The organism is Acinetobacter higginsii (assembly GCF_000369845.1).
In the GTDB taxonomy this organism is placed as follows: Bacteria; Pseudomonadota; Gammaproteobacteria; order Pseudomonadales; family Moraxellaceae; genus Acinetobacter; species Acinetobacter higginsii.
Genome location: NZ_KB850217.1, coordinates 196740 through 254410, shown reverse-complemented (window position 1 = coordinate 254410; position 57671 = coordinate 196740). Strand labels below are relative to the sequence as shown.

50 protein-coding genes, 2 tRNA genes and 1 rRNA gene (1 of these 53 only partly in view) are annotated in these 57671 nt (G+C 41.7%); 28 read left to right on the top strand and 25 right to left on the bottom strand.

Annotated features, from left to right (window positions below):
- From F885_RS05445 to F885_RS05455, 3 genes are all read right to left on the bottom strand, one after another.
- Positions 1-431, bottom strand: partial view of an alpha/beta hydrolase gene (locus F885_RS05445; protein WP_212749840.1) — the 5' end (the start) only. Its footprint begins 640 nt before the window's first position; the window shows 431 of its 1071 coding nt (coding positions 1-431); its start codon is at positions 429-431; its stop codon lies beyond the left edge, outside the window.
- A gap of 360 nt (positions 432-791) precedes the next feature.
- Positions 792-1031 carry a hypothetical protein gene (locus F885_RS05450; RefSeq protein WP_005201819.1) on the bottom strand — a complete coding sequence of 80 codons (240 nt, stop codon included), beginning with the start codon at positions 1029-1031 and terminating at the stop codon, positions 792-794.
- A gap of 388 nt (positions 1032-1419) precedes the next feature.
- The gene (locus F885_RS05455) at positions 1420-2274 is read right to left on the bottom strand and encodes an MBL fold metallo-hydrolase (RefSeq protein WP_005320096.1); all 855 of its coding nucleotides are present in this window, start codon (positions 2272-2274) and stop codon (positions 1420-1422) included.
- A 107-nt stretch (positions 2275-2381) separates the two neighbouring features.
- Between F885_RS05455 and F885_RS05460 the strand changes: the two genes are divergently transcribed.
- The 3 genes from F885_RS05460 to dnaK all read left to right on the top strand — a co-directional run bounded on the left by F885_RS05460 (position 2382) and on the right by dnaK (position 6075).
- Positions 2382-3275, top strand: a complete 894-nt coding sequence (locus tag F885_RS05460; RefSeq protein WP_004803265.1) for a LysR family transcriptional regulator — start codon at positions 2382-2384, stop codon at positions 3273-3275.
- 159 nt (positions 3276-3434) lie between these two features.
- On the top strand, positions 3435-3980 hold the full coding sequence (gene grpE, locus F885_RS05465; protein WP_004803267.1) for a nucleotide exchange factor GrpE: 546 nt from the start codon (positions 3435-3437) through the stop codon (positions 3978-3980).
- 151 nt (positions 3981-4131) lie between these two features.
- A complete protein-coding gene (gene dnaK / locus F885_RS05470; RefSeq protein ID WP_004803271.1) occupies positions 4132-6075 on the top strand; it encodes a molecular chaperone DnaK in 1944 nt (647 codons plus the stop codon).
- A gap of 125 nt (positions 6076-6200) precedes the next feature.
- Here the strand turns inward: dnaK and F885_RS05475 are convergent, their stop codons facing one another.
- Positions 6201-7085: an MBL fold metallo-hydrolase gene (locus F885_RS05475; RefSeq protein WP_005320092.1), complete on the bottom strand. Its 885-nt coding sequence runs from the start codon at positions 7083-7085 to the stop codon at positions 6201-6203.
- A 201-nt stretch (positions 7086-7286) separates the two neighbouring features.
- On the opposite strand from F885_RS05475, the gene F885_RS05480 reads away from it, so the two are divergent.
- The 5 genes from F885_RS05480 (at position 7287) to F885_RS05500 (ending at position 11688) form a co-directional block, all read left to right on the top strand.
- A complete protein-coding gene (locus F885_RS05480; protein ID WP_005320090.1) occupies positions 7287-7703 on the top strand; it encodes a hypothetical protein in 417 nt (138 codons plus the stop codon).
- A complete protein-coding gene (locus F885_RS05485; protein ID WP_005320087.1) occupies positions 7700-8608 on the top strand; it encodes a matrixin family metalloprotease in 909 nt (302 codons plus the stop codon). The genes F885_RS05480 and F885_RS05485 overlap by 4 nt, the downstream gene beginning before the upstream one ends.
- Before the next feature lie 381 nt (positions 8609-8989).
- Positions 8990-9901 (top strand): matrixin family metalloprotease, encoded by a 912-nt coding sequence (locus F885_RS05490; RefSeq protein WP_005320085.1) that lies wholly within the window; start codon positions 8990-8992, stop codon positions 9899-9901.
- A 385-nt stretch (positions 9902-10286) separates the two neighbouring features.
- Positions 10287-11195, top strand: a complete 909-nt coding sequence (locus F885_RS05495) for a matrixin family metalloprotease (protein WP_005320081.1) — start codon at positions 10287-10289, stop codon at positions 11193-11195.
- A 109-nt stretch (positions 11196-11304) separates the two neighbouring features.
- The gene (locus F885_RS05500; RefSeq protein WP_171068218.1) at positions 11305-11688 is read left to right on the top strand and encodes a hypothetical protein; all 384 of its coding nucleotides are present in this window, start codon (positions 11305-11307) and stop codon (positions 11686-11688) included.
- 51 nt (positions 11689-11739) lie between these two features.
- On the opposite strand, the gene F885_RS05505 is transcribed toward F885_RS05500, so the two are convergent.
- The 4 genes from F885_RS05505 to F885_RS05520 all read right to left on the bottom strand — a co-directional run bounded on the left by F885_RS05505 (position 11740) and on the right by F885_RS05520 (position 15776).
- The gene (locus F885_RS05505) at positions 11740-13038 is read right to left on the bottom strand and encodes a lytic murein transglycosylase (protein WP_005201802.1); all 1299 of its coding nucleotides are present in this window, start codon (positions 13036-13038) and stop codon (positions 11740-11742) included.
- 602 nt (positions 13039-13640) lie between these two features.
- Positions 13641-14762: a 5-(carboxyamino)imidazole ribonucleotide synthase gene (locus tag F885_RS05510; protein ID WP_005320075.1), complete on the bottom strand. Its 1122-nt coding sequence runs from the start codon at positions 14760-14762 to the stop codon at positions 13641-13643.
- 11 nt (positions 14763-14773) lie between these two features.
- Positions 14774-15286 carry a 5-(carboxyamino)imidazole ribonucleotide mutase gene (gene purE / locus F885_RS05515; RefSeq protein WP_004803286.1) on the bottom strand — a complete coding sequence of 171 codons (513 nt, stop codon included), beginning with the start codon at positions 15284-15286 and terminating at the stop codon, positions 14774-14776.
- A 136-nt stretch (positions 15287-15422) separates the two neighbouring features.
- The gene (locus tag F885_RS05520) at positions 15423-15776 is read right to left on the bottom strand and encodes a DMT family protein (RefSeq protein ID WP_005186310.1); all 354 of its coding nucleotides are present in this window, start codon (positions 15774-15776) and stop codon (positions 15423-15425) included.
- Positions 15777-15998: 222 nt separating this feature from the next.
- Between F885_RS05520 and mpl the strand changes: the two genes are divergently transcribed.
- Complete coding sequence (mpl, locus tag F885_RS05525; RefSeq protein WP_005186309.1) at positions 15999-17360, top strand: UDP-N-acetylmuramate:L-alanyl-gamma-D-glutamyl-meso-diaminopimelate ligase; 1362 nt, start codon at positions 15999-16001, stop codon at positions 17358-17360.
- A 532-nt stretch (positions 17361-17892) separates the two neighbouring features.
- On the opposite strand, the gene F885_RS05530 is transcribed toward mpl, so the two are convergent.
- The 4 genes from F885_RS05530 to F885_RS05545 are packed head-to-tail and all read right to left on the bottom strand — an operon-like array spanning position 17893 to position 21715.
- Positions 17893-18636, bottom strand: coding sequence for an SDR family oxidoreductase (locus tag F885_RS05530; protein ID WP_005320070.1), 744 nt, complete (start codon positions 18634-18636; stop codon positions 17893-17895).
- Between the two features lie 16 nt (positions 18637-18652).
- Positions 18653-19351: a histidine phosphatase family protein gene (locus F885_RS05535; protein WP_005320067.1), complete on the bottom strand. Its 699-nt coding sequence runs from the start codon at positions 19349-19351 to the stop codon at positions 18653-18655.
- The gene (locus F885_RS05540; protein ID WP_005320064.1) at positions 19348-20469 is read right to left on the bottom strand and encodes a phosphotransferase family protein; all 1122 of its coding nucleotides are present in this window, start codon (positions 20467-20469) and stop codon (positions 19348-19350) included. Before F885_RS05540 ends, F885_RS05535 begins: the two co-directional genes overlap by 4 nt.
- A 16-nt stretch (positions 20470-20485) precedes the next feature.
- Positions 20486-21715, bottom strand: coding sequence for an acyl-CoA dehydrogenase family protein (locus F885_RS05545; protein WP_171068217.1), 1230 nt, complete (start codon positions 21713-21715; stop codon positions 20486-20488).
- 104 nt (positions 21716-21819) lie between these two features.
- Here F885_RS05545 and F885_RS05550 point away from each other — a divergent pair, with 104 nt between their 5' ends.
- Positions 21820-22737: a LysR family transcriptional regulator gene (locus F885_RS05550; protein ID WP_005320059.1), complete on the top strand. Its 918-nt coding sequence runs from the start codon at positions 21820-21822 to the stop codon at positions 22735-22737.
- A gap of 62 nt (positions 22738-22799) precedes the next feature.
- On the opposite strand, the gene F885_RS05555 is transcribed toward F885_RS05550, so the two are convergent.
- The gene (locus tag F885_RS05555) at positions 22800-23996 is read right to left on the bottom strand and encodes a low temperature requirement protein A (RefSeq protein ID WP_005320057.1); all 1197 of its coding nucleotides are present in this window, start codon (positions 23994-23996) and stop codon (positions 22800-22802) included.
- A gap of 399 nt (positions 23997-24395) precedes the next feature.
- On the opposite strand from F885_RS05555, the gene F885_RS05560 reads away from it, so the two are divergent.
- The gene (locus tag F885_RS05560; protein WP_005320055.1) at positions 24396-25352 is read left to right on the top strand and encodes a TerC family protein; all 957 of its coding nucleotides are present in this window, start codon (positions 24396-24398) and stop codon (positions 25350-25352) included.
- A gap of 24 nt (positions 25353-25376) precedes the next feature.
- On the opposite strand, the gene F885_RS05565 is transcribed toward F885_RS05560, so the two are convergent.
- Positions 25377-26003, bottom strand: coding sequence for a nucleotidyltransferase family protein (locus F885_RS05565; RefSeq protein ID WP_005320054.1), 627 nt, complete (start codon positions 26001-26003; stop codon positions 25377-25379).
- A gap of 139 nt (positions 26004-26142) precedes the next feature.
- Between F885_RS05565 and guaD the strand changes: the two genes are divergently transcribed.
- The 3 genes from guaD (at position 26143) to F885_RS05580 (ending at position 28694) form a co-directional block, all read left to right on the top strand.
- Entirely contained in the window at positions 26143-27471 is a 1329-nt protein-coding gene (gene guaD / locus F885_RS05570; protein WP_005320053.1) for a guanine deaminase, read from the top strand.
- A gap of 212 nt (positions 27472-27683) precedes the next feature.
- Entirely contained in the window at positions 27684-28214 is a 531-nt protein-coding gene (gene hpt / locus F885_RS05575; protein ID WP_004803306.1) for a hypoxanthine phosphoribosyltransferase, read from the top strand.
- Positions 28215-28442: 228 nt separating this feature from the next.
- Entirely contained in the window at positions 28443-28694 is a 252-nt protein-coding gene (locus F885_RS05580; protein ID WP_004656846.1) for a GlsB/YeaQ/YmgE family stress response membrane protein, read from the top strand.
- A 54-nt stretch (positions 28695-28748) separates the two neighbouring features.
- Here the strand turns inward: F885_RS05580 and F885_RS05585 are convergent, their stop codons facing one another.
- Positions 28749-29447, bottom strand: a complete 699-nt coding sequence (locus F885_RS05585; protein ID WP_005320051.1) for a DsbC family protein — start codon at positions 29445-29447, stop codon at positions 28749-28751.
- Positions 29448-29883: 436 nt separating this feature from the next.
- Here F885_RS05585 and F885_RS05590 point away from each other — a divergent pair, with 436 nt between their 5' ends.
- Positions 29884-31071, top strand: coding sequence for a PilT/PilU family type 4a pilus ATPase (locus tag F885_RS05590; protein WP_005201774.1), 1188 nt, complete (start codon positions 29884-29886; stop codon positions 31069-31071).
- A gap of 58 nt (positions 31072-31129) precedes the next feature.
- Here the strand turns inward: F885_RS05590 and mnmE are convergent, their stop codons facing one another.
- The 5 genes from mnmE to rpmH form a co-directional block, all read right to left on the bottom strand.
- Positions 31130-32485, bottom strand: a complete 1356-nt coding sequence (mnmE, locus tag F885_RS05595; protein ID WP_005320050.1) for a tRNA uridine-5-carboxymethylaminomethyl(34) synthesis GTPase MnmE — start codon at positions 32483-32485, stop codon at positions 31130-31132.
- 114 nt (positions 32486-32599) lie between these two features.
- Positions 32600-34360, bottom strand: a complete 1761-nt coding sequence (gene yidC / locus F885_RS05600; RefSeq protein WP_004803334.1) for a membrane protein insertase YidC — start codon at positions 34358-34360, stop codon at positions 32600-32602.
- 2 nt (positions 34361-34362) lie between these two features.
- Positions 34363-34686: a membrane protein insertion efficiency factor YidD gene (gene yidD / locus F885_RS05605; RefSeq protein ID WP_004803336.1), complete on the bottom strand. Its 324-nt coding sequence runs from the start codon at positions 34684-34686 to the stop codon at positions 34363-34365.
- Between the two features lie 9 nt (positions 34687-34695).
- Positions 34696-35091: a ribonuclease P protein component gene (gene rnpA, locus F885_RS05610; protein ID WP_004656857.1), complete on the bottom strand. Its 396-nt coding sequence runs from the start codon at positions 35089-35091 to the stop codon at positions 34696-34698.
- Between the two features lie 27 nt (positions 35092-35118).
- Entirely contained in the window at positions 35119-35253 is a 135-nt protein-coding gene (rpmH, locus tag F885_RS05615) for a 50S ribosomal protein L34 (protein ID WP_000831329.1), read from the bottom strand.
- A 669-nt stretch (positions 35254-35922) separates the two neighbouring features.
- Here rpmH and dnaA point away from each other — a divergent pair.
- The 4 genes from dnaA (at position 35923) to gyrB (ending at position 42180) form a co-directional block, all read left to right on the top strand.
- Entirely contained in the window at positions 35923-37320 is a 1398-nt protein-coding gene (gene dnaA / locus F885_RS05620) for a chromosomal replication initiator protein DnaA (protein ID WP_004803339.1), read from the top strand.
- Between the two features lie 90 nt (positions 37321-37410).
- Positions 37411-38559, top strand: a complete 1149-nt coding sequence (gene dnaN / locus F885_RS21280; protein WP_005201768.1) for a DNA polymerase III subunit beta — start codon at positions 37411-37413, stop codon at positions 38557-38559.
- A gap of 23 nt (positions 38560-38582) precedes the next feature.
- Entirely contained in the window at positions 38583-39665 is a 1083-nt protein-coding gene (gene recF / locus F885_RS05630) for a DNA replication/repair protein RecF (RefSeq protein WP_005320046.1), read from the top strand.
- A gap of 46 nt (positions 39666-39711) precedes the next feature.
- A complete protein-coding gene (gene gyrB / locus F885_RS05635; RefSeq protein ID WP_005320044.1) occupies positions 39712-42180 on the top strand; it encodes a DNA topoisomerase (ATP-hydrolyzing) subunit B in 2469 nt (822 codons plus the stop codon).
- Positions 42181-42212: 32 nt separating this feature from the next.
- On the opposite strand, the gene F885_RS21040 is transcribed toward gyrB, so the two are convergent.
- The 4 genes from F885_RS21040 to F885_RS05650 all read right to left on the bottom strand — a co-directional run bounded on the left by F885_RS21040 (position 42213) and on the right by F885_RS05650 (position 46602).
- Positions 42213-42389: a hypothetical protein gene (locus F885_RS21040; RefSeq protein ID WP_005320042.1), complete on the bottom strand. Its 177-nt coding sequence runs from the start codon at positions 42387-42389 to the stop codon at positions 42213-42215.
- The gene (locus tag F885_RS05640) at positions 42373-43530 is read right to left on the bottom strand and encodes a PepSY-associated TM helix domain-containing protein (RefSeq protein ID WP_005320040.1); all 1158 of its coding nucleotides are present in this window, start codon (positions 43528-43530) and stop codon (positions 42373-42375) included. The genes F885_RS21040 and F885_RS05640 overlap by 17 nt, the downstream gene beginning before the upstream one ends.
- Positions 43531-43773: 243 nt before the next feature.
- Positions 43774-44331 carry a VTT domain-containing protein gene (locus F885_RS05645; protein ID WP_004803355.1) on the bottom strand — a complete coding sequence of 186 codons (558 nt, stop codon included), beginning with the start codon at positions 44329-44331 and terminating at the stop codon, positions 43774-43776.
- Positions 44332-44673: 342 nt separating this feature from the next.
- Entirely contained in the window at positions 44674-46602 is a 1929-nt protein-coding gene (locus F885_RS05650) for an ATP-binding cassette domain-containing protein (protein ID WP_005320038.1), read from the bottom strand.
- Between the two features lie 212 nt (positions 46603-46814).
- Between F885_RS05650 and F885_RS05655 the strand changes: the two genes are divergently transcribed.
- The 5 genes from F885_RS05655 to erpA all read left to right on the top strand — a co-directional run bounded on the left by F885_RS05655 (position 46815) and on the right by erpA (position 51995).
- Positions 46815-47822 carry a putative solute-binding protein gene (locus F885_RS05655; protein WP_005320036.1) on the top strand — a complete coding sequence of 336 codons (1008 nt, stop codon included), beginning with the start codon at positions 46815-46817 and terminating at the stop codon, positions 47820-47822.
- A gap of 197 nt (positions 47823-48019) precedes the next feature.
- On the top strand, positions 48020-49021 hold the full coding sequence (locus tag F885_RS05660; protein ID WP_005320034.1) for a putative solute-binding protein: 1002 nt from the start codon (positions 48020-48022) through the stop codon (positions 49019-49021).
- A gap of 216 nt (positions 49022-49237) precedes the next feature.
- Positions 49238-50245: a putative solute-binding protein gene (locus tag F885_RS05665; RefSeq protein ID WP_004803364.1), complete on the top strand. Its 1008-nt coding sequence runs from the start codon at positions 49238-49240 to the stop codon at positions 50243-50245.
- Between the two features lie 288 nt (positions 50246-50533).
- Positions 50534-51538 carry a putative solute-binding protein gene (locus tag F885_RS05670; protein ID WP_004803366.1) on the top strand — a complete coding sequence of 335 codons (1005 nt, stop codon included), beginning with the start codon at positions 50534-50536 and terminating at the stop codon, positions 51536-51538.
- Between the two features lie 121 nt (positions 51539-51659).
- The gene (erpA, locus tag F885_RS05675; RefSeq protein WP_005186235.1) at positions 51660-51995 is read left to right on the top strand and encodes an iron-sulfur cluster insertion protein ErpA; all 336 of its coding nucleotides are present in this window, start codon (positions 51660-51662) and stop codon (positions 51993-51995) included.
- Between the two features lie 49 nt (positions 51996-52044).
- On the opposite strand, the gene F885_RS05680 is transcribed toward erpA, so the two are convergent.
- Positions 52045-53178, bottom strand: coding sequence for an anhydro-N-acetylmuramic acid kinase (locus F885_RS05680; protein ID WP_004803368.1), 1134 nt, complete (start codon positions 53176-53178; stop codon positions 52045-52047).
- Positions 53179-53239: 61 nt separating this feature from the next.
- On the opposite strand from F885_RS05680, the gene tyrS reads away from it, so the two are divergent.
- The 4 genes from tyrS to F885_RS05700 all read left to right on the top strand — a co-directional run bounded on the left by tyrS (position 53240) and on the right by F885_RS05700 (position 56775).
- On the top strand, positions 53240-54472 hold the full coding sequence (gene tyrS, locus F885_RS05685; RefSeq protein ID WP_085946073.1) for a tyrosine--tRNA ligase: 1233 nt from the start codon (positions 53240-53242) through the stop codon (positions 54470-54472).
- A 498-nt stretch (positions 54473-54970) separates the two neighbouring features.
- A 16S ribosomal RNA gene (locus tag F885_RS05690) occupies positions 54971-56508 on the top strand.
- A gap of 59 nt (positions 56509-56567) precedes the next feature.
- Positions 56568-56644, top strand: a tRNA-Ile gene (locus F885_RS05695).
- Positions 56645-56699: 55 nt separating this feature from the next.
- Positions 56700-56775: transfer RNA gene (locus tag F885_RS05700), tRNA-Ala, on the top strand.
- Positions 56776-57671: the final 896 nt, after the last annotated feature.

Genomic DNA, 57671 nt, shown 5'->3' with positions numbered 1-57671 from the left:
CGACAAGCTTCGTCATGCGTATCCAGACCACCCACCACAAAACCACCACCGTGATAGAACACAATGATCGGCAATTTCTTATTCGGTGCAGGATGGTAATGTCTGGCAAAGACCGTACCACTTTGCAAAGGGAGACGAATATCCTCAACCGATTCAATCGATGTTGGTTTATTAATAATTGCCAACATTTGCGCATCAAACTGACGGCGGGATTCAATTGGATCATCCCCAATAAAACCAATGCGCCCTTGTTTAATTTGGACAGCCATCAAACATTTAGTAAAAGAATCTAAATCTGGATATTGGTGTGGATAAGCGAGAAGCTTAGCGAGAGACTCTTGTACGATTTTGGGGAGCTTATCTAGCGCTCGTGCAGCAGGGCCTTGCCCTTTGTCTAAAATTGTTTGAATTTTTTGAGGTAATGCTGTCACTTCTGTCCCCTTCTTCGCTCTGTCCATAATTCTTGTTGTCTTCGACTATATGCTTTTCTAAAGTCTTAGATCAAGTTCAAGATTTGAAAAATATGTCGTACGCTAAAGGGCTACTATCAAAAAGTCATTATCCATAGTGCTTATTCACAGCTATTTTTTATGTCAATTAAATGCTGTTTTAACATGAGATTGTTAAAACGATAAAACTAGAACGAATGAATTCGTTCTAGTTTATAGCACTCTAAAAGTGTCAGTTTTATGAATTAAGTTAACTTCGCGCAATGTATAGCAGTACATTAGTAAGATTGCATGCGGCATCGTGTGTTTAATCTCATGCGAAGCTAACTTCATTCTAAAAAATTATTGAGCTGTCGTACCTGCTGAACCAGAAACTGAGCCAGATACATCAGCAGAAGCACCACCAGATTGAACATCAACAGATGAACCACCTTGTACGCCAACACCACCTTGTACGCCTGCTGGGCTTGCACCAGTTGTTTGAGCTGAGCCAGACGCGTCTAAACCACCTTGAGTTGAGCAACCTACAGCTGTTAATGCAACACCGGCTACAACCGCAGAAATCAATGCTAACTTTTTCATTTCGTATTTCCTTTCATTATGACAAAAAGCAAAGTTGTCTTTGCGATGCCTATGATTCACAATTTTTTTCTCGGACGTGATGCGGATTAGTTGCAGTTTGTTATGTAAGCCGCTCTATTTTGCAATTTTTCTTAAATCAACTCTTTTCATGTTTCACATATTAAAAAAAACATTCAAAATCGCTAAAGCATTAGAGTTAAAGTAATTTCACGGTTTTTAGTTTTATTTTTTCAGTGAAAAAGCGATTATCTTATTTTTTTATAATTCATAGAAAGACTGCACAATCTGCTTAAAAGATTACAATTACGTAATTTTGATTAAAAATAAATGTAGCAGCCATAAAAAACCGTGACTTCTGATCACGGTTTTTCCATTTATTTAGCTGGATTTAAGGCCATTGCATCTCGCCTTTCACCACTTTGGCGCCCAACTCTAAACTGCTTGACTCGCCTAAAGTTGGGTACTGTTTTTGCATAATTCCAATTAATTCAGCTGAATTTTTGCTGGCTTTTACCGCTTTCTCATATTGCTTTAAATAATCAATTGAGAAATTCACCGCATCAAGACCTTCCGCTGCGCCTACTTTCATATGTGCAGGCACCACCACTTGTGGATTTAAGGCTTTGATACTCTCTAAAGTCTGTACCACTTCTGCACGATCTTTGGCTGTTGGGGTATCCGCAGTCCACAGATGAATACCTGATGATACTGGAATACCACCGACAACTGCTTTGGCACTCGGAATCCATAAATAAGTCAGTTCTTTCTTACCTTTGATTTCGATATTTTCATTTTCTAATTTTAAGGTTTTAGCCGTATATACTTGCGGAACAATAATCTTGCTCGGTGCATTGGCGCCCATTTTTGGTCCCCAATACTGTACTTTCAGCGCTTGTGTATCCTGAATATGCTTCACCGTTTCAGGAGTCGCAATCACCTGCACGTTCGGGAAATATTGCTTAAACACATCTAAACCAAAATAGAAGTCTGGATCACCATAGCTGACAAAAATGGTTTTTAAGGTTTTACCGCTGTCTAAGATATCGGCCGCAATACGCAATGCTTCCGATTTAGAAAATTGCGCATTCACCAATAACACTTCTTTATCACCTTCAATCAAGGTTGAAGTCACACCGAAGTGCTCAGGTTGAGCCAAAAAGTTTTGGATTTTTAAATCTTGTGCGAAAGCAGCAGATGTTGCTGCCAAAGTTGATAAAGCAATAATATAAGGTTTGGTATTCATCTTATCGTCTCCAATCTGATAAGAGACACTTTAAATTGCAATTATTGCTGAATAAACACTCTAAACTAAGATAAAATGTTGCATATCTTGCAACAATGATAATAACGATGGACACATTAAAAGCCATTCAAGTCTTTGTTTGTATTGCGCATCAAGGCAATCTGAGCAAAGCTGCTGAACATCTCGATTATTCTAAAGCGATGGTCTCCCGTTACTTAGACCATCTCGAACAAACTTTTTCGACACGTCTGTTTCAACGCAATACCCGTAAAGTTTCACTCACCCCTGCGGGTGAGAAAGCGCTGGTCTACTGCGAAAATATTTTACAACAGCAACAACTATTAGAAGGCTTAGCCGCGCCAGAACAGCACAGTGGCACCATCCGTTTTACCTGCGGCTTATTTTTATTTCAGCTTGGTGTGAATGAATGTATTAAGCAATTTAAAAAACGCTATCCACAGATTCATTTTGATGTGTATCTCACAGAGAATACTGTTGACTTAATAGATGCTCATGTGGATCTTGCTTTGAGGATTACTCAGAAAGTCGCAGAAGGACTGATTGCCCGCCCAGTCTGTCAAATTGAATCCACCTTTTGCGCACACCCACATTACTTACAAGACCACACTCCCCTGTTACATCCCAGTCAACTCATTCAACATGAATGTATAGCCCATCACACACATAACCAATACTGGACCTTATTTGATACAGATCAGCAACCGCAGAACTACCCTTTAAATGTTACGTTTAAAAGCAATGATGTGATTGCGCTTTATCAGATGTGTCTTAAAGCCCAAGGGATTGCGATGCTGCCAACGTTGCTGGTGCGTAAAGATATTGCTCAACAACGTTTGCAACAGGTGTTTACCGATTTTTCGGCACCCGATCTCACCTTATCTTTGGTTTATGCATCCAGACAACATTTACCGAAAATCACCCAAGAATTTATTGCTTTTGTGATTGAAAACTTAAATTTTTACTTAAATCAGCAAAATTAAAAGATTTAAATCGACCTGAACGCTTGAATTTTGTCGCGTTGCCCATACTTCATCCCTATCTATGAATGACCAAGATGTGGCAGTTCGGGTTTAACCCTATGAGCATTAACGCCAGAAGGACTGTACATGTTTAAGAATTTTTTTCAACGGAGATCATCAATGGCTAATGAGCACAATGAGCAAGCTCAAGACATTCAAAATGAGCAACAAACTGAACAAACTCAAGCTGAAGGTGTAGAGCAAGCAAACGAGCTTAGCGTTGAAGATTTACAAGCTCAAATCACCAAACTCGAAGAAAGCTTAAAACTCGAAAAAGCACGTACAGCCAATGCTGTTTATGAAGCACAAAAGAGTGTTGAACGTATTCAACGTGAGTCTGAAAAGCATAAAGAGACTGTGCTGGAAAAATTTGCGAAAGAATTATTGGATTCTGTCGATAACCTAGAACGTGCAATTCAAGCTGCGGGTGAAGAAGAAACACCTGTACTTGAAGGGATTAAACTTACTTTGAAATCACTACTCACCACGCTTGAGAAGTTTGGCGTAGTCGAAGCAGATACCCAAAATGGTTTCAATGCGGATTTACACCAAGCCGTAGGTATCGACCCGAATGCCAAAGCCAATCAAATTGGTACTGTTTTACAGAAAGGCTATACCTTAAATGGTCGTTTACTTCGCCCAGCGATGGTGATGGTGGGTCAATAATCTACGTGAGCAAAGCGTTTATTTGCTCAAAAGCGTACGAATCTGAGAGTTTTTTGATTTTTTTTCATAAAAATGCTTGAAAAATACCAATTGACTCTCATATCGAATAACAAGCAAAACATTGCAACAAAATTTTAGAGGAACACAAACAATGGCAAAAATTATTGGTATTGACTTAGGTACTACCAACTCATGTGTTGCTGTACTTGAAGGCGATAAAGTAAAAGTAATCGAAAACGCAGAAGGTACGCGTACAACTCCATCGATCATTGCATATAAAGATGGCGAGATCCTTGTGGGTCAAAGCGCGAAACGCCAAGCGGTAACTAACCCGAAAAATACATTATTCGCAATCAAGCGTTTAATCGGTCGTCGCTACGAAGATCAAGCGGTACAAAAAGATATCGGTCTTGTGCCTTACAAAATCATCAAAGCAGACAATGGCGATGCTTGGGTTGAAGTAAACGATAAAAAATTAGCACCTCAACAAATCTCTGCTGAAATCTTGAAAAAGATGAAGAAAACTGCAGAAGACTATTTAGGTGAAACCGTTACTGAAGCAGTGATTACTGTTCCTGCTTACTTTAACGATGCACAACGTCAAGCAACTAAAGATGCAGGTAAAATTGCAGGTCTTGATGTTAAACGTATCATCAACGAACCAACTGCTGCGGCACTTGCGTTCGGTATGGATAAAAAAGAAGGCGATCGTAAAATCGCGGTTTACGACTTAGGTGGTGGTACATTTGACGTATCAATCATTGAAATCGCTGACCTTGATGGCGACCAACAAATCGAAGTGTTATCAACAAATGGTGATACTTTCCTTGGTGGTGAAGACTTTGATAACGCATTAATTGAATTCTTGGTTGAAGAATTCAAGAAAGAACAAAGTGTGAACTTGAAAAATGATCCACTTGCGTTACAACGTTTGAAAGAAGCTGCTGAAAAAGCAAAAATCGAGCTTTCTTCTTCGAATGCAACTGAAATCAACCTTCCATACATCACTGCTGATGCGACTGGTCCTAAACACTTAGTGATCAACGTAACACGTGCAAAACTTGAAGGTTTGGTTGCTGACTTAGTTGCTCGTACGATTGAGCCTTGCCGTATTGCACTTAAAGATGCGGGTCTTTCGACGTCTGACATCTCTGACGTGATCTTGGTAGGCGGTCAGTCTCGTATGCCACTTGTACAACAAAAAGTACAAGAATTCTTCGGTAAAGAGCCACGTAAAGACGTGAACCCGGACGAAGCGGTTGCGATTGGTGCTGCGATTCAAGGTGCGGTATTGTCTGGTGACAAAACTGACGTACTTTTATTAGACGTAACACCGTTAACACTTGGTATCGAAACCATGGGTGGCGTATTAACAGCGATTATTGAGAAAAACACGACGATTCCTGCGAAGAAATCTCAAGTATTCTCGACTGCTGCTGATAACCAACCTGCTGTAGACATTTCAGTGTTCCAAGGCGAACGTAAAATGGCTCAACAAAACAAATTGTTGGGTAACTTCCAGTTAGGCGATATCCCACCTGCTCCACGTGGTGTACCGCAAATTGAAGTATCGTTCGACATCAATGCTGACGGTATCTTGAAAGTATCGGCTAAAGATAAGAGCACGGGTAAAGAGCAATCGATCCAGATTAAAGCAAACTCAGGTTTGTCTGATGCTGAAATCGAAGCAATGATCAAAGATGCTGAAGCGAATGCTGAAGAAGATCGTAAGTTTGAAGAGTTAGCGAAAGCACGTAACGAAGCAGATGCGCTCGTTTCTAGCTCGACGAAAGCAGTAAAAGATCTTGGTGACAAAGTTACTGAAGATGAAAAAACTGCGATCACAACTGCGGTTTCTGAGCTTGAAGCAGCAACTAAAGAAAATGATGTTGAAGACATCAAAGCGAAAACTGAAGCTTTACAAAACATCTTGATGCCAATCACTCAACGTGCTTATGAACAAGCACAAGGTGCTGGCGGCGCAGAAGGTTTTGATCCAAATGCATTCCAAGGTGGTGATGCGGGTCAACAACAAAAAGCGGACGATGGCGTTGTAGATGCTGAATTCACAGAAGTAAAAGATGACAAAAAATAATTTGTCTCTTTAAAAAAACCGCGCGCAAGCGCGGTTTTTTTTTGCATTAAATTTTTATAATGCAGCATGGAGCCCCTTGTTGGGCTACGAACAATGAATTAAAACCAATGTATAGAAAGTGGCGATTAGGTTGATTTAGATTGCTCAAAATACAGCTCACCCAAAATCGGCATAAACAAAGGTATTACACCACAGGCTTTTATTTCTTCAATAAACTCAGGAATATTCACCCCTGGCAACAACTGAGGAACGTCATCAATCGGCGTCACCATGCTATCCCAATGACATGGAATAATGTATTTCGGTTTCAGTAGTCGCACCACATCTTTGACATAATTCGGGCGATATTTACGCCCAATCGCACACAGACACACGATATCAGCTTGTTTGCCCTGCAACTCTTGTTCAATAAAATCGGCGGAATCAATGTGAACAACGCGCAGTTGTCCTGTATCAATCCACCAATTCAAGACCAAACCATGTCGCAACTGATGAAACTTCGGTGGATATGCTGGCGGTGCAGTCATATCTCCTGGCAATGGAACACGACCAAATAAAGCCTTACCATGGATTGAAGGTAAACCAATCACTTGCCACAAACCACAGTGAATCACCTCCCTTCCCTGTGTAGCTTGCATCTGTTGCTCAGGCAAACCTGCTGAGCGTCCATACATCACACTGGCTTGTGAACCAATCAAGCGAGCGCCTGTTTGTTTACATACTTCTGCAGCATCCAAAATATGGTCATAATGTGCATGGCCAATCAGTACCTCATCCGCTTCAGGGATATAGTGTTTGACCAATGCTGGATCGCTAGATAAAGGTTGAGTAAAGGTCTGCCAAAGACTTGGACGGCTAATAAAAGGATCAAGCACTAAGGTTCGATTATTATCAGACAGAATAAACCCTGCAGTCCCCAAATATTTAATTTTTAGATTTTCTACCTTTGCTGGTGCGGGCGAAGCCACCGCCCATGCAGCCTCAGGCGCTTTAAGTAAATATTTCAGCATGCATATTCCTTTGCATTTTATTTTAATTGTCAGAATGAATTGTCTCATCCACCATATAACCCGTGTATGAGTTAACCCCACATAAAATACTAAACCTAAACCTTAAGCAAATCGAGTTTAATACAATAATATTGGCTTGATACACATGAAATTATTTTCGGTATAATCCCAAGTATTAAAAAAATGATACCTAGATTAAAGATGAAAACAGATCCTATCATTAGCAAAACTAGATTTAGAATAATTCTTATATTTTCACTGCTTAGTTTTCTCATAAGCTCAATATTTGATGCTTACAATGAAACATCCATTGCAATAAGCGAACTCGTATCAAGAGATCCTCAGAACTGGGAACTTGTCATCTCAGGCATACTTATGCTTGGTTTTGTTATTGTATTCATCGGCTTACTTTTATTTAAACAATGGGCAAGAAAGCTTTACGTCTATAGTTTTTTCCCACTGTTACTTATTTATCTTTTACCAAGCTATTCTTCGACATTCATATCTGGTTTTGGCGCCATTTTTTATGAGCTAGGTAATATCTTCACCACCCTCATATGGGGATTTTTAGTGGTGCCAAGCCTATATCAACCTCTATTTTCCAAAAATAACGAATGAAATTTTTCCTCCTTCTTGCATTGGTACTCTTTTTACTTTGGTCAGGCTATCAAACCCGCCAACACCCTCAGCTTAAATTTAACTCGCTGACAGACCGTATCGCCAGTCCACTGGATACACGCTTACGCTATCGTATTGCCGAAGTTGACCCTCGTTTTAAACTCAGTATCGAGCAAGTCAAAACCATTAGCCAACAAGCGACACAAATTTGGAAAGATGGTACTGGGCAAGATTATTTTGTTTACGATCCTCATGCGCAGCTCGCGATTCACCTGATTTATGATGAGCGTCAAATGGAAAGCGAACAACGCCGAGTACACCTCAGCCAACTTGAATCGAATCAACAACACTGGGTAGAAAAAAAGCGGCAGCTTGATCAGATTGAACAGGAAATCCTGCGTAGTAAGCAGCTTCTCGACTTAAAACAGCAACAACTGAATCAGCAAATACAGCACTATAATCAAGAACAACAAAATGCACGACAACATCCCACTTCTTTTACCAACCCAGAATATTTTCAGCAACGGCAGCGGGATTTAGAGCAGAATGTGCAAACATTGCAACAAGAAATTGCTCAATATAATCAGAGAATCATGCAGTTAAATCAGCAAGTTGATGAACTCAATGCTTTAGACCAGCAGCTCAATGCCTCAGTCAGCCAATATAAGCAACGCTTTAAGCCCCATTTATTTCATAAGGGCTTATTTAATGGCAAACAAATATTAATTTACGAGTTTGAATCAACAGATGACTTACGTTTAACCATCGCACATGAGTTCGGCCATGCATTGGGGCTACAACATGCTGATGATCCACAAGCACTCATGCACCCCATTATGAAAGATCAAGATACTGCACATTTCCGTTTGACCCAAGCAGACCTCTCTCTTTTATTAGCAAGATAGTCCCAACACATTGTTATGATCTGATCTCTCTAAAAAACGACTCAAATTGGATGGACTATAAATGTCACAATCCAGCAATTTTTAACTAAAAAGTAAAAAACTTTTCAACTTTGCAGAAATTTTACAAAAGTTAACAATTGGCCATTTTTTCGCTCTCTGCTCGAGGATTTTTTGCCATTATCAATTTAATCCGTTGATATTTTTTAACTTACGATCAAAAAACAAACATGTTCTTCATTTTTTTATTGTGTAAATCACTCGATTCAATTTTTTATTTATTAGAACAAAATCACATTTTTTAGTTTTATTTATTAAATACATAGCATTTTGACGCCCACAAAATAATGATGAAAAATAAGTTTTATTTGGGGGGATTTCAGCATGCGAGTTCATTATCTAGCATTCTTTATTGCTTGTTTGAGTGTGAGCCTACCTCAGTTCAGCAGCGCTCAAGCAAATATCAATCATACGGATGGACATCAGCACCAAGCCACAAAAAAAATAGTGCATTATCGTATTGCCGACATTGATCCACGCTTTAATTTAAGTCAACAACAAGTCCTCGAACTCACCCAGCAAGCCGCTAAGCTTTGGGAACAAGAAACAGGACAACAAAACTTTATTTATGATCCACAAGCTGAATTCAGCATTAATTTAATCTTTGATGAACGTCAACAACGCAGCACGGATCGTTTACAAGGCCTAGATCAACTGAAGCAACAACAACAACAGTGGGAAAATCAAAATCTACAATTACAGCAAGTCAAAGAGGAAATTCAAAGAACGACTGCTTTAATCGCCAGTAAACAGGCACAACTCAACCTCCAATTCCAGCAATACAATACTGAGGTTTTGCGTTTCAACCAAACCCGTTCTACTTCTAAAGATTTAGCTCAACAATTTTCACAAAGGCAGAAGACTTTAGAACAACAGTCTTTAGTGTTGCAACGTGAAGTTCAAGAACATAATCAACGTACACAGCAGCTCAATCAACGCATTCAAAATCTAAATCAAACCAATCAACAACTGGTTGCCTCGGCAAGCCAATTTAATCAGGTCTTTCAACCACATTTATTCCATAAAGGACACTTCAACGGTAAACAAATTCTGATCTATGAATTTTCTTCTACCAACGATCTGCGCTTGACTTTAGCACATGAATTTGGTCATGCACTCGGTTTAGAGCATACCAATGATCCACGCTCACTGATGTACCCTGTAATTCAAAAACAAAACTTCCAGCAATTTGCACTCACTGATTCTGATAAGGATTTGGTAAAAGCCATTTATTGATAGCAACAGCAGGTTTTTCTTTACAAGAATTAACATTGACTAGACTCTAAGTATAGTTTTTGTACAAATAAATAAATATTTTATGTGAAATAGAATGTATTTTTTTAAGATGTAAAAAATATTTTTGCAGCTTACTTTGATCATCTATTAAAGATTTAATGCATTAAAAATAAAAAATAAACAGTTGTTCTCGCATTGGTTTTAGATCATTTAATAAACAAATCCTGTTTTTTTTGCACGATTTTTTACCAATATGTCTACAAATGTATTTTTATTCATTTTCCAGAAATATCGTTAAAACTCATAAATTGAACGATCTTCCATCAATTTGACTACTGATTTTTTTTTACTAAAATGTGACCTCTTTCAAGCTTTATCTCCTATTATGCGTCTTTTATCTCTCCTTATGGCTGCATGTTTTACCTTGCTAGCCCCAGTCTCGACTTTTGCTAAAATTAGCTCGACTGCTCCAGCACAGTCGCAAGTTCGCTATAACACAGAACAACCTTTACGTTATCGTATTGCTGAACTTGACCCGCGTTTGAACATCGATCAACAACAAATGATCGACTTAAGTAAACAAGCTGCTGCAATTTGGGAAAAGAACACGGGGCAAAAATATTTTGTGTATGATCCTGACGCAGATTTTGTGATTAATCTGGTTTTTGACCAACGCCAAATTCGTAGCATGAAACGTGCTGAAAGTTTGAGTCAACTTGAGCAGGAACAACAGAATTGGTTGAATAGAAATGAGAAATTGCAGAGAAGCAATGCTGATTTAGCAGAAAGCAATGCTCAACTTGAACTGCAAAAGAAAGCCTACGAAAATCAGGCTCAACAATATCAGCAAGGCTTAGCGCAATATAAGGCAGACAGCAGTAATAAAGCATTGTTCACTGCACTGCAAAAACAGCAACAACAGTTGCAGCAACAAGCCCAGAAATTGCAGGCAAAAATTACTGAATACAATCATAAAGTCCAGCAAAGTCAGGAAAAGGCTGAAAAATCGAAACAAGTCCATCAACAGTTAAGTGCTTCTGTAAATGAGTTTAATGAGACTTTTAAGCCTGAAGTGCTACACAAAGGTCAATTTGATGGAAAACAGATTTTTATTTATGAATTTTCATCAACTGATGACTTACGTTTGACCTTAGCACACGAATTTGGTCATGCTTTGGGTCTAAAGCATACCCGTGATCCAAGATCTTTGATGTATCCACGAATTAAAGATCAGGATGCAAAAGATTTTCAACTGACTGAGACTGATCTAAAGCTATTAGGTTTAGCGGATTAATCGAACATCATAGGTAGATATAAGATGATCTGCTAAGCAATAACAAGAATGGGTCGATTGTTTTGATTTATTCATGTTATTGTGATGATAAAACATCATCTTAGCCTTAATGGAGATCAGCATGAGTTATTATCATATCTTAATTGAAGTGAACGACCACATCAGTACGATTGAACAGACTCGTGATATCGAACTCTTGAATATTCAAGATATTAGCCCTTATCTCCATGCCATCTTAATTCCCTATTTCAATTTGCAAGAGTTAGAGCTTGAAGATGAAAATCTTGCTTATGATGAAGTATTGCATCTTGAAATCAAACAAACGCTATTGCCCATCGAGCACTTGATTGAAGAAGAACAAAAACAATTACCAAGTGATACTGATGTCACTATCACAGCTTATGAAATCTTTAATGATCGTGATTTAAGCCAAGATGTCACAGCGGTAATTTTTGATATTTTAGAAGCCGTTAAATTAGATGCTGCACCTTAATTAAAAAAGGTCTGCCCATGGGCAGACCTTTTTTAATTATCGAGTTCAAATTTATTTCATCATTTGCTTGGCCTGTTCCTGACGGAACGCACGTAAAATCTGCTGCCCTGCACGTCCAGTCTGGTTTAAACCGAGACGGCTCTGTTCTTGGCGAATGGCCTGACGACTTTTATCGCCAATCAACCCATCGACTGCACCAATATCATAGCCACGCTGCACTAAAAACTGTTGAATTTCACGACGTTCTGCACGGGATGTCCCTGCATCATCGGTTGGCCAAGCGGTTAAAAATGGCGTGCCACCACGTAAACGATCAGATAAATGCGCAATGGCTAAACCATAGCTTTCAGCCGCGTTATAGCTATAAATTGCATCAAAGTTTTTAAATACCAGGAATAATGGACCATTGGCACCCGCTGGTGAAATCAGTCCCGCTGGCGTACTGCCCGATAAATTGCCTTGAATCAATGCAGTGCCATCCGCACGGGTGACCCCTTGCGCAATCCAGCTGTTCAGTGCTTTCTTATTACGACGGCTTTCACCAGAAATTGACATGCCTTGCGGGATTTTAACTTCAAAGCCCCATGGCATACCAGTTTGCCACCCTGCTCGTTTTAGGAAATTAGCGGTTGAAGCTAAGGCATCGGTGGTACTTGAAACCAAATCACGACGACCATCGCCATCGAAATCTACGGCTAAGCGCTCATACGTTGATGGCATAAACTGAGTATGACCAAATGCACCAGCCCATGAACCATAAAGTTGGTCTTGAGTTAAATCACCACGTTGTAAAATACGCATAGTGGCAAAAAACTCGCCACGGAAATAACTTTGACGGCGACCTTCACAGCTCAAAGTACCCAATGCCTGTAATAAAGGATATTTACCCGAAATATCACCATAGTTACTTTCGACGCCCCATACGGCTACAACGGTTTCAGCAGGTACACCATAGGCCTGCTCAACTCGGTTCAAAACGGCACGATGTTGAGTAAGTTTTTGCTGCCCTGCTTGTACACGCTCGTTATCCACAAGGCCAGACAAATAATCCCAGATCGGTGTCGAAAATTCAGGCTGATAATTTAATTTATCAATCACGGAATAATCAGGCGTTAAATTTTGCGTATAGCGATCATAGGTTGCGCCTGATACACCCGATGCGATTGCCTGCGAACGCAAATTGGCAATACAGCCCTGAAAATTAGAATTTGGCGTATAATTACTGCTGGCAACAGTCGCTGTTGTGGCGGGTGTCGAAACTGTTGCACCGTTAATCACAAGCTCGGCATGCGCCTGATTGAAAAAAGTAAATAAGGCAGTGCCTAGAAAAAAAGAAAAATGACGTTTCATGACTAAACCAAAACTTTTGAATTTAAATTTCCTCTCCACCTTAACACGCTATATGAAGATGTATAGTTTGGAAACGTAACTTTGAATTCATTTCTTGGTTTTAAAATTTAAAACACTACTTTTAAATTCATAATTCAGGCTTTATTTTAAATTTAAAAGTTATCAACAAGTCCAATTTAAATTCAAAAATACAATACTGGATAACTCAATACTTTTAAATTTAAAAAACTTATCCACTTTTAAATTCATTTCTTCGAGTTAAACGACAAGTGATTGATTCAAAAAGAACGCCAAGAAAACAATAAACTTTTATTTTTTATATCCTTAATATAGAGAAAATAGATATCCACATCCCATCATTTAAATTTAAAAACCTATTATCGCCTTATTTTTAAATTTAAAATGGGATCTCTATTTTGAATTTAAAATGCAAAATAACTTATCCACTTTCATTTAAATTCAAATAAACGACGCAACTTTAAATTCAAAATACCGGAAACAACTTATCCACAGCACCCTAATGTTTATTTTTTTAAATTTAAAAGTATTCTAGAATTAAAAAAGCGATCCAAAGATCGCTTTTTTAGGCATTGTGGATAAGTTTAGATGCTCATATCATCGGTTAATGCCAATGGAACAGGTAATATTTTCGCCAATTGGCGGCATAAATCGGTTAAATCATCTGAATGATTTGGCATTAAAGTAATATGTCCCAACTTACGGCCAGTACGCTCAGACTTATTATAGAGGTGTAAATGTGCGCCATTCAGTGCCAAAACATCTTCTGACTTGGGATGCTGACCAATAATATTGATCATCACACTTGGGCGAATCACTTCAGTTGCACCCAATGGTAAGCCTGCAACGGCACGGATATGGTTTTCAAATTGCGAGCAAATCGCACCTTCAATCGACCAATGACCTGAGTTATGCACACGACACGCCATTTCATTGGCGCATAAACCTTGTTCCGTCACAAATAGTTCAAGGGTGAGAACACCCACATAATCTAAGTGCTTCAGTAAACGGGTAATATAGTCTTGCGCAACAGGCTGTAAATCAGCGCTATTAGGTGCAGGTATGATTGAGTGCGACAAGATGCCATTATGATGGTGATTCTCAGCCAAAGCCCAAGTTTTTACATCACCATTTTGTCCACGTACCGCAATAATCGATACTTCGCGGCTAAATTTGACAAAACTTTCTGCAACCAAGCTTTTTGCAGGACCTAATTCAGCCCAAGCGGTCTCAATTTGATCTTCAGTGCGTAAAACGAATTGACCTTTACCATCATAACCACCCGTTACCGTTTTCAATACGATGGGTAATCCAAGATCCGATACCGCTTGTTTTAAGCTCTCTAAGCTGTCCACAGCGCGATACGGCGCAACAGGAATGCTCAACTCATCAAACAAACGTTTTTCAGCCAAACGATTTTGTGCAGTTGCCAAAGCAAGGCGAGGAGGGTGCAGGGTTTTGCTTTGTGTCAAAACATCCACATCTGCAACAGGTGTATTTTCGAATTCAAGACTAAATACATCCGCGCTTTCAATAAAATCCTGTAATCCCTGTGCCGCTTGGCTCGAAAAGACTGGACCCAAAATCGCAGCAGGGCAATCTGTTTCTGCTTCAAAGAAGGTGCATTGAATATTCAGTGGTAACGCTGCTTGTGCCATCATCCGGCCTAGCTGCCCACCACCAAAAATACCGATGGTTTTATTCATGTTCAGCCCCGTTACACTTGACCAGGAATGTTATTATTCGACACTTTTTCGGTTTGTGCAGTACGGAAGCCAGTCACATTTTTAGCGATGTCTGGACGAGTTAAACCTAAAATCTGTGCCGCCAGAATTGCAGCATTCGTCGCACCAGCCTGACCAATTGCCAAAGTACCTACGGCGATACCTGCTGGCATTTGTACAATCGAAAGCAATGAATCAACGCCATTCAAAATCGATGATTTCACCGGTACACCCAATACAGGTAAATCAGTTTTAGCAGCACACATACCTGGTAAGTGTGCAGCACCACCGGCACCTGCAATAATTACCTGAATACCACGTTCACGAGCTGTTTCAGCATATTCAAATAAACGATCTGGCGTACGATGCGCAGAAACCACTTCAGCTTCAAAAGGAACACCCAACTGTTTGAGCATGTTAGCGGTATGTTCAAGTGTTGCCCAATCTGATTGAGAACCCATGATAATTCCGACTAAAGGTTGGCTATCTGTTGCGACCGCATTCATTGGCTTTTCCAAAACATGATAAAAATAGACAAGTATCTCGACTTACGCCAAGCACAAGGGAATAAATTGGCAGATATTATAGCGGTTTTTTCAGGCATCCCCAACAAAAGAACACGTTAACTGATACCTCGAAAAATTAGCTTTGATTTCTAAAAACAAAGTAGACGCAACCCATTAAACATAGCATCGCCCAGATGTAATCGAGTTTGAAGGGTTGTTTAAACACAAAAATCATAAAGGGCACAAACACCATTAAGGTCACCACTTCCTGAGTAATTTTCATTTCACCCAGACTCCAGCCATGCTGGTTGAGCAACTTGGTGGCAGGAATCATAAAACTGTATTCCAGTAAGGCAATACACCAGCTAAATAAGATCGCCTGCCAAATGGGCGCATCATGCAGAATTTTCAGATGCCCATACCACGCCAAGGTCATAAAACAGTTGGAAATAATCAACAAACATAACGCTAAAAGAGTAGGGCTCAACATAATGTGCTTTTATCCAGATAAAGGTTGAACAGCAGAGGTGAAATGCTTGTAAAAACGCTGAAATTTTAGCATTCATCCGTGCAATTAGAACTAAACAACAACAACGAATTTTGACTATCTTTTCCATGCAAGCCTTGCTATCGTTGCGTTTGATTTTTATTGATAACGACAATCATACACACGATATCAGTGCTGTATGAAAAGCAGTGGAGAAGGCGCGTTATGCATCTGCATATTTTGGGTATTTGTGGCACATTTATGGGGTCTTTGGCTCTACTCGCACGAGATTTAGGACATAAAGTCACAGGTTCAGATGCCAATGTTTATCCACCAATGTCGACTCAACTTGAAAATGCAGGTATTGAATTGATGCAGGGCTATGACCGTAGCCACTTGCAACCGCATCCTGATCTTGTGATTGTCGGCAATGCCATGAAACGTGGTATTGATGCGATTGAATACATGCTGAATGAAGGTCTGCCTTATATTTCTGGCCCACAATTCTTGGCCGATCATGTGCTCCAAGGCAAACATGTGCTTGGTGTCGCAGGTACACATGGTAAAACCACCACCACCACTATGCTGGCTTGGGTGCTTGATCAAGCAGGTTTAAATCCAGGTTTCTTGATCGGTGGCGTACCGCTTGGTTTTAGTGAAAGTGCACGTTTAGGTGGTGGCAAATATTTCTGTGTAGAAGCAGATGAATATGATTCTGCTTTCTTCGATAAACGTTCTAAGTTTGTTCACTATCACCCTAAAACAGCAATTTTAAATAACCTTGAATTTGACCACGCCGACATTTTTGATGATCTTGCTGCGATTCAAAAACAGTTTCACCATTTAGTCCGTACCATTCCAAGTGAAGGTCGCATTATTGCGCCAATCACTGAAACCAATATTGATGAAGTCTTGGAACAGGGTTGCTGGACGCCTGTGCTTCGTACCAGTCTAGAGCCAAATGACCAAGCCGCGTTATCTGCTGAGTTGATCAGCGCCGATGGCAGTCACTTTAAAGTACTTGAACACGGCAAAGTGATTGGTGAAGTGAAATGGAACATGACAGGGCAACACAGTGTTGCCAATGCTTTAGCAACCATTGCTGCTGCACAACACGTTGGTGTCAGCCTTGAACAAGCCTGTGAAGCTTTATCTAACTTCGGTGGTGTTAAGCGTCGTATGGAGCTGTTAGGCACGGTTCGTGGCATCGAAGTCTATGATGACTTTGCCCATCACCCAACTGCGATTGAAACTACACTCGACGGCGCACGTAAACGTCTAGGCGAACGTAAGCTGTGGGCGATCATTGAACCACGTTCTAACACCATGCGTATGGGCAGCCACAAAGATGGTTTGGCACATTCAGCGCGTTTAGCGGATGAAGTGATTTGGTACCAGCCAGAGGGTTTGGATTGGGATTTACAACCTGTGATCTCAGCTTCAGCAAACAAGGCTGAAGTCAGCCGTTCTTTAGATGACATCATTGCCCGTGTGGTGAATGAAGCAGGTGAGGGCGATGCTGTGGTGATCATGTCCAATGGTGGTTTTGGTGGCTTACACCAAAAGTTGATTACAGCTTTATCTTAGTAAATACAGGTATTGCACAGCCTCATTTATTAGGAAAAAACCTATATATACCCTTTGTATACGCATATCTCACTTTTCAGGGATGAAAAGTAAGCAAAAATCCTTTGTTTGGCAGAGGGTACATCCATGTGACCCCTGCCAAACAGGCGGCATCCATGCCGCCGTCACAATAGTAAATATCAGCAAGAAATTAATTTAATCTGAGTTCGACAATAAAGATGATACGCGTAAACGTCATCCACAACCTGAGCTAACCAAAGCGCTTAAAGCTTTGGGCTAGCGCAAGACAAACAAAGTGCGTAGTTTATTGCTCAAGCAGAGCTTTTACCTTGCGGTACGGCAAAGATTATTAATCTTTGCTATTCGTACCTCAGGTTTTGCCTACTTTTCCCGAAAGACTTACGAAGCTTTAAGCGCTTCTCAGGTCGAGCCTGAACGAAGTTGAAATATATTTCAACTGAAGTGCAAGACGTAGTGGCTTAGTCTAAAATTAAAATGAGACCACAGTAAAACTCCGCTATAACCATTTAAATCAACTCAGTTTATTCACAAGTTTCAACGGCAGAATCTTCATTGCAATCCCCATTGGCAACCACGGCCACTGCGGCACATAAGCCTTCACGGGTTCCTTCTCAATCGCTTTCACCAAAGCCTTACTTCCCGTTTTCTCATCCACTTCAAACGGTAATTTCTTGGCACCCTCATTCAACTCGGTACGAATATAACCCGGGAAAATCGTTGAGACTTTAATTGGCGTATTCAACAACTCAGCACGAATTCCTTCCGCCAAATGCGCCACTGCGGCTTTACTGGCTGCATAAGTCGATAAATGCTTGGGTAAACCACGCATCGCACTCATCGAAGAAATCACCACCAAATGCCCTTTATTTTGTGCTCTAAAGATTTCAACCGCGGCTTCACACTGCGCCAGTGCCGAAATAAAATTGGTTTCAGCAGTAGCACGATTCACCTCAAAATGCCCCTTACCAATACGGCGACCATCACCGACGCCTGCATTGACAATAATTCGGTCAATCGTTCCAAATTCTTGCTGAAAAGCATGGAACACCGTAAACACATCATCATAATGGGTCACATCAAGGATTTTAATCTTGACCTGAATCGAAAACTGGCTTTGCAACTGTTGTTGTAAGGCTTCTAAACGCTCTAAACGTCGTGCACACAGTGCAAGATTGTAGCCTTTGGCAGCAAATTCACGCGCCATACCTGCGCCCAAGCCTGAACTTGCCCCTGTAATTAAAATCGTCTTTGCCATGCCTGCCACCTATTTTTTAAATCCATGTTAAAAGTTCAGCATCACGCGCTTTCAAATAATGATGCTCATTGAAACTGAGTAATTGCAAACGACCATCTGTCCAACGCAACGTGGTAATACTGGCATTGGCAATCGACCAATTCAGTGCAAAAATCTGTTTAGCATCCAGACCTAATACCTGACCGACCGCCACCGAAATCACACCGCCAGAACTAAATACCACCGCCTGACGCGGTTGTGTAGCATCAATCTGCTGGCACAAACTGTGCAAAGCACTTTCTATACGCGATTGAAAGCCCAACCAGGTTTCATGATATTCATGGTCATATTGCTCTCCAATCCAGCGATCAATCGCGCCATCAAAGATTTTGGCCAGATAAGCACGTGGATTGGCCATCAATTCAACATCCTGTTTCAGCAATTCAGGTTGATTAAAACGTGGTTCGTATTGTGCAAACACCTGTTGATGATCAAACTCATTCCATACCGATTCAGTTTGAATCGGTGCATCATGAAAACTTTTTGATAAGGCTAATTGTGCCGTCTGCTGATGGCGTTGCATTGAGCCCGCCACAATCAGCGGCGTTTGCTTCAGGGTCTGTTTAAAAAAATCACCTACAACCTGTGCCTGTTGTTCACCTTTGGCTGAAAGCTGGTCATAACTTGCCGCACCAAATGAGGCTTGCCCATGTCGCACCAAATAAATTGTGGTCATCGTTTTAAAATATCCTGTAGTTTTGCGCCATATTCAGTAATCAATGGTTGCGCTTGCGGATGGTTTTGCACAATCAGTTTTAAGGCCCGAATATGTAAGGCATGAATCATGATCCAGAAATCTTTAAAGGCTGGATTATCGGTTTGCTGATGGTAATAACGATAATAAATCTGTTGTGCAATCACTGCTAAACGGAACAAACCAAACACTTCATAAAATGCCCAGTTGGCAGGCTTTAGACCTGTTTTTTCCAGATAATAATCCACTACTTGTTGTCGTGTCAGCATGCCTTTTAAATTGGTGGGTTGGCGGCGGCTGGATTTCATCAAAGCATCATCATCCTCTTGAATCCAATAGGCGAGAGCACTGCCCAAATCCATCAATGGATCACCCAGTGTCGCCATTTCCCAATCCAGTACCCCAATCACTTGCGTCGGTTGTTGTGGATCTAAAATGACATTATCAAAACGCCAGTCATTATGAATCACGCAGGTTTTAGCATCGGCAGGGATATGTTGCAGCAACCATTCACGCACAAAGGCAAAATCAGGTACATTTGGGGTCAGTGCTTTACTGTAACGCGCATCCCAACCCTCAACCTGACGACGGCAATAGCCTTCGCCTTTACCCAGTTTTTCCAGTTCAGTCCCTTGATAAGGTACCTGATGCAGTTCAATCAATTTATCCAGCACATTCAGACACAGTTGCTGTACCTGCGGCTCATCCAGCTGTAATTCTTTGGGTAAATTGGCACGCGGAATAATGCCCTCGATCCGTTTCATGACATAGAAATCACAGCCAATCACACTCTCGTCCTGACACAGTGCAATCATTTCAGGCAGGACAGGGTAGAACGGCGCAAGATGCTTCTGCACATTGTATTCACGCGCCATATCATGCGCTGATTTGGCTTTGGTCCCTTTCGGTGGACGACGTAAAATCAGGTCTGCATTGTTATACTGCAAACGATAGGTCCAATTCGATGCGCCACCTGAATATTGGGTCACTTGTGCCTGTCCTTGCAGATCCACACCTTGTTTTTTTAACCAGCTTTCAACCGCTGCAATATCTAGTTCTTCACCGTGACGAACCTGTCCACCAATATCAATCATTGTCATTGTTGTATTTTCCTTATCAACGAGCATAGCCACGTTTTTTCAGTTCTAATTTGGCAATCATGCCTTTATGGACTTCATCAGGTCCATCGGCCAAACGTAAACTCCGCGCTTGGTTAAAAAAGGCTGTCAGTGGGGTATCGCGTGAAACGCCTTCACCACCATGAATCTGGATCGCCATATCGACCACATGTTGCAATACGCTCGGTGCCACCACTTTAATCGCAGAAATCTCTGTCAGTGCCGCCATATTGCCCAAAGTATCCATCTTATAAGCAGCATATAGCGTTAATAGGCGCGCTTGATCGATCTGCACACGTGCATCTGCGACGCGCTCTAAATTGCCACCCAATTTCAGGATTTCTTTGCCAAAAGCTTTGCGTGACATGCCTCGATCAATCATCAGCTCCAAGGCTTTTTCTGCCGCACCAATACAACGCATACAATGGTGAATCCGCCCTGGTCCTAAACGACCTTGTGCGATTTCAAAACCTTGGCCAGCACCACCAATAAAGCTGCTGACGGGTACACGCACATGGTCAAAACTAACCTGTCCATGCCCATGCGGCGCATCATAATCACCAAACACAGGCAACATCCGTTCAATTGTTACCCCTTGCGTGTCGATCGGCACCAGCACCATCGAATGTTGATGATGACGGTCTTTGCTTGGATCTGGGGTATAAGCCATAAAGATAATCACTTTGGCATTCGGATCACCCAAACCAGATGACCACCATTTACGGCCATTCAAGACAATCTCATCGCCTTCAATCACTGCCGTGGCTTGCATATTGGTGGCATCACTGGATGCCACCGCAGGTTCAGTCATACAGAATACGGAACGGATTTCGCCAGCGAGCAGGGGCTGCAACCATTGTTGTTTTTGCTGGTCACTGCCATAACGCCATAACACTTCCATATTGCCGCTATCCGGCGCGTTACAGTTAAATACTGTGGGGGCAAGTAAGCTCCGTCCTGTCAGCTCCGCAATATGTGCATATTCCTGAACTGATAAGCCTGCACCGAGCTCTGCATCAGGTAAGAACATATTCCATAAGCCCGCCGCTTTTGCCTTATCTTTTAATTGTTGTAATTGTTCAGGCCATTGCCATTGGGTCCAATCACCATCAACATTGCGATGATGCACTTCATCCCAGAACGCTTTTTCAATCGGTTCTATTTCTTGTTGAATAAAGGCTTTAGTTCGTGCAATAAAGTCCTGTGCGCGTTCAGATAATGCAAACATCATCATTTCCCTCAATCTAAATATGGCGAATATTGATTCGCTGCTTTACATCACCATAAGCGAAAATTTAATATGAATGAAATGATTTAATTTTATGCAAAACTATGAATCAGATTCATAACACTAACCCACTGGAAGTGGCGCATTTTCATCGCATCGATATCAATCTGTATCCTCTTTTTATTGCCATTTTTGAGCAAAAAAGCATTTCCAAAGCCGCACAACTGCTCTGTATCAGCCAATCTGCGGTCAGTCATGCCTTACAGCGCTTACGCACACAACTCGGAGATGATCTATTTGTGCGTAGCGGGCAAAAGATGCTGCCCACGCCCTATGCCGAGCAAATTTATCAGCCGATTCAAACAGCATTACTGGCGATTCAACAGATTGCAGTGCCCCAGCAGGACTTTATGCCGAGCATGCTGCAAAGCCTGAAAATCGCCATTCACGATGAAATCGAACCGATTATTTTCCCGCAACTGGTTCATCATTTTGCCCAATTGAATCTGGATATCCAATTTCTGAGTTCCAAGCTGGATCGTAAAAACATGTTGGCAGATCTCTCCGCCCAACAAATTGATTTTGTGATTGATCTGGTGCAACCGCATCAGGATCATTTACAGTTTGAAAACCTGATAGAAGACCATTTTGTGGTCTGTACCCAACAGCAAGACATGGATTTATCACTGTATTTATCTTCACCGCACATTGGGGTATCGTCACGGCGCACAGGCTTATTACTGGAAGATATTTATCTCAATCGGCAGCAACTGTCACGGCAGATTTTTCTGCGTTGCCAACATTATGCAACGGCACTGCAAGTCTTGGCTCAATATCCGAAGGCGATCTTGACCATTCCGCAAAGTATTCTCAAACATCTGCATTATGCGGAGAATCTGAAGATTCATGCACTGCCCATAGAGCTCTCTAAAATCAATATGGGCATGTATTGGCATGAGCAGGTAAAACATAATTCACGCCATCAATTCTTACGCACAGAAATTCTAAAAATCTTTGCTTAAAACAAGCGAGTGTATCTCGTTTCTCGCTTGTTCTCGCAATCTACCTGATAGCAGTACTTTGATTATGTACTTGCAACCACCTGCTCATCATTACAATTGTTCAAATACAGTTTAGCAATGACAAGACGCAGAATATAAATCACCGCCATCGCAAAAACGATATAACCAATATCGGCAAAAAATAAAGGAATCGCAAAAAGAATCAAAATGGTGATTGGATAGAGCCAACGTCGCCATCCAGATAAATCAAAGGCCTCGTAAAACAACCAAATATAGGTGCTATAAATCGCCAGACAGGCAGCAATCAGCCATCCCATCATTTGGCTGGAAATGTGGGCATGTTGAGTTGAAACATCAACTGCTGCGGCTAAAGCAGCACCTAATACCGCAATACTGATAAAGATAAAAAAATGACCATAGCCCCATAAAAAAGGCTGTACCCCACGACGTTGATGGTGATGATGACTGCGGTCAAAATAGACCCACCACATGGCAAACATCATCAACAGTCCACCAATCACCAAAAAGATTTCTTTGAAATTGACATCATGATTGGAAAAAGCTTCCTGCGTTGCGGCAAAACTGCCAATAATCGACTCTCCCAACACGATGATGGTAAGCAAACTGTAACGCTCAACAATATGATGTGGATGCCATGGTGTTACCGCATGCTTCTCAGCATAAAGAGGTACGGCGAGTTCAGCCAAAACCAGAATAAGGAATAGCAGAGGGGTCATGTGAATGGCACTAAAATTGCCGATTAACCATCCCAACTGCACTAAGACAATGCCAACGGCATAGCGATAGGCTGTTACCCTCCGTTCAGGATCATGTTTTGCGACACGGATCCATTGGGTCACCAAAGCCAAACGCATAATCACATAACCAATGATAATCACATCGAAATTATGTTCTTGAAACACTGCGGGGATGCCTGCCGCCATCACCAATGACCCGACGATTTGCACAAAAGTCAGACAGCGATACAGCATGTCATCATTGTCATAGGCTGAGGCAAACCAGGTGAAGTTCATCCATGCCCACCACAAGGCAAAAAACACCATAAAATAGGTCGGTAAAGCATGCCATAAGTGGCCTTCGATGATCGCATGGTGGAGCTGCTGTCCTGCGGTTGCAATCGCAACTACAAAAATCAGGTCAAATAACAATTCTAGGGGTGTCGCGGCTCGGTGAGCTTCGGTTGGATCACGCGGTGCAAGTCGCTTTCTTGGTCTATCTTGAATTTTTGCAGGACTCATCTGTTTTTATTCTCATCACGTTACAAAGCAGTTCGAGTTTAAATTAATCCAAGTTGAGGAATTTTCCTATCTCACCAAGATAAAAAATAATGTTTAAAATTTATGCATGCAAAGTTTGCTTAAATCGATTATTTATGTAATTCTATGCCTATCTTTGGATGTCATCATCCATAACAGAATTTGACAAGGGGAGTAGCCTCCTCCAAGCCTAGGTTGTGAAACTGAACAATTTAGGTGTCAGAGTTTCGTCATTACACTTTGCAAAAAGTCGGACTCTGAGCATCACAAACGATCGTGATGTAGGCAAGACCTTGATCATGTTGAAACAGATGTTTTATTTAATTCATCTGGCAACTGGTCAAGGTTTTTTTATGTCCATTTGCCAGATAGGGAGTTGTGATGGAAACTATCGGTAATTTATGGCTGTACGTTGCGTTCTTCGGAATCGTAACGGTCATGCTACTGGTCGACTTTTTAGGCTTTAAACAAAAACAAAACCAAGATGTACCTATCAGGCAAGCGGCTTACTGGAGTATTGCCTGGGTCACCGTTGCCATGATCTTTGGTGGTGGTTTGTGGTTGTATCTACAACAAACCGTTGGTGCAACCATCGCCAACCAAAAAACCATGGAATACTTTGCGGGTTATTTACTGGAAAAATCGCTGGCAATTGATAACGTCTTTGTCTGGCTGATGATTTTTGCGGCTTTTGCAATCCCTCCTGCATTCCAGCGTAAAATCCTGCTTTACGGCGTACTCGGTGCAATCATTTTAAGAACCATCTTTATCTTTATTGGTGCTTGGTTTGTACAAGAGTTCTCTTGGGTGCTGTATATCTTCGGTGCGTTCCTTGTCTACACAGGCTTTAAGTTCCTGAAAGGGCAGGATGAAGAAGACACCAATATTGAAGATATCAAAATCCTGAAATGGTTACGCAAACACATGCGGATTACCCCACAGTTAGAAGGCAATAAGTTCTTCGTTCGTCAGAACGGTGTGTTATGGGCAACGCCTTTGTTCTTGGTGTTAATCTTGGTAGAAGCGTCTGATGTGATTTTCGCAGTGGATTCTATTCCTGCGATTTTCGCTGTGACCAGTGACCCGTTCATTGTGTTAACCGCAAACTTAATGGCGATTTTAGGCTTACGTGCGATGTTCTTCTTATTGGCAGGTGCTGCAAGCAAAATGCATTACTTACCCTATGGTTTGGGCATCATCTTATTGTTCATTGGTGCAAAAATGTTATTGCTCGATGTATTCCACATGCCAATCTGGATCTCGTTAGGCTTTATCGTACTGGTGTTGAGCATCACCGCTTATCTCTCGTTACGTCATAACAAACGCCAAGAACAATAAACACAAAGCATTTCAAAAGGGTCTTCAATGAAGGCCCTTTTTTATTTGAGCATCATCAACTAATTGCAATTTAGGCCATTGCTGTAACCACTGTTTCGACTCAAGCCGGTGTTTAAATGTGTCATAGCTGACCAATGCCGGATTCCAACGCAATCTCAGTGCAAATAAATCAAGCAGGCCAAAGGGTGCGATCAGCTCCATTTCTCCAGCGCAATTTAACCTGAGCGCAATCGCCGTTGCTGTGTCTGGCCATAGCGACAAGGCATGTTCAAGCGATACTAGAGGTTGAATGTTTGCTGCATTGTCCTGACGATACCAAGTATGTACCAAGGCCTGATTCACCACATCCCATTGTTGTTCAGGAAAGATACGCTCTAAATCTTGCTGTAACTGTTTTTGCAAACGCTCATCTGTTTGCATTGCATCATGATAAATCACATCTATATCGCAATTGTTCAAGTTAAAGCTTTGACCATGTAAATGTGCCCATACGGTATTCCGAAGCACACCCGCACTTAAATAAGCTGCAGGATGTAATCGAGCCAATTGCTGCAACATCCCATACAAGGCAGGGGACTGCATAATCAGATCAAACAGTCTGCTTCGATTGCTTTGCTCTGTCTCTGCGTTTCCCCCAGATAAGGCATACATTTCAATTTCCCCAAACTGAGTTGCTTTAAATTATGAGTCACATTTATATACCTTTTAAGCCGACGAATTAGACGAATAATCCAGTAACTTTGGCAAAATCAGGTACAATCAACCGAAAAAAGTAAAATTGTAGGTTGTTATGACTTTGGCTACTCCAATCACGGTGATTCGTGGTCGCTTCTTAGATATTCAAAAAACCGTTTCCCAAGCTGCTGAAATTGCCGATCAAGTGCGCTATCTCGAAGATGGTGTCATGATCACTGAACAGGGCAAAATTCGCTGGTTTGGCACGTGGAACGACGCTCAAGCCCATCTTCCTGCAAACGTTGAAATTCAGCATTATCCAGAACAGTTGATCATTCCGGGCATGATCGATACCCATATTCACTTTCCACAAACCGAAATGGTCGGGGCCTACGGCGAGCAACTTTTAAGCTGGTTAAATACCTATACCTTCCCAACCGAAATCCAGTTCAAAGACCAAGCCTATGCGACAGAAATTGCGCAATTCTTTGTCAATGAACTACTCAAAAATGGCACCACCACAGCATTGGTATTCTGTACGGTACATCCTGAATCGGTGGATGCCTTATTTGAGGCCGCAGCACAGCACCAGATGCGTTTAATCGCGGGTAAAGTCATGATGGATCGTCATGCACCCGAAGCCTTGTGTGACACCGCAGATAGCGGCTATAACGATTCTAAAGCATTAATTGAGAAGTGGCATGGCCAAGGTCGTGCACTGTATGCAATTACCCCACGTTTTGCGCCGACCTCTACCCCAGAACAACTCGAAAAAGCAGGCCAACTCAAAGCACAATTCCCAGATGTCTATGTACATACCCATTTGAGTGAAAATAAAGATGAGATTGCTTGGGTCAAAGATTTGTTCCCTGAGCAAAAGAGTTATCTGGATGTCTATCATCACTATGGCTTAACTGGCCAGCGCTCAGTATTCGCACACTGCGTGCATTTAGAAGATGCTGAATGGAAATGCATGCATGAAACTGATTCTGCAATTGCCTTCTGTCCAACTTCAAATCTATTCTTGGGTAGCGGTTTATTCCCATTGAATAAAACTTGGCAACAACAGGTTAAAGTCGGCCTTGGCACCGACGTTGGGGCAGGGACCTCGTTTAGCTTATTGCAAACCGTCAATGAAGCATACAAGGTTCAACAGCTACAAGGTGATAAGCTGTCGGCATTTGAGTCGCTCTATCATGCAACCTTAGGCGGAGCAAAAGCCTTGCATCTGGATGACAAGCTCGGTAATTTCAATCTCGGTAAAGAAGCTGATTTTGTGGTACTGAACCTGAAACCGACCGCATTGCAGCAACTGCGTCAGTCCCGTTCAAAATCGGTTGATGACAGCCTATTCGCCTTATTCACCATGGGCGATGACCGAAATATTGAGGCAACCTATATCTATGGACAAAAAGCCTACAGCCAAAGCGAAACGTTTAAATAAACAAAAACTTGGGTGGATCATATTGGCCATTGGATGTGCGGTTCTGTTAAAACGTGACCGTGCATCTGCTCAAAATGAAACATATTCTTCATCATCAAAAGGTGCATGAAAGGTGATTTTGTTTTAAAATTGGCGGATTAGCTCAAGATTTCGAGGTGTTGCAGGTCAACACCTTTTTTATTTTCCCGTTTTTAAGTTTTAGGAATCTACCGATGACCATTGCAATGCGCATTATGATTTCAAGTGAAGAGATTCAAGCCAAAGTTAAAGAACTGGGCGAAAAGATCAATGCACACTATGCTCAAAGTGATAAAGAACTGGTATTGATTGGCCTGTTACGTGGTTCAGTTATTTTTATGGCCGACCTATGCCGTGCCATTGAAAAGCCACACGAACTCGATTTTATGACTGTTTCTAGCTACGTCAATGGCACCACTGTTTCATCAAGAGACGTCAAGATCCTAAAAGATCTGGATGGTGAAATTCACGGTAAAGATGTACTGGTGGTGGAAGACATTATCGACTCTGGCAACACTTTAAGTAAAGTGGTTGAAATGCTGAAAACACGTAACCCGAACTCGATTGAACTGTGTACTCTGGTCAGTAAACCATCACGCCGTGAAATTCCGTTAGAAGTTAAATTTCTCGGTTTTGAAGTCGAAGATCGCTTTATTGTTGGTTATGGTTTGGATTTCGATCAAAAATACCGTCACCTCCCATTTATTGGTGAAATCGGTCTTTAATGACTCAACCTTACTGGCATTGCATCAATACCGATGACAACTGTCATGGGCTGATCATAATGCTGACTCAGGTGCCTTAGGGCACCTTTTTTATGTTTTCTTATTAAACAAAGCCTGCTAAAGAATGCACAAAAATACGACATAAATAGGCAATCCACTACAGACAAAGTAGGCTCTAATCAAGCAGGATAATAAGAAATACCGCTTTTAAAACAAGGAGAAAAGATAATGTGGTCTCTGATTGTAGCCATTGTTGTTGGTTTTTTTGCTGGTTTAATTGCACGCGCAATACATCCAGGTGATGACAAAGCTGGCTTTATTGTCACGACCTTATTGGGTATCGCAGGTTCATTACTCGCCACTTACGGTGGACGTTTACTTGGCTTATATGCTGAAAATTCGGCAGCAGGTTTTATTGCGTCTGTTCTGGGTGCAGTGATTATTTTATTCCTTTATAAACTCATCACCAAAAAAAGTTAAATCCCTTCTGAAAGCTCCCCATTCATTTTAATCAATGATTGGGGAGTTTTTTCATTAGAGTCCGAGCTCTTTCCAAATCATCTGAATTTCTTCAGCACTGCGTCCACCGACCATTTTCAAACCATTTGAGAAAATCAAGGTTGGTGTGGCATCCACAGCAAGTTTACGACCGAGTTCAAGGTTACGCTCAATCGGGTTGGCACAACTTTTTTCTTTCGGTTGCAGATTCTTTTGTAGCAAATTTTTCCATGCATAGGCAGGATTGGCATCACACCAAACCGATTTTGACACCGCAATCGATTGTGGTTTTAAAGCATAGATAAAGGTATAAATCGTCACATCGGTCAGCTTGTCCAGTTCAGCTTCTAATTTTTTGCAATATGAACAATTTGGGTCCGAAAACACCACTAACTCACGCTTACCATTGCCTTTAACCGTTTTAATCGCATCCTTAAAAGGCAGTTGTTTCCAGTCAATTGAATTTTGTTGGATCACTAAATCCTTGGTGAGGTTCTTTTGATCTTTTAGGCGCACCATAGAACCCACAAACATATGTTGTGCACTTTCATCCAAATAAATAATCTGATTATCCAGACTGGCACTATATAAACCCGTCATTTCTGTAGGTTGGATGTTGCTGACTTGGATATTGGGATATTGCTTATTTAAATTGCTTTTTAAGCTGTCTACGTTGGCAAAACTCATCGCTGACATACAGCTCAATAATGAGAACATCCCAATTTTTTTTAACATGTCTGACACTCAATTCAAAAATCAGCGGCTATTGTAATCAGTCTCAAGCCGTTCAACAGCCAAGCTTACTCAGTAACAACCAAAACTCTACCAATTCATGCGATGTTTCACGTGGAACATCCGTTTATTCTGTTCACATTCACCCATACACATGCTGCAAGCGATCGATTCAGTAAAAAACTGACAATTTAGGTCCATCACATTGATAATTATTTAATATTTTTAAAAAAGTACATAGATCAATACCTCGCTTTTTGGAATAATTCGCATCATTCAGCAGCACAGTGAAAATGATGGAATAAAATGGCCTAAATCGAGTCGCCTTGATCTATCATTATTCATTTTCAAGAAACAAAAAAATGTTTCCCTATCGGGATGATTATCATCGTATTACAGCAATGAACTTCGCTTCATTGTAAAAAATTTAGGTAGCTCAATGTATAACGCGGAACTATTAGAAGAAGCCAAAACCTTTATGTTTCATATGCTTAGCAAAGTAGTGGAATATGGGGGGTCCGATTTATTTATCACCGCTGATTTTCCACCGAGCATTAAATTGCAAGGCCTGATGCGTCCATTGGGGCAACAGGCACTTACCGCAGATAAAACCAAGCTATTTGCCTATAGTTTGATGAATGAAAAACAGCGCCAAGAATTTGAAACAGAATGGGAATGTAATTTCGCAATCAATGTGCCCAATGTTTCCCGTTTCCGTGTCAACGTATTTAAACAACAGCTGCAAATCGGCATGGTGATTCGTACCATTACCTCAGAAATTCCAACCTTCCAAAAGCTGAAACTGCCAGAATCTCTGAAAAATGTGATTATGGAAAAGCGTGGTCTGGTGTTGGTTGTTGGGGGGACAGGCTCAGGCAAATCCACCTCTTTGGCGGCCATGATTGACCATCGTAATGAAAACTCAGCGGGGCATATCATTACTGTTGAAGACCCAGTGGAATATGTGCATAAACACAAAAAATCGATGATTACCCATCGTGAAGTAGGGGTTGATTGTCATTCATGGCACCACGCCTTGAAAAACACACTACGTCAGGCACCTGATGTGATTCTGATTGGTGAAATCCGTGATACTGAAACCATGGAACACGCGATTGCCTTTGCGGAAACAGGACATCTTTGCTTAGGTACTTTACACGCCAATAATGCCAACCAAGCACTGGATCGAATTATTAACTTTTTCCCAGAAGAGCGTCGCAATCAATTGCTGATGGATCTTTCATCCAATATGAAAGGGATTATTTCGCAACGTCTGGTTCGTACCCAAGATGGCAAAGGTCGTCGTGCTGCAATTGAAATTTTATTGAATACCCCATTGATTGCCGACAATATTCTCAAAGGACAGTTCCACGCACTGAAAGAGATTATGAGCAAATCGCGTGAGCTAGGCATGCAAACCTTCGACCAAGCCTTATTTGAGCTGTATAACGAAGGCGCGATTAGCTATGATGAAGCCTTACGCAATGCCGATTCAGTCAATGAATTGCGTTTACAGATCAAGCTGAAAAGTACTCGCCAAGAAGGCGCACCCGTTGCAATGATGACTGCGTTAAATGTGGTACAAGAAGAAAAGCCTGAAGAAGAGCAACAAACTGAAGATCAGTGATAGAAAAAATGGCTTGGATTGCAACACAATCCAAGCCATTAATATTTGATTTAATTCATTATTTTCCAATACAGAACGAACCAAAAATCTTACCAAGCAAATCATCGGCACTGAAATCACCGGTGATTTCACCTAATGCATTCTGCGCCAAACGCAACGACTCGGCCACCAGCTCACCAGCGTTAAACACCACCAACTGCTCACGCGCCTCAGACAAGTAGCGCTGAGTACGCTTCATTGCGTCTAAATGACGTGTTCGGGCGATAAAGGTGTCTTCCTCGGGTTGGAAGCCTGCATGCGTTGTAATCGCATCTATGAGCGCCTGAACACCCATATCCTGTTTGGCTGAGACACGGATATGACGGAAACCCTGATAATCGGTCATTTCGGCTTGTTGTCCAGTTAAATCGCATTTATTGCCAATCAATAACAAACGTTTTGGTTCCAGATGATCAGCAAAATACTCATGTGCCAACTGTAATGGTTCATCGCCCTGATTTAAGTCATACACCAACAGCAATAAATCTGCCTGTTCAATTTCCTTTATCGCACGACGAATCCCTTCCTGCTCCACAATATCGCCCGTCTCACGTAAACCAGCAGTGTCAGTTAAGGTGATCGGCAAGCCATTTAAACTGATCTTTTCATGCAGCACATCTCGAGTGGTTCCTGCAATATCGGTCACAATGGCACGTTCATGACCTGCCAGTGCATTTAACAGGCTCGATTTACCCGCGTTCGGCTTACCCGCAATCACCACTTGTAAACCTTCACGTAGCAATTGGCCTTGCCGCGCAGACTGCTGTACCGCTTGAACCGAGTCTTGTACATCGTCCAACAAGGCCAAAATCTTGCCGTCAGCCAAGAAGTCAATTTCTTCTTCTGGGAAATCAATCGCGGCTTCAACATGCAGACGTAAGTGAATCAGCTTTTCTAAAACCGTATTAATTTTGGTTGAAAATGCACCTTGTAAAGAACGAACCGCCGAACGTGCTGCTGCCTGTGATGTCGCATCAATCAAATCGGCAATTGCTTCTGCTTGCACCAGATCCATTTTGCCATTTTCAAAGGCACGCATGGAAAACTCACCCGCCTTTGCAGCAGTTGCGCCCAAATCCAGTAAACGTGCTAACAGGGCATTTTGAATGACTGGACCACCATGACCTTGTAGTTCCACCACATCTTCCCCGGTAAAGGAATGCGGGTTTGGAAAACACAATACAATGCCTTCATCCATCACCGAGCCATCGGCATCACAAAACTGACGGAAACCTGCCATGCGTGCCGCAGGGAGCTTTTTCTGGGTCAGTTGCTCTGCTATTGCATAAGCTTTTGGTCCAGAGAGTCGAATCACCCCCACACCACCACGACCTAATGGGGTAGCAATCGCAGCAATTGTGGTTTGATGTTGCATGTTAAATTCACCTAAAAAACGCAAGGGTTGTTGGGTTCAACCGCTAAATACAGACAAAGAAAAATCCGCCTAAGATTACCATCTTAAGCGGATTTATTCAGTAAAAGTTCGAACTTAAGCGCTCGGCTCAACCTTGTTGAGACGGTCTTTTTCGACACCTTTGTTAATAAACCATTGTTGCAAAATGGTAATACTGTTGTTGACGATCCAGTAAAGCACTAAGCCCGCAGGGAAGAACAACATGAATACCGTAAACATGATTGGCATGATACGGAACACTTTTGCCTGCATTGGATCAGTCGGTTGTGGGTTCAACATTTGCTGAACGAACATGGTCACACCCATGATCAACGGCAAGATAAACCATGGATCCATCGCAGATAAATCTTGAATCCAACCTAACCACGGTGCATGACGGAGTTCAACAGATTCCATCAATACCCAATACAAGGCTAAGAAAATCGGCATTTGTAACAGCAATGGCAAGCAACCAGACAATGGGTTGACTTGTTCACGCTTGTATAACGCCATCATTTCTTGCGAGAAACGCATGCGGTCTTCACCAAATTCTTCTTTCATGCGTTGCATTTCTGGTGCAATCACACGCATTTTCGCCATCGAACGATAACTTTTTGAAGAAAGTGGCCATAAAATCAACTTCACCAAGATCGTCAATAAGATAATTGACCAGCCCCAGTTACCAATAATGTTATGGAAGAATTGCAAGCCCAAGAACAATAATTTCGCAATTGGCCATAACCAACCATAATCAACAGTTTGGTTTAAGCCAGCAGCTAAGTCTTTGAGTTCAGATTGGATTTTTGGACCTGAATACAGTTTAGCATCCACTTCCATTGATGTACCTGCAGGTACATTAATCACTGGAGAAGTGAAGCCCATGATATTCATGCCGTCCGTAGACTGACGTGACTCTAATTTTGCATTATATGGCTGACCATCGGCCTGAGTGAGTTTTAAGTTCCCAGGAATCCATGCGCTCACAAAATAATGCTGAACCATGGCAACCCAGCCGCCTTTGGCTTCAACATTTAATTTTTCGTCATTAAAGTTGGTAAATTTTAACTTGTTATAATGCGCATCTGGTGTACCCCAAGCGCCACCAAGATAAGTACCCAAGGTGAAAATACCTTGTGAAGACTTACCTGGGTCATCCGAATTATCACGCTTTAATTGACCAAACATTTGACCTTGCCAGCTTTGCTGACTGCGGTTAATGACTTGATGTTTAACGGTAATTGGGTAATCGCCTTGCGTGAAGGTGAACGATTTGATCACTTCCACACCTTCAGGTGTTTTAAATACCAACGGCACAGTCAACACTTGCTGTGTTTTACCATCTTTCGACGCAACGCTTTTCGCATCTGCCAACGTGTATGCTGTTTTTTCAACATCATACATTGGACGACCGCCACGGCTGCTATCTGGTCCATTTAAACCAATTAAACCAGATTGAGCGACGTAAGTACGTTTCGCATCGCTTTCCAGCATGACAAACGGTTTGTCGCTGTCTTTGCTTTCATCATGGCTTAACAATTCAATACGGACAATATCACCACCTTTTGGATTGATCCACAGGTGATAAAGATCAGTTTGTACTGAAATCAGTTGCTGACTCACAGATGTATTATGTTCTGTGGCTTGTGATGCAGTCACATTTGCTTGTGGCAAGTCTGAAGCCGCTGTTGCATTTTGAGCATTTGGCAAATCTGCAGATACTTCATGTGCAGTCACAGCAGCCGCTTGTTGTTGCGGTGCTGGTGCAGCATGACCATAATCTTTTTGCCAAGCCAAAATAAGCAAATATGCGGTAACAAACATGGCTCCAAGAATTGCAAATCTGGCCCATTGTTGCATATCTATAATCCCAAATGGTTAGAGAGATTTTGCTTGAATAAACGATCACGAAAGGGTACAGCAACGTGATGCATTTGAGAATCTATTTGATGAAACGAAATAAAACGAAGTGCTTTACGAGGCACTGGATCATAGCCTGACCCACCCCAAGGATGACAACGGCAAATTCGCTTAGTCGATAACCATACACCTTTGACCGCGCCATGTGTCTGCAAGGCTTCGATTGCATATTGCGAACAAGTGGGAATATAGCGACAACGAGGACCCAATAATGGACTAATTGCGATTTGGTAACATCTTATCAACCAATGCAGTAAACGTACCATTGGAGATCTCTAATTTTGGAGGGATGTCACAACGACTTTGGAATGCTTCTTTGCTAAGCGTTGTAATTTTTGCCAAGCAAAATCTAATTGTTGATGTAATTCTTGATTTGCGATTGCTTCTATACCTACTTTAGGCATCACCACAATATCGATATCAGCATTAAATTGCGCTTGATGTAAACGAAAGCTCTCCCGAGCAAGACGTTTTATTCGATTTCGTTCATGTGCACGACGCACCTTTTTTTTAGCAACGACAATACCCAAACGGCTTTTCGGCTGTTCGGTTAATTTTGCTAAAAAAAGGAAATGGGGCTGATGCACTTTAAAAAGCGCACCATCAAATACACTTTTATAATCAGCGGCACAACGAATACGAGATTCAGTGCCGAAACTGTAAAGTGTCATCACCCAAGTCTGGTCAGCTTAACAGTATTAAACAGTTAAGCTATGACGACCTTTTGCACGACGACGAGCTAAAACTTGACGACCTGCTTTAGTAGCCATACGAGCGCGGAAACCATGAACGCGTTTACGCTTTAATTCAGATGGTTGGAAAGTACGTTTCATTTCGAAACTCCAAAATGATCTTTCTATAAAGGTCCGCGATTTTATTGCGCAATGTTTACGCTGTCAATGAAAAATCAAAAACTTTACATTTTCTTTGTTCTGTTTTGAAGCAATAAAACTGCTCGAAGTTATATGCTTTTATTGAAAACAAAAAATATACACAAGCTATCTATTTAAATAATATCAGTATTCGTCTATATTCACAGCTTACAAACAAGCTTATCAACAATCCATCTTCTGATTTAAATTTAATTCTTGGATTTTGAATTTAAATTTCGATATGCTCAGTTATCCACATTTCGAGTGAACCCTATAAGTAAATTCAAATTTTAAAATTTAAATTTATTCTTATTAGGGCGCATTTATTCTGTGGAAAGTGGTGTTTTTTTATTAATAAACATAAAGCTATGCTGTGGATAAGTATGTTTTTATCAATTTTATAGTTTGTGGATAACTTTGAGCTTAAAACTATCCACAGCTTGTGCAAAAAGTTATGCACATGTGGTTTTGAATTTAAATTTATAAACGAATGCTGTCTTTTTCAGCAAAAGTCCCATAAATTGTCCTGACAGATGTGGATAACTTGGTTAGAATGGCGACCCCTTTGAAAGATGAGGGGTGACGGTTTTTTATTTTTGAATTTAAAAAATGGATATATAGGGGATGCACATGCTCTGGACAGACTGCTTAACTCGCTTGCGACAAGAGCTATCTGATAACGTCTTTGCGATGTGGATTCGTCCTTTGGTTGCTGAAGAGGTTGATGGTGTGATGCGTTTATACGCACCGAACCCCTATTGGACGCGTTATATTCAAGATAACCATTTAGAACTGATCTCTATTCTTGCGGAACAATTGTCGGAAGGCCGAGTTCGTCAGGTTGAAATTCTGGTTGATTCACGTCCTGGGACAATTTTGTCTTCTAATGAGCAACCTGCAACCACAACAGCAGCGTTGAGTAGTGCACCTGTTGCTGTTCCAACAAAAGTAAAAAAAGAATCTGACTTGGTTCAACCCAGTCAAAATGTCACTAAAATACCGAAGAAAAGACAACTCAATCCATTATTTACCTTCTCTTTGTTTGTTGAAGGCCGTTCTAACCAAATGGCTGCTGAAACCTGCCGTAAAGTTTTAACGCAGTTAGGTGCTTCGCAACACAACCCTTTATTTTTGTATGGCCCAACAGGTCTGGGTAAAACCCATTTAATGCAGGCCGTGGGCAATGCGCTATTACAAGCCAAGCCAAATGCACGTGTGATGTATATGACTTCGGAAAGTTTCGTACAGGACTTTGTCAGTTCATTACAAAAAGGTAAGGTTGAAGAATTTAAGAAAAATTGTCGTTCTTTAGATTTATTGTTGGTGGATGATATTCATTTGCTCGCAGGAAAAGAAGCAAGTCTTGTTGAATTCTTCTATACATTCAATGCTTTATTGGATGAATCTAAACAAATTATTTTAACCTCAGATCGTTATCCAAAAGAATTGACTGAACTTGATCCACGTTTAGTTTCTCGCTTTTCATGGGGTTTATCTGTGGGGGTTGAACCACCAGATATCGAAACCCGTATCGAGATTTTGCTGAAAAAAGCTGAAAATAGTGGTGTTGATTTACCAAGAAACTGTGCTTTGTTTATTGCACAACAAGTGGTTGCCAATGTGCGAGAGCTTGAAGGTGCTCTGAATAAAGTGGTCGCGATTTCACGTTTCAAAGGTACCGTCATTGACCTAGATGTCGTACGTGAGTCGTTAAAAGATGTTTTGGCGATTCGTGCACGTACCATTAGCGTGGAAAATATCCAGCGGGTGGTGAGTGAATACTTCCGAATTCCATTAAAAGAATTGATTGGTCCAAAACGTACCCGTATTTATGCACGCCCACGTCAATTGGCCATGGGTTTGGCACGTGAATTAACTGGGGATAGTTTCCCAGAAATTGGCATGGCTTTTGGTGGTCGTGACCACAGTACCGTGATGCATGCCTGTGAAAAAGTGGTCAGCTTGCGTGAAGAAGACCCTATTTTTAATGAAGACTATAAAAATTTACTGCGCTTGTTACAAAGTTAATCTATTTTTCAGAGTTGCAAACTATTTTTAAGTGCAGCATAGTACACTGCTAACATTCATATCGACTTCTGTTGTAAGAGGAATAAAATCGTGCGTTTGAAAATCGCTAAAGAAAGTTTAGTCAATGTTTTATCCCATGTGGTGGGGGCTGTTGAACGCCGTCATACCTTGAATATTCTTTCAAACGTTAAAATTCAAACCACACAACAGGCTTTAACCATTACAGGTTCTGACTTGGAAGTTGAATTGGTTGCCAGCACTACGTTAGCAGAAGGTGCTTGTTTGGAAGCGGGTGAAACCACGGTTCCTGCACGTAAACTGGTCGAAATTTGTAAATCTCTTCCGACAGCAGCCTTGATTGATCTACAAATTACTGAAGATCAACGTTGTATTTTAAAATCGGGCAATAGCCGTTTCGTTTTGGGTACACTTCCTGCGGAAGATTATCCATTGTTAACTACTGAAAATAGTCAGGGTACACAAGTTCAGGTCACGCAGCGTGAATTGAAGCGATTATTTGAAAAAACAGCTTTTGCTATGGCTGTACAAGATGTCCGTTTTTACCTGACGGGTACATTGTTGGAAATTGATCAAAATCAATTACGTACAGTAACTACTGATGGACATCGTTTAGCCTTGTGTGAGGTGTTGGCTTCTTCAACAGCAGCAGCGCCGATGCAGGCCATTGTTCCGCGTAAAGCCGTAGGTGAATTACAACGTTTACTGAGTCTTGAAGATGAGCAATTGACCTTATTGATTGGGCGTGAATTGTTGAACGTCACCATTAATACGCCAAGCCGTGATAAAGAGCAGGGTGATATTACGGTTCGTTTCACGACGAAGTTAATTGATGGGAAGTTCCCTGATTATCGCCGTGTCATTCCAAAAAATGGTGATAAGCATGTGTTTATTGCACATGATGTGTTTAAACAGTCGTTGCAGCGTGTTGCTATTTTAAGTAATGAAAAACTTCGTGGTGTTTTCTTGAATTTTAATCAAGATTCATTACAGTTACGTGCCAATAACCCAGAACAGGATGAAGCGGTAGAAGATATTGCAATTCAATATCAAGATGCACCCTTAGAAATGTCATTTAATGCACAATATATTCTTGAGGTGCTGGGTGTACTGGATGGTGATGACGTGAAAATGAGCATGAGCGAAGCCAATCAGTCGGTGCTTGTTCAAGATCCAGCCCATCCAGATCAAACCTATGTCGTGATGCCAATGCGAGTTTAATGGCGAGATTTGAGTTTTAAAGCATGCAAATCACGCGTTTAAATATCGAACGTGTACGTAATTTAAAGACGGTTGCACTCCATGAGTTGCAACCGTTTAATATTTTTTACGGCGCAAATGGTTCTGGAAAAACTTCAGTTCTCGAGTCCATACATTTACTGGCAACAGGTCGTTCATTTCGCACCCATATTCCAAAACATTACATCCAATATGACGCTGGGGATGCAATTGTGTTTGCGCAATCTGCCAGTGAGCGTATTGGTATGCAAAAGTTGGCTTCGGGCGAACAGGTGATTAAGGTCAATGGCGATACTATTGCGACTCAAGGTCAACTGGCAAAATTATTGCCTTTACAGCATATCGATCCACAGAGTACCGATATTATTGACCATGGTGCAAAGCCTCGGCGACAGTTATTAGATTGGTTAATGTTCCACGTGGAACCTGAGTTTTATTTTGCATGGCAATATTATTCTCGGGCACTCAAACAACGCAATAGTTTGCTCAAGACACGGCGCAATCTGACTTTGGCTGATTTAGAGCCTTGGAATAAAATGCTCAGTGATTATGGTGAAATGCTGCATTCACAACGGGTCAGTATTGTTGAGCAATGGAACCAATTTTTCCATGAAGATTTAAAGCAGCTTCTACCTAATCTTGAAATTGAACTGGAATACAATCCGGGTTTTCATTCTGAGCAAGGTCTATTGCAGGACTTGGTTCAGCAGCATCAAAAAGACCTCGATCGACGTTATACCGAGTATGGTCCGCATCGCGCTGATTTACGTTTAAAAACGCCGTTTGGTAATGCAGATGATGTGCTCTCTCGCGGGCAAAAAAAGTTGTTAATCATGGCATTAAAACTGTCACAAATTGCAATGCTACATGCGAGTAATAAGGAAACTGTGGTATTATTAGATGATCTGACAGCAGAGTTAGATGAGACTGCACAACAACGTTTAATTGAGCGATTGAGTCAGTTGGGAAGTCAAGTTTTTATGACCACCTTAGACCATGCGTCGGTATTAAAACACTTACAGGATTTGTCGATTTCTTTTCAATTATTCCACGTTGTTCACGGTCAAGTCAGTCTTGCTGCGCCATAATTTTATTTTTCATCTTTCAATAGATCAATATTACTAGGGAGTAACCATGAGTTCAGAGTCTCAATCAGTCTCTCAAACAGAACAAACAAATGAAAAGGCTTATGATTCCTCTAGTATTAAAGTATTACGTGGATTAGATGCGGTTCGTAAACGTCCTGGCATGTATATCGGTGACACCGATGATGGGACAGGTCTACACCATATGGTGTTTGAGGTGGTGGATAATGCCATCGATGAAGCTTTAGCAGGACACTGTGACGAGATTATCGTGACGATTCATGAAGATGAATCGGTGAGTGTCTCGGATAATGGTCGTGGAATTCCAACCGATATTCACCCAGAAGAAGGGGTGTCGGCGGCAGAGGTGATTCTGACGATCCTGCATGCAGGCGGTAAATTCGATGACAACAGTTATAAGGTGTCGGGTGGTTTACACGGTGTAGGTGTCTCAGTTGTAAATGCCCTATCTAAAAAATTGCATTTGACCATTCACCGTGCTGGCCAAATCCATGAACAAGAATACGCGCATGGTGATCCACAATATTCATTAAAAGTTGTAGGTGAAACAGATACATCGGGTACAACGGTTCGTTTCTGGCCGAGTGAACTCACCTTTAGCCAAACCATTTTTAATGTCGATATTTTGGCTCGCCGTTTAAGAGAACTGTCTTTTCTAAACGCAGGCGTGCGAATTGTATTGCGTGATGAACGTGTAAACTTCGAACATGTTTATGATTATGAAGGCGGTTTATCTGAATTCGTTAAATACATTAACGAAGGTAAAACCCATTTAAATGAGATTTTCCATTTCACCGCTGATACGGATAGTGGTATTGCCGTTGAAGTTGCATTGCAATGGAATGAGAGTTACCAAGAAAACGTTCGTTGCTTTACCAATAATATTCCACAAAAAGATGGTGGTACACACCTTGCAGGTTTTCGTGCTGCGTTAACTCGTGGTTTAAACCAATATCTTGAAAGTGAAAATATTCTTAAGAAAGAAAAAGTTGCTGTCACAGGTGATGATGCGCGTGAAGGCTTAACTGCAATTATTTCAGTGAAAGTGCCAGATCCAAAATTCTCATCACAAACCAAAGAAAAATTGGTGTCGAGTGAAGTGAAACCTGCAGTAGAGCAGGCAATGAACAAAGAGTTTTCAGCTTATTTGCTGGAAAATCCACAAGCCGCAAAATCGATTGCAGGCAAGATTATTGATGCAGCACGTGCGCGTGACGCAGCACGTAAAGCACGTGAAATGACCCGTCGTAAGAGTGCTTTGGATATCGCAGGTTTACCGGGTAAATTGGCAGACTGTCAGGAAAAAGATCCTGCATTGTCTGAACTGTATCTGGTCGAGGGTGACTCTGCGGGCGGTAGTGCCAAACAAGGTCGTAACCGTAAAATGCAGGCAATTTTACCGTTGAAAGGTAAAATTCTAAACGTAGAACGTGCGCGCTTTGACAAGATGATTTCAAGCCAAGAAGTCGGTACTTTAATTACCGCTTTGGGCTGTGGTATTGGTCGGGAAGAATATAATCCAGACAAATTACGTTATCACAAAATCATCATCATGACCGATGCGGACGTGGATGGTTCACATATTCGTACTTTGTTATTGACCTTCTTCTTCCGTCAAATGCCAGAATTGGTTGAGCGTGGCTATATCTATATTGCACAGCCGCCATTGTATAAGTTGAAGAAAGGTAAGCATGAGCAGTACATGAAAGACAATGATGCACTGGAAACCTTCTTGATTTCCAATGCGATTGATGAACTTGCATTACATGTCAGCGCTGAGGCACCTGCGATTAATGGGGCTGCATTAGCCAGTGTTATTGCCGACTATCAAGTGTCACAAAAAAGCTTACAACGCCTGACTCAACGTTATCCTGCAAGTTTGTTAGATGGTTTACTTGAGCTTGATGCATTTAAAACAGATCACAACCATGAACGCGAGTATGTTGAAACATGGGCTGAGCAATTACGTGTTGCAATTGAAAAATTACAACCAAGCCTACGTCCCGAGATTACATTAGAAGCGTTTGAGCGTGAAAATGCGCAGGGCGAGAAATCAGCACATTATTGGCCACGCGTCACCGTCTACGTGCATAACTTACCGCATTCATATCTATTAGATGCTGGTCTGTTAAATTCTGCTGAGTATGCGCGTTTACTGAAGAACTCGAAGAGCTGGTTCAAGTTGCTGGAAGATGGGGCTTATCTGCAAAAAGGTGATCGCCGTATTCAGGTCACGAGCTTCCATCAAGTATGGCAGCACATTTTACAAGACTCACGTCGCGGTATGATGATCCAACGTTATAAAGGTTTGGGTGAGATGAACGCAGAGCAGCTTTGGGAAACCACGATGGATCCTGAAAACCGTAATATGTTGCAAGTGACCATTGATGATGCGATTGAAGCTGATCGTATGTTCTCATGCTTGATGGGTGATGATGTAGAACCGCGTCGTGCCTTCATTGAAGAAAATGCGTTAAATGCAGATATTGATGCTTAATTAGTTTAGGCATCAATACCCAACAAAAGAGCTTATCTTCTACCGTGTTGTAAAAGATAAGCTCTCCATCCTGCAACTAACAAGGGCAGCAGGGTGATGATCAAAAAAATAACATCTGCAATACCATCCATCAGCAGCATGCCAACAATTCCTAAAATACTGCATAAAGCCAACAGCCATACGATACTTAACTTATTCCACAGTTGCATTGTTGATTCCTTTTAAGCCTTTTTGTTGGCGTTTTGCCCACCATAACCATGCGCCATTTAAAGTGATAAATAAGGTGAGTAAGGTACATAGACTCCATAAGATCTTTAGGGGCATACCACCGTAATTGCCAAAATGCAGCGGTTGTGACAGTAAAATGGCTTTCAGATAGGTGGGTAATTCTTCAACCGTATCGACTCGTCCTGTTTCTGCATTGACCAAGGCGACTTTTAGCATCTTCTCTTTTAAGCCCTCATTGCCTTGCAGTAACACCATATAGTGACCTTGGGTGGCGTATTCTGTTTTTGGGTAGAACACACTGGTAGGGTGCCAATCTGTTTGACCTTTCTGAGCGGCCGCATAGACCTGATCAATGCTTAAATTTGGATGAATCACACGGGCATGCTGATATTTGTCTTGCAGGGCTTTCAGTTCAGTCATTTGCCAAACTCCAATCGCAACCGTACCAAAACCCAGTAGAAATCCAGTTAAGGTCACTACCAAGGCCCAACCGAGGATTGCAGAGCCAATTAAATTATGTAGGTCGAGCTGTAATAGTCGCTGACCCTTTCTAAAACGAAGAATGCCCAAAAAGAATTTTTTCACATAAGGCGCATAGACCACCAAGCCAGAAACCAAAGATAAGAACACTAACAAAGCAATCAGTGCCCCGATCAATTGTCCAATAAAACCTAGAAACCAGTTGGCATGCAGTTCCAGTAAGAAGCCAGTCAAAGTATCTCGTTCATTTGGTCGATCAATTAGCGTTGCAGAACCAATATCTGCAAACAGCCAACGTGCTTGTTCAAAGCTTTGTTCAGGTTTCGCCATCCCGATAAGGAGTACACCAGGATGATGCTCAGGGTCATAGCCTGTACTGATAATCTGCTCGGTAGGGTAGGTTCTCTGTGCGGTCGCGATTGAGTCGGTTAGCGGTCGTTGCTGTTGTAAAGAAGAATGTAGAGCCGTAGGCTCGACCCCAAGTGCATGATCAATCTCTTCATGGAAAATCAGAATGACCCCAGTGATGGATAAAATCGCAAAGGGCACCACAATCACCAAACTGACCCAGCGATGAATCCATAGGTTAATGCGAAACCAGCGCGAGTTGGTTTTTTTAATGGCAGTTGCTGTTTGCTTCATAACTGATTTTCCAATGAGGCTGAGAACATTGGCTTCCTTAAGATTTGTGTTTTTATGAAGTGATTTTATTTTTATTGATAATTATTTTCATTATTATTTACTATTGTTTTTTACGTTCCACGTGAAACCTTAGACTGAATAAAATGATTAAAAAAAGGTAGTCGATGAAATCGCCTACCTATCAATGATCTATTTAAGCTTGAAATGAATGAATAATCAGATTGCTGTCAGCAAAAGAGCTTGTTAATTTTCGACAAAGTCACTCACTTGAATCAACGCATGACCAAACAAGTATCCAGCAGTGACGAGTACGCTGATCCACAGTAATGCACCCAAGATGTTATAAATAACGAAATGGCTATAATTCATGTTGCTTGAACCTGCTGCTAAGGGCGCAAATGAACGGGCAAACGGAATAAAACGAGCCAATAGGATGGTTTTCCCCCCGTGCTTTAAGAAAAACACATTGGTTTTTTGCAAATATTCTTGCTTAATAAAGCGTGATTTAACATTGAAAATACGATCGCCAAAATGACGGCCTATATGGTAATTCACCATATAGCCCAGTGCTGCTGCAAAGAACAGTAAGCTGATCATATAACCAAGATGCATGATTTCAACCACAGAGCATAATGCACCAACAGTGAGTAACAGACTGTCTCCGGGTAGGAAGAACATAAAAACAAAAGCGGTTTCTGAAAAAATAATCAGAAAAAGGATAAAATAAATCCATAAGCCATATTCTTGAACCAAGACCGGTAGAATATGTTCAAAATTAAAAATAAAATCTAAAGAATTCATTCAGTTTGTATGATCCAAAATAGAGTACTCACCAAATTAAAGTACAAAAAATGTGAAATGAATTTAACCCTCAGGATTCATTCGTCACTTATAAATTTACAACAGTGGCAGCTGAGTATATCGAGCCTGAGCCTAAAGCTCAATTTTCTCAGAAAATTCCAATTTTTACCTTATCTTAAATTCTCGACAAATTCATGACATTTTTCATGCTATTCATAGTGTTTTTAAGTATCCAAAGCATCTTTTAAGGCCATAAATGGGATGCTTCTGTTTAAATAAATGACCTTAAACATTGTGATTCATACACACTCAAACAGAGCTGTGTATGAATCAGCTGGCAGCTTAATCTGCAAAAGAGCTTTCCAGCTCTTCAAGTTCCATCATCAACTCTAAAAGCTGTTCTTCATGCTGTTCTAATTTCACTTTCAGCTCATTTTGCTCATTCATTAGCTTGATCAAATCATTTTTGCGGTCGGCCTCATACAAGGCACTATCTGCTAAAGCATGTTCAATTTCAGCTAAGCGTGGCTGAACCTTTTCAATTTGAGCTTCGACTTTTTCGATATTTTTACGAATTGGACGCGTCATTTCACGGCGACGAGCTGCTTCTTTACGTTGCGCTTCCTTATCTACTTTTGTGACAGGGGCTTGGCTGGTTGTACTTTGCTGTTGTGATGCATTTTGTGCATTGATCTGTTCTTGGCGCGCTTCACGTAACCATTTGGCGTAGTCTTGTAGATCACCTGCAAATTCTGTGCATTGACCTGCATGCACTAATAACAAGTCATCACAGACACTGGCAATCAATTGGCGTTCATGTGAAACCAGCACCACCGCACCATCAAAGTCCTGTAGTGCCATGGTCAGTGCCAGACGCATATCCAAGTCTAAATGGTTGGTTGGTTCGTCCAGAATCAAGACATTGGGACGTTGCCATACGATCAGTGCTAGCGCCAGACGTGCACGTTCACCACCAGAGAAGCTCTCACATGGCGTATCCATACGTTCGCCACTAAAGCCAAAACTGCCTAAAAAGGCACGTAAAGCAGCTTCACTGATGTGCTTGTCGGCAATACGTGCCAATTGCAGCATTGGGCTGGCATGGGCATCCAAGGCATCCATTTGATGCTGAGCAAAGTACCCAATATTGAGTAGTTCAGAGGCTTTATGTTCACCCGCCAGTAGTGGCAGATCTCCGACAAGAGTCTTGATTAAGGTTGATTTACCTGCACCATTCATCCCGAGTAAACCAATACGTGAACTTGGGGTGATTTGCAGACGAATTTTTTCAGCAATGATTTTATCGCCGTAACCAATTGTAGCCGCATCCAAGCTCAGTAGAGGTGAACTCATTTTGGTTGGTTCACGGAAGCTGAAGGTAAATGGGGTATCAACATGTGCTGGTGCCAGTTGTTGCATACGCTCAAGCTGTTTAATTCGGCTTTGTGCCTGGCGGGCTTTGGTAGCCTTGGCTTTAAAGCGGTCAATAAACTTTTGTAGATGCGCACGCGTTTCTTGCTGCTTCTCAAAGGCTTGTTGTTGCTGGGCTAAGCGTTCGCTACGGGTGGTTTCAAAGGTGGAATAATTACCGGTATACAAGGTCAGTTCTTGATTTTCAATATGTAGAATATGATCGGTAATCGCATCCAAGAAATCTCGGTCATGTGAAATCAGGACCAATGTACCTTCATAAGCTTTGAGCCAGTCTTCTAACCACAAGATCGCATCCAAGTCCAAATGGTTAGTCGGTTCATCCAGTAATAGCAGGTCTGAACGGCTCATAAGGGTGCGCGCCAAGTTCAAACGCATGCGCCACCCGCCCGAGAAGCTGGCGACATTTAATTTTAATTGATGATCGAGAAAACCTAGACCTGCCATCAATTGTGCTGCTTTGGCAGGCGCTGCATAACCATGGATCTCATCAAAACGGCCATGCAGTCGAGCTAAATCATCATTACTGAGTTGATCTGGATGCGCTAATTTTTCTTGAATGTCCCAATATTCTTCATCACCAGACAAAACAAAATCAATTGCTGGCATTTCCAAGGCTTTAATTTCTTGCGCCATATGCGCCACAGTCCAGACCGCGGGGCGGGTTAGATTGCCCTCATCTGCAACCAAGTCTCCTAAGAATGCAGCGAATAGAGTCGATTTACCTGCACCATTCACGCCTGTAAGACCAATTTTCCAGCCCGGATGAAGCTGCATTGAAGCTTTTTGGAATAAAACTCGCCCACCACGGCGTAATGAAACTTGGTCAAATTGGATCATGAGCATGCAAAATAGCGAATAGATAGCTGCATTTTAAGGTGATCGCCCATGAATGCAAATTTTTATATTTAAGATCAAGTTGTTCGAATTGAGCTGATCAATCAATGATAAAGCAGAGTAAAAGCTCTATTTTTGTGACGCGAATCAGATTATTATTTAAATTATATGAAAAATAAGCAACAAGATTAAAAGTAGCAGCATAGGATTTAAGGATGAACAAGGGAATTCTTGCATTGGGGGCAATGCTGGTGTTGGGGACCTATACAGAAACACATGCAGAGACCAAAATTTGTGTTTTTGATTTGTTGGGGAAATCAGGAGAAGCCTATAAGGCCATGGAAGAGTGGGCCTTGGCTGCTAAAGCATGGCGTGGTGATACCTTTCTGATCAGCTATCAGAATGAAGCGCTGGCAGAAAATGACTTTGAACAAGGCAAATGCGATGGAGTCTATATGACTTCGATGCGTGCGCGCCGTTATAACAAATTTGCAGGTTCGATTGATGCCATTGGGGCGGTACCAAGCTATGCGATTGCACAGAAAGCGATTAGCTTTGCTTTGGACAAGCGTAATCAACGCCGTTTGCTCAGCACCGTTGATAATGAAAACTATGAAGTTGCTGGGATTTCGCAAATTGGTTTGGCCTATATTTTTGTTAAAGACAAGAAGATGAATACCATTGAGCAAATCAAAGGGAAAAAATTTGCAGTACTTGGCTATGACGAAGCACAAAAGATCGTGGTGAAAAGCCTAGGTGGACAAGCCGTACTTGCGGATATCTCTGATATCGCCAAAAAGTTTAATACTGGTCAGGCCGATATTATGGCGGCACCTGCTTATGCCTATAAGCCTTTAGAATTATCAAAGGGGTTGGGAAATGAGGGCGCGATTATTACGTTCCCTGCCGTGAATATGACCATGGACTTGATCATCCGTCCTGAAAAATTCTCCAGTAATTTTGGTCAAAACTCTCGCGCATGGTTTCTGAGCCGTCTGAATACAAATTTCGCACTGATCCAGCGTCTTGAATCAGAATTGCCAGCCAAATACAAAATCAACCTCAGTAACGAGGATAAAACCCGTTATCAGCAAATCTTGCGTGAGGCACGTATGGGATTGACCAAGCGTGGTATTTACGATGCCAGCATGATGAGTGTACTGAAACGCGCGCGTTGTACGGTAGACCGAACCAATTTTGAATGTAGCTTGGGCGGTGAGTAAATCGGGATTACAGGGCATGTTTTCTCGTTGACTCGTGCCTAGCCATCTCGGGATTTGATTCTGTGATGCAGATGGGGAAAACAGATGAAAACCCGACATATGTATATAAAAGCGCTATTCTTTTGGTCAAAATCTGACTATATTGAATAAGCGCTGATGGAAAATTGTGCAAAAATAGCAAAGTAAGGGAAAACAAGATGAAAAAAGGACTTTGGGCATTGAGTGCTACAGCTCTATTTGTCATGAGCACTCCTGTACAGGCAAAACAACAAATTTGTGTTTTTGATTTATTGGGTAAGGCTGGGGAGTCTTATAAACTGATTGAGGAATGGAAGCTGGCTTCTAAAACATGGCAGGGCGATGTTGAACTAATTCCTTATCAAGACGAAGAAAAAGCGGAAAAAGATTTTGATGCAGGCAAGTGTGATGGGGTCTATATGACTTCGATGCGTGCCCGTAAATATAATAAATTTGCAGGTTCAGTCGATGCTGTTGGGGCTGTGACCAGCAACGCCATTGCGCAAAAGGCGATTACCTATGTACTGGATAAACGTAATCAGCATCGTTTAACGGCAACGATGAACGGTGAGAAATTTGAAGTTGCGGGTATTATTCAAGTTGGATTGGCTTATATCTTCGTTCGAGATAAAAAAATAGATACCATTGAAAAAGCCAAAGGCAAAAAGTTCGCTTATTTACATTACGATCAAGCGCAGAAGGCCATTGTTGAAAGTATCGATCTGGTTGCTGTGCCATCGGATATTTCTGATTTTGTGAAAAAATTTAATAGCGGACAGGTGGATGTGATTGCAGCACCTGCTTATGCGTATAAGCCTTTAGAAATCAGTAAAGGCTTGGTCAATGGTGCATTGTTTAATTTCCCTGTGGTGAATATTACCGGTGACCTGATTATTCGTCCTGCGCAATTCCCAAGTGGTTTTGGAACCCAGTCTAGACAATGGTTCGTGAATAAACTGCCGAGTAACTTTGCCATGGTGCAGCGTTTAGAAGCGGGAATGAATGCCAAAAAGATTACTTTGACCAATGAAGATAAAACCCGTTATCAAAAAATGTTACGGGATGGACGCATGAATTTAACCAAGCAAGGCGTATATGATGCGAGTATGATGAATGTGTTGAAGCGTGCCCGTTGTACGGTTGAACGGACCAACTTTGAGTGTACTTTGAGTGGTGAATAAAAAAGGAGAATAACTGAATAGATCTAAATCTATACATAAAATTAGGTATATATAACAAAATTGCCTATGAAAATAATAGAAATAGATAAAAGAGGGTAAAAAGTAAACAATCTAGTCATAAAAATAGAGTATAAGCTCTATTTTTTTTCAAGAAACATGATTAATATTTGCTTCGAACAAGGAGACAAACATAAAGTTTGTGAAAGGATGAAAAATATGAAAAAAATTGCACTTGCTCTTGCAGCAACTTCGATCTTTGGTGTGTCTGCTTCTACTCAAGCAGCAATAGATGTATGTGTATTCGACTTATTAGGAAAGTCAGGTGAATCATACAAAATGATGCAAGACTGGGCACTCGCAGCGAAAGGCTGGGGCGCTGATGTCAACTTACTTGCAATCACGGATGAACAGGTTGCAGACAATAACTTTAAAGCGGGCAAATGTGCTGCTGTTGCGATGACAGCAATGCGTGCTCGTCCATATAACAAATTTGCAGGTTCAGTCGATTCATTGGGCGGTGCACCGAGCAATGAAGTTGCACAACGTGCGATTACTTATGTATTGGATGCACGTAATGCAGCCAAAATGACCACCAATTTAGGTGGTAACAAGTATGAAATCGGTGGTATTGCACCATTAGGCGCTGCTTACATTTTCGTACGTGACAAGAGCATTAACTCAATTGAAAAAGCAGCGGGTAAAAAATTCGCGGTATTGGGTTATGACGATGCACAAAAAATCATGGTTCAACGTGTAGGCGCGCAAGCGGTACTTTCTGATATTTCTAACTTTGCTGCTAAATTTAATAACGGCCAAGTCGATATGGTCGGTGCACCTGCTTATGCTTACAAACCATTAGAATTAAGCAAAGGCTTAGGTTCAAATGGTGCAATGTTTAACTTCCCAGTACTACAAGTGACTGCGGATCTTGTTCTTCGTCCAGAGAAATTCCCTGCTGGCTTTGGTCAAAAATCTCGTGATTACTTTGTGAAGCAACTTCCAAAAGCATTCGCTATGATCAAACGTTATGAAGCTGAAATTCCGGCCAAATACAAAATGAACTTGAGTGCCGAAGACAACTTGAAATATCAAAAATTATTACGTGATGGTCGTATGGATCTGACTAAACGTGGTATTTACGATGCAAGCATGATGTCTGTATTGAAGAAAGCACGTTGTTCAGTCGACAAAGCAAACTTTGAATGTGCATTACCGGGTGAATAATCCTGAATCGCCATAATCAAGACTTAAAGCCTAGATTTATCTAGGCTTTTTGTTTTTTTGCAGATGTCATTTAAGCCATTGTGTTGATTGGCAAAGCTGGTAATTATATTAAAATATAAAAACCAAATCGAATCTGGAAGATTTAAAAGATGTTTCAATCAGGATGATTAAACATGACTGTATTAAAACATTGATTCATTGGTAAACCCTATTTAAAGCTATACCGCCAGTCTTTTGATGTTGGATGGGATGCAACAACAGTCAGCATAGATGCAAAGGAAAAATAAAATGCAATGGTTTAAAACTTTATTACTTGCGACTGGGATCGCCGCGGTATCTGCAGGCACTCAGGCAAAACAAACAATTTGTGTATTTGATATCGTGGGCAAAAGTGGCGATGTTTATGCATTAATGAAGGATTATCAACTTGCTGCAAAAACTTGGGGCGCTGATATTGAGCTTAAAGTTGGAACCAATGAAGCGGTCATTGCAGAAGACTTTAAAGCAGGAAAATGTGATGGCGTGAGTATCACAGGAATGCGTGGTCGTCAGTTTAACCAATTTACGGGTTCATTAGATGCAATCGGGGCGATTACCGACCTTAAATTGGCCGTTAAAGTGATGCAGGGTTTAGCCAGCCCAACCTTTGCCAAAGCGATGGTGAATGGAAAATATGAGGTGGTTGGTGTTATTCCTGTGGGTGATGCCTATTTATTGGTGAATGATCGTAATATCAATACAGTTGCCAAGGCGGCAGGTAAGAAAATCGCCGTTTTAGATTATGACGAAGCCCAAAAAATTATGGCTTCGCAAGTCGGTGCACAAGCGGTCAGTTCGGATATCACCAACTTTGGTGCGAAGTTTAACAATGGTCAGGTGGATATTATTGGTGCACCAGCCGCTGCCTTTAAACCTTTAGAACTGTATAAGGGCTTGGGAACCAAAGGTGCGATTGTGAATTACCCAATTTTACAAGTAACTGGTAATTTAATCATTCATCCGGATAAATTCCCTGCCGGTTTTGGTCAAAAGTCAAGAGAATGGGTGAAAGCACAATTGCCGCGTGCATTTACCATTCTTGGAAAAATGAAAGCAGACATTCCACAAAAATATTGGATGGAAGTTCCTGCTTCTGACAAACCGGGCTATCAAAAATTAATGCGTGAAGCGCGTATTAATCTGACCGCTAAAGGAATTTATGACAAGCGCATGATGAAATTGTTATGGCAATTCCGTTGCCGTGAAGATGCCAAAAACTTTGAATGCGGTTTACAGGATGAGAACTACAAATAATCGTATAAAAAGTCTTTAACAGCACTTTAAACTTCAAATACAGACCCGATATTGAATATGCTATACTGAATATCGGGTCTTTTATTTATTAAAGACGAAGTGAAGTCGAGGAAAGTCCATCATGAACGCCCAAGCTCTAGAATTGTCAGATAATGCTGCCAAAAAAGTTCGCCAACTACGCGAAAGTGAAGGCAATAACGACCTTATGTTACGTGTTTATGTAACGGGTGGTGGTTGTTCAGGATTCTCTTATGGCTTTAATTTCGCTGAAAGTGTCAATGAAGATGATGCTGAGTTCATGAATGGTGATGTAAAAATGTTGGTGGATTCTTTGAGCTACCAGTATTTGATCGGCTCAGTTGTTGATTATCTTGAAGGACTTGAAGGTTCACGCTTTGTCATTCAGAACCCGAATGCGACCACAACTTGTGGCTGTGGTTCATCATTCTCAATCTAACAGATTCTAGATATAAAAAAAGCTTCTCCGATTGAGAAGCTTTTTTGTTTTATACCGTGGTTATTGTTCCGAGGATACGATCACCTGCTGCACCCGTCACTGCAGGTAAATTGCCACTCAATTGTTGTACGAAGCGCATAGCCAACCATGCAAAAGCAGTTGCCTCTACCCAAGTTGGTGCTAGACCCAGCGCATCCGTGGTTTGCACTGACCAATTATGTTTACGTAGGCGCCAACGGAGTTGTTCAAGTAAATGTGAGTTATAGGCACCGCCACCACAGACATAGATTTCACCTGTCGGCATCCATTCCTTGCTACGATAAATTGCTTTTTTAATCGCACGTGTGGTGAGTTTCATTAAGGTCGCTTGAACATTCTCTGGCGTATCTTCCAGTTCATCATATTCCAGATCATTGCGCCAATCGCTGAGCTGCTCATCCAACCATTCTAAATTAAAGTCTTCGCGACCTGTGCTCTTCGGTGGTTCTTTGGCAAAAAATTCATGATTCTGTAGACGATCCAATAAAGAACGAATTGGATTGCCATATGCCGCCCAGTCGCCATTTTCATCATAAGGATGTCCAGTATGGCGATGACACCACGCATCCATCAAGATATTGGCAGGACCGGTATCAAAACCATATACGCCGTTTAAATCATTTGCAGGCAACATGCTGACGTTTGCAATACCGCCTAAATTTAAAATGACACGGTGGATACTGTCATGAAGGAATAACGCTTGATGGAAGGCGGGTACCAAAGGTGCACCTTGGCCACCTGCTGCCATATCACGACGACGGAAATCAGATACTACAGGCAGTTGCGTGATTTCGGTAATGATATTGGGGTCACCAATTTGTAAGGTAAAACCATGCTCAGGACGATGGCGAATGGTTTGCCCATGTGAACCGATGGCTTTAATTTGAGTGCGATCTAAATTATTCTTTTCAATCAGTTCATTAATGCCATGCCCAATCATTTGCGCTAAAGCAACATCAGCTTTACCCATACGATCAATTTCATTGTCATCAGGCAGTGTCAATGCCATCAACTCATCGCGTAATTCAAGTTCAAAAGGCACAGTCAGCGTGGCATGCAGTGTTAAAGGGTCGAATGAAGTTGCAACAATATCAACACCATCCATGCTCGTGCCTGTCATTACACCAATATAGATCGCGCTCATATACAACTTATCCTGCAAGATGCTGAAAAAATGTTAGTATATCGCACAAATTGAATAACTGATGTGTTTAGGTTTTGTGATGTCAAATTTCTTGCCAGCCGAAGAACAGCTTGCTCTCATTCAACGAGGCACGCACGAGATTATCTCTGAAGAAGATTTACTGAAAAAACTGAAAGAGAATCGTCCACTCCGTGTAAAAGCAGGCTTTGACCCAACGGCTCCAGATTTACACTTAGGACATACGGTTCTAATTAATAAATTAAAAACCTTCCAAGATTTGGGACATGAAGTTACCTTCTTGATTGGTGACTATACGGCCATGATTGGTGACCCGTCTGGGAAAAGCGCAACACGTCCGCCGTTGTCACAAGAGCAAGTAATTGCCAATGCAAAGACCTATCAAGAACAAGTTTTTAAAATCTTAGATCCGAATAAAACCAAAGTCCGTTTTAACTCGGAATGGTTTAATCAAAAATCTGCGGCTGATCTGATTCAATTGGCGAGCCAGCAAACCGTATCACGTATGTTAGAACGTGATGACTTTACTAAGCGCTATAACAACCATCAACCGATTGCAATTCATGAGTTCTTGTATCCATTGGTACAAGGCTATGACTCGATTGCACTTGAGGCAGATGTCGAGTTAGGTGGTACAGACCAGACCTTTAACTTGTTAATGGGTCGTACCCTACAAGGTCGTTACGGTCAAGAATCACAAGTCTGCATCACTGTGCCGATTCTTGAAGGTCTAGATGGCGTCAATAAGATGTCTAAATCTTTAGGCAACTATATTGGTGTATTTGACACTCCCGGTGCGATGTACCAAAAAATCTTGTCGATGCCAGATAGCTTGATTGAACGTTATTTTGATTTACTGAGCTTTAAGTCACTTGATGAAATCAAAGTATTGCTTGATGAAATGGCAGCGGGTCGTAACCCACAGGAAATCAAACGTATCTTGGCGCTTGAGTTGGTTGAACGTTTCCATGATGCAGAAGCAGCTGAAAATGCACATAAGAGTGCAGGTAACCGTGTAACTGAAGGCGAAGTACCAGAAGATACCCCAGAAGTGACCATTTCTCGTGGCGAATTTGGTGGTGAGTTATTTATTGCAACCATTCTTCGTGTTGCAGGCTTGAATCCGAATGCAGCAGCAGCGAAAGACGCCGTGGGTCGTGGTGCAGTAAAAGTTGACTGGAATGTGGTTGATATGAGCTATTCTGTAAAAGAGAATGTCACTTTAATCATTCAATCAGGTAAAAAAGCCATTGCACGAGTGACTTTCACTGACTAAATCGAAATGAAAATAATAAAAAGCAGGCCATGAGCCTGCTTTTTATACGTAAATAGCTGATAAAAACAACGAAAACACTGATTTTGTAGAAAAAAGAAACATGCAAAAGAAAATAATAAAAAAGGGGGTTGTGTCTGATGTGAAATGCTGTAGAATGCACATCCATCGGCGGTGATGCAGATAAAAACTTGTTGAGAAACAAGGATTTGGCTAAAGTGGTTAGATTCTTGAGTTGATTGATAAGTTTGCTAAATATCTAAATTACCTGTTGACTTTTAAGAAATTGAGAGTAATATAGCCGACCTAGCTTGATGATGACGAATCATCGAGAAGATCATTAAGAGAATAGAAGAACAACTTGTGTGGATTTTTACTGGTTGATCAATCGAAAATATTTCATTGATTGAATGGTAAAAATTTCTCGAAGTTTATTTGAGCGAATTTTTAGTCAGAAAATTGATGAGCCAAGATTTGTAGCCATAAGCTACTAATGATTTTAAACTGAAGAGTTTGATCATGGCTCAGATTGAACGCTGGCGGCAGGCTTAACACATGCAAGTCGAGCGGAGTGATGGTGCTTGCACTATCACTTAGCGGCGGACGGGTGAGTAATGCTTAGGAATCTGCCATTTAGTGGGGGACAACATTCCGAAAGGAATGCTAATACCGCATACGTCCTACGGGAGAAAGCAGGGGATCTTCGGACCTTGCGCTAAATGATGAGCCTAAGTCGGATTAGCTAGTTGGTGGGGTAAAGGCCTACCAAGGCGACGATCTGTAGCGGGTCTGAGAGGATGATCCGCCACACTGGGACTGAGACACGGCCCAGACTCCTACGGGAGGCAGCAGTGGGGAATATTGGACAATGGGCGGAAGCCTGATCCAGCCATGCCGCGTGTGTGAAGAAGGCCTTTTGGTTGTAAAGCACTTTAAGCGAGGAGGAGGCTACTAGTACTAATACTACTGGATAGTGGACGTTACTCGCAGAATAAGCACCGGCTAACTCTGTGCCAGCAGCCGCGGTAATACAGAGGGTGCGAGCGTTAATCGGATTTACTGGGCGTAAAGCGTGCGTAGGCGGCTGATTAAGTCGGATGTGAAATCCCTGAGCTTAACTTAGGAATTGCATTCGATACTGGTCAGCTAGAGTATGGGAGAGGATGGTAGAATTCCAGGTGTAGCGGTGAAATGCGTAGAGATCTGGAGGAATACCGATGGCGAAGGCAGCCATCTGGCCTAATACTGACGCTGAGGTACGAAAGCATGGGGAGCAAACAGGATTAGATACCCTGGTAGTCCATGCCGTAAACGATGTCTACTAGCCGTTGGGGCCTTTGAGGCTTTAGTGGCGCAGCTAACGCGATAAGTAGACCGCCTGGGGAGTACGGTCGCAAGACTAAAACTCAAATGAATTGACGGGGGCCCGCACAAGCGGTGGAGCATGTGGTTTAATTCGATGCAACGCGAAGAACCTTACCTGGTCTTGACATAGTAAGAACTTTCCAGAGATGGATTGGTGCCTTCGGGAACTTACATACAGGTGCTGCATGGCTGTCGTCAGCTCGTGTCGTGAGATGTTGGGTTAAGTCCCGCAACGAGCGCAACCCTTTTCCTTATTTGCCAGCGGGTTAAGCCGGGAACTTTAAGGATACTGCCAGTGACAAACTGGAGGAAGGCGGGGACGACGTCAAGTCATCATGGCCCTTACGACCAGGGCTACACACGTGCTACAATGGTCGGTACAAAGGGTTGCTACCTAGCGATAGGATGCTAATCTCAAAAAGCCGATCGTAGTCCGGATTGGAGTCTGCAACTCGACTCCATGAAGTCGGAATCGCTAGTAATCGCGGATCAGAATGCCGCGGTGAATACGTTCCCGGGCCTTGTACACACCGCCCGTCACACCATGGGAGTTTGTTGCACCAGAAGTAGGTAGTCTAACCGTAAGGAGGACGCTTACCACGGTGTGGCCGATGACTGGGGTGAAGTCGTAACAAGGTAGCCGTAGGGGAACCTGCGGCTGGATCACCTCCTTAACGAAAGATTGGTGACCGGTAAGAATCCACAACAAGTTGTTCTTCGAAGATGTATCTGAGGGTCTGTAGCTCAGTTGGTTAGAGCACACGCTTGATAAGCGTGGGGTCACAAGTTCAAGTCTTGTCAGACCCACCAAATCTGATTGCAGTAGCTTAGATTGAAAGATATGTCGTTCATTAAGTGATAAGCTGGGGACTTAGCTTAGTTGGTAGAGCGCCTGCTTTGCACGCAGGAGGTCAGGAGTTCGACTCTCCTAGTCTCCACCATGTACTTTACGGAGTACAAGCTAAGAAGATTATAGAGTTTAGTGAATACAGTCTAATTTGACTGGTTTATTAATCTCTGTGATTTATCACAGTTTACTACTCACCGACGAGGTGGTAGTTAATCATTAACAGATTAGAAAATTGAGTCTGAAATAAATTGTTCAAACTCGATTAAATATAAGCTTAACAAGCAATTGTTAAGAAGATATTTAATCTGAGAACTAGCAAAAACACTGAATCAAGCGTTTTGGTATATGAATTTAGATTGAAGCTGTATGGTGATTAAGTTCACAGACAACGAATAGTAGCAATTAAGTTTGCAACGATAACACTCACTTGTATGTGTTAACGACTGTTTGGGGTTGTATAGTCAAGTAATTAAGTGCATGTGGTGGATGCCTTGGCAGTCAGAGGCGATGAAAGACGTAATAGCCTGCGATAAGCTCCGGGGAGGCGGCAAATATCCTTTGATCCGGAGATTTCTGAATGGGGGAACCCACCCGCTATAAGGCGGGTATCATAAGCTGAATACATAGGCTTATGAAGCGAACGAGGGGAAGTGAAACATCTCAGTACCCTTAGGAAAAGAAATCAATTGAGATTCCCTTAGTAGCGGCGAGCGAACGGGGAGCAGCCCATTAAGTTGTGTGTGTTCTAGTGGAACGCTCTGGGAAGTGCGAACGTAGAGGGTGATATTCCCGTACACGAAAGGGCACACACAATGATGACGAGTAGGGCGAGGCACGTGAAACCTTGTCTGAATATGGGGGGACCATCCTCCAAGGCTAAATACTCCTGACTGACCGATAGTGAACCAGTACCGTGAGGGAAAGGCGAAAAGAACCCCTGTGAGGGGAGTGAAATAGATCCTGAAACCGCATGCATACAAGCAGTGG

Bases quoted from the DNA above. Each gene is read 5' to 3' on its own strand.
- F885_RS05450 (WP_005201819.1), bottom strand. From the start codon at position 1,031: ATGAAAAAGTTAGCATTGATTTCTGCGGTTGTAGCCGGTGTTGCATTA.
- F885_RS05455 (WP_005320096.1), bottom strand. From the start codon at position 2,274: ATGAATACCAAACCTTATATTATTGCTTTATCAACTTTGGCAGCAACA.
- F885_RS05460 (WP_004803265.1), top strand. From the start codon at position 2,382: ATGGACACATTAAAAGCCATTCAAGTCTTTGTTTGTATTGCGCATCAA.
- grpE (WP_004803267.1), top strand. From the start codon at position 3,435: ATGGCTAATGAGCACAATGAGCAAGCTCAAGACATTCAAAATGAGCAA.
- dnaK (WP_004803271.1), top strand. From the start codon at position 4,132: ATGGCAAAAATTATTGGTATTGACTTAGGTACTACCAACTCATGTGTT.
- F885_RS05475 (WP_005320092.1), bottom strand. From the start codon at position 7,085: ATGCTGAAATATTTACTTAAAGCGCCTGAGGCTGCATGGGCGGTGGCT.
- F885_RS05480 (WP_005320090.1), top strand. From the start codon at position 7,287: ATGAAAACAGATCCTATCATTAGCAAAACTAGATTTAGAATAATTCTT.
- F885_RS05485 (WP_005320087.1), top strand. From the start codon at position 7,700: ATGAAATTTTTCCTCCTTCTTGCATTGGTACTCTTTTTACTTTGGTCA.
- F885_RS05490 (WP_005320085.1), top strand. From the start codon at position 8,990: ATGCGAGTTCATTATCTAGCATTCTTTATTGCTTGTTTGAGTGTGAGC.
- F885_RS05495 (WP_005320081.1), top strand. From the start codon at position 10,287: ATGCGTCTTTTATCTCTCCTTATGGCTGCATGTTTTACCTTGCTAGCC.
- F885_RS05500 (WP_171068218.1), top strand. From the start codon at position 11,305: ATGGAGATCAGCATGAGTTATTATCATATCTTAATTGAAGTGAACGAC.
- F885_RS05505 (WP_005201802.1), bottom strand. From the start codon at position 13,038: ATGAAACGTCATTTTTCTTTTTTTCTAGGCACTGCCTTATTTACTTTT.
- F885_RS05510 (WP_005320075.1), bottom strand. From the start codon at position 14,762: ATGAATAAAACCATCGGTATTTTTGGTGGTGGGCAGCTAGGCCGGATG.
- purE (WP_004803286.1), bottom strand. From the start codon at position 15,286: ATGAATGCGGTCGCAACAGATAGCCAACCTTTAGTCGGAATTATCATG.
- F885_RS05520 (WP_005186310.1), bottom strand. From the start codon at position 15,776: ATGTTGAGCCCTACTCTTTTAGCGTTATGTTTGTTGATTATTTCCAAC.
- mpl (WP_005186309.1), top strand. From the start codon at position 15,999: ATGCATCTGCATATTTTGGGTATTTGTGGCACATTTATGGGGTCTTTG.
- F885_RS05530 (WP_005320070.1), bottom strand. From the start codon at position 18,636: ATGGCAAAGACGATTTTAATTACAGGGGCAAGTTCAGGCTTGGGCGCA.
- F885_RS05535 (WP_005320067.1), bottom strand. From the start codon at position 19,351: ATGACCACAATTTATTTGGTGCGACATGGGCAAGCCTCATTTGGTGCG.
- F885_RS05540 (WP_005320064.1), bottom strand. From the start codon at position 20,469: ATGACAATGATTGATATTGGTGGACAGGTTCGTCACGGTGAAGAACTA.
- F885_RS05545 (WP_171068217.1), bottom strand. From the start codon at position 21,715: ATGTTTGCATTATCTGAACGCGCACAGGACTTTATTGCACGAACTAAA.
- F885_RS05550 (WP_005320059.1), top strand. From the start codon at position 21,820: ATGAATCAGATTCATAACACTAACCCACTGGAAGTGGCGCATTTTCAT.
- F885_RS05555 (WP_005320057.1), bottom strand. From the start codon at position 23,996: ATGAGTCCTGCAAAAATTCAAGATAGACCAAGAAAGCGACTTGCACCG.
- F885_RS05560 (WP_005320055.1), top strand. From the start codon at position 24,396: ATGGAAACTATCGGTAATTTATGGCTGTACGTTGCGTTCTTCGGAATC.
- F885_RS05565 (WP_005320054.1), bottom strand. From the start codon at position 26,003: ATGTATGCCTTATCTGGGGGAAACGCAGAGACAGAGCAAAGCAATCGA.
- guaD (WP_005320053.1), top strand. From the start codon at position 26,143: ATGACTTTGGCTACTCCAATCACGGTGATTCGTGGTCGCTTCTTAGAT.
- hpt (WP_004803306.1), top strand. From the start codon at position 27,684: ATGACCATTGCAATGCGCATTATGATTTCAAGTGAAGAGATTCAAGCC.
- F885_RS05580 (WP_004656846.1), top strand. From the start codon at position 28,443: ATGTGGTCTCTGATTGTAGCCATTGTTGTTGGTTTTTTTGCTGGTTTA.
- F885_RS05585 (WP_005320051.1), bottom strand. From the start codon at position 29,447: ATGTTAAAAAAAATTGGGATGTTCTCATTATTGAGCTGTATGTCAGCG.
- F885_RS05590 (WP_005201774.1), top strand. From the start codon at position 29,884: ATGTATAACGCGGAACTATTAGAAGAAGCCAAAACCTTTATGTTTCAT.
- mnmE (WP_005320050.1), bottom strand. From the start codon at position 32,485: ATGCAACATCAAACCACAATTGCTGCGATTGCTACCCCATTAGGTCGT.
- yidC (WP_004803334.1), bottom strand. From the start codon at position 34,360: ATGCAACAATGGGCCAGATTTGCAATTCTTGGAGCCATGTTTGTTACC.
- yidD (WP_004803336.1), bottom strand. From the start codon at position 34,686: ATGGTACGTTTACTGCATTGGTTGATAAGATGTTACCAAATCGCAATT.
- rnpA (WP_004656857.1), bottom strand. From the start codon at position 35,091: ATGACACTTTACAGTTTCGGCACTGAATCTCGTATTCGTTGTGCCGCT.
- rpmH (WP_000831329.1), bottom strand. From the start codon at position 35,253: ATGAAACGTACTTTCCAACCATCTGAATTAAAGCGTAAACGCGTTCAT.
- dnaA (WP_004803339.1), top strand. From the start codon at position 35,923: ATGCTCTGGACAGACTGCTTAACTCGCTTGCGACAAGAGCTATCTGAT.
- recF (WP_005320046.1), top strand. From the start codon at position 38,583: ATGCAAATCACGCGTTTAAATATCGAACGTGTACGTAATTTAAAGACG.
- gyrB (WP_005320044.1), top strand. From the start codon at position 39,712: ATGAGTTCAGAGTCTCAATCAGTCTCTCAAACAGAACAAACAAATGAA.
- F885_RS21040 (WP_005320042.1), bottom strand. From the start codon at position 42,389: ATGCAACTGTGGAATAAGTTAAGTATCGTATGGCTGTTGGCTTTATGC.
- F885_RS05640 (WP_005320040.1), bottom strand. From the start codon at position 43,530: ATGAAGCAAACAGCAACTGCCATTAAAAAAACCAACTCGCGCTGGTTT.
- F885_RS05645 (WP_004803355.1), bottom strand. From the start codon at position 44,331: ATGAATTCTTTAGATTTTATTTTTAATTTTGAACATATTCTACCGGTC.
- F885_RS05650 (WP_005320038.1), bottom strand. From the start codon at position 46,602: ATGATCCAATTTGACCAAGTTTCATTACGCCGTGGTGGGCGAGTTTTA.
- F885_RS05655 (WP_005320036.1), top strand. From the start codon at position 46,815: ATGAACAAGGGAATTCTTGCATTGGGGGCAATGCTGGTGTTGGGGACC.
- F885_RS05660 (WP_005320034.1), top strand. From the start codon at position 48,020: ATGAAAAAAGGACTTTGGGCATTGAGTGCTACAGCTCTATTTGTCATG.
- F885_RS05665 (WP_004803364.1), top strand. From the start codon at position 49,238: ATGAAAAAAATTGCACTTGCTCTTGCAGCAACTTCGATCTTTGGTGTG.
- F885_RS05670 (WP_004803366.1), top strand. From the start codon at position 50,534: ATGCAATGGTTTAAAACTTTATTACTTGCGACTGGGATCGCCGCGGTA.
- erpA (WP_005186235.1), top strand. From the start codon at position 51,660: ATGAACGCCCAAGCTCTAGAATTGTCAGATAATGCTGCCAAAAAAGTT.
- F885_RS05680 (WP_004803368.1), bottom strand. From the start codon at position 53,178: ATGAGCGCGATCTATATTGGTGTAATGACAGGCACGAGCATGGATGGT.
- tyrS (WP_085946073.1), top strand. From the start codon at position 53,240: ATGTGTTTAGGTTTTGTGATGTCAAATTTCTTGCCAGCCGAAGAACAG.